At 60.8% G+C, this 57,671-nt stretch carries 48 protein-coding genes (1 of these 48 running past the window's edge); 29 read left to right on the forward strand and 19 right to left on the reverse strand.

Annotation, left to right across the window (positions count from 1 at the left end; translation table 11 throughout):
• The coding region (locus tag HF257_RS26165) for a ribonucleotide-diphosphate reductase subunit beta (RefSeq protein WP_185707844.1) at positions 1 to 277 on the forward strand (277 nt) is incomplete at its 5' end.
• Between the two features lie 149 nt (positions 278 to 426).
• Positions 427 to 915 (forward strand): DUF1289 domain-containing protein, encoded by a 489-nt coding sequence (locus tag HF257_RS26170; protein ID WP_185709118.1) that lies wholly within the window; start codon positions 427 to 429, stop codon positions 913 to 915.
• 60 nt (positions 916 to 975) lie between these two features.
• Here the strand turns inward: HF257_RS26170 and mdeB are convergent, their stop codons facing one another.
• Entirely contained in the window at positions 976 to 3,654 is a 2,679-nt protein-coding gene (gene mdeB / locus HF257_RS26175) for an alpha-ketoglutarate dehydrogenase (RefSeq protein ID WP_185709117.1), read from the reverse strand.
• Positions 3,655 to 3,845: 191 nt separating this feature from the next.
• On the opposite strand from mdeB, the gene HF257_RS26180 reads away from it, so the two are divergent.
• From HF257_RS26180 to HF257_RS26190, 3 genes are all read left to right on the forward strand, one after another.
• A complete protein-coding gene (locus HF257_RS26180; protein WP_185709116.1) occupies positions 3,846 to 4,760 on the forward strand; it encodes a class I SAM-dependent methyltransferase in 915 nt (304 codons plus the stop codon).
• A 149-nt stretch (positions 4,761 to 4,909) separates the two neighbouring features.
• Positions 4,910 to 5,629: a phosphatidylcholine synthase gene (gene pcsA / locus HF257_RS26185; RefSeq protein ID WP_185709115.1), complete on the forward strand. Its 720-nt coding sequence runs from the start codon at positions 4,910 to 4,912 to the stop codon at positions 5,627 to 5,629.
• 175 nt (positions 5,630 to 5,804) lie between these two features.
• Positions 5,805 to 6,584: a TSUP family transporter gene (locus HF257_RS26190; protein WP_185709114.1), complete on the forward strand. Its 780-nt coding sequence runs from the start codon at positions 5,805 to 5,807 to the stop codon at positions 6,582 to 6,584.
• Here the strand turns inward: HF257_RS26190 and nudC are convergent.
• Complete coding sequence (gene nudC / locus HF257_RS26195) at positions 6,552 to 7,385, reverse strand: NAD(+) diphosphatase (RefSeq protein ID WP_185709113.1); 834 nt, start codon at positions 7,383 to 7,385, stop codon at positions 6,552 to 6,554. The genes HF257_RS26190 and nudC overlap by 33 nt on opposite strands.
• A 5-nt stretch (positions 7,386 to 7,390) precedes the next feature.
• Positions 7,391 to 8,203 (reverse strand): crotonase/enoyl-CoA hydratase family protein, encoded by an 813-nt coding sequence (locus HF257_RS26200; protein ID WP_185709112.1) that lies wholly within the window; start codon positions 8,201 to 8,203, stop codon positions 7,391 to 7,393.
• A gap of 192 nt (positions 8,204 to 8,395) precedes the next feature.
• On the opposite strand from HF257_RS26200, the gene HF257_RS26205 reads away from it, so the two are divergent.
• The 4 genes from HF257_RS26205 to HF257_RS26220 all read left to right on the forward strand — a co-directional run bounded on the left by HF257_RS26205 (position 8,396) and on the right by HF257_RS26220 (position 12,051).
• Positions 8,396 to 9,652 (forward strand): chloride channel protein, encoded by a 1,257-nt coding sequence (locus tag HF257_RS26205; RefSeq protein ID WP_185709111.1) that lies wholly within the window; start codon positions 8,396 to 8,398, stop codon positions 9,650 to 9,652.
• Positions 9,653 to 9,726: 74 nt separating this feature from the next.
• Positions 9,727 to 10,281, forward strand: coding sequence for a UPF0149 family protein (locus HF257_RS26210; protein WP_185709110.1), 555 nt, complete (start codon positions 9,727 to 9,729; stop codon positions 10,279 to 10,281).
• A 91-nt stretch (positions 10,282 to 10,372) separates the two neighbouring features.
• Positions 10,373 to 11,629 (forward strand): 3-phosphoshikimate 1-carboxyvinyltransferase, encoded by a 1,257-nt coding sequence (locus HF257_RS26215; RefSeq protein WP_185709109.1) that lies wholly within the window; start codon positions 10,373 to 10,375, stop codon positions 11,627 to 11,629.
• A 32-nt stretch (positions 11,630 to 11,661) separates the two neighbouring features.
• Positions 11,662 to 12,051 carry a hypothetical protein gene (locus tag HF257_RS26220; RefSeq protein WP_185709108.1) on the forward strand — a complete coding sequence of 130 codons (390 nt, stop codon included), beginning with the start codon at positions 11,662 to 11,664 and terminating at the stop codon, positions 12,049 to 12,051.
• A 6-nt stretch (positions 12,052 to 12,057) separates the two neighbouring features.
• Here the strand turns inward: HF257_RS26220 and HF257_RS26225 are convergent, their stop codons facing one another.
• Positions 12,058 to 12,435, reverse strand: coding sequence for a tautomerase family protein (locus HF257_RS26225; RefSeq protein WP_185709107.1), 378 nt, complete (start codon positions 12,433 to 12,435; stop codon positions 12,058 to 12,060).
• Positions 12,436 to 12,541: 106 nt separating this feature from the next.
• Here HF257_RS26225 and HF257_RS26230 point away from each other — a divergent pair, with 106 nt between their 5' ends.
• The gene (locus tag HF257_RS26230) at positions 12,542 to 13,339 is read left to right on the forward strand and encodes a LysR substrate-binding domain-containing protein (RefSeq protein WP_185712124.1); all 798 of its coding nucleotides are present in this window, start codon (positions 12,542 to 12,544) and stop codon (positions 13,337 to 13,339) included.
• 62 nt (positions 13,340 to 13,401) lie between these two features.
• Here the strand turns inward: HF257_RS26230 and HF257_RS26235 are convergent, their stop codons facing one another.
• A complete protein-coding gene (locus HF257_RS26235) occupies positions 13,402 to 14,007 on the reverse strand; it encodes an NAD(P)H-dependent oxidoreductase (RefSeq protein ID WP_185709105.1) in 606 nt (201 codons plus the stop codon).
• A 69-nt stretch (positions 14,008 to 14,076) separates the two neighbouring features.
• Between HF257_RS26235 and HF257_RS26240 the strand changes: the two genes are divergently transcribed.
• Positions 14,077 to 14,676 carry a TetR/AcrR family transcriptional regulator gene (locus tag HF257_RS26240; RefSeq protein ID WP_185709104.1) on the forward strand — a complete coding sequence of 200 codons (600 nt, stop codon included), beginning with the start codon at positions 14,077 to 14,079 and terminating at the stop codon, positions 14,674 to 14,676.
• Here the strand turns inward: HF257_RS26240 and HF257_RS26245 are convergent.
• Both HF257_RS26245 and HF257_RS26250 read right to left on the reverse strand, forming a co-directional pair.
• Positions 14,651 to 15,334 (reverse strand): GNAT family N-acetyltransferase, encoded by a 684-nt coding sequence (locus HF257_RS26245; RefSeq protein ID WP_185709103.1) that lies wholly within the window; start codon positions 15,332 to 15,334, stop codon positions 14,651 to 14,653. The two genes, HF257_RS26240 and HF257_RS26245, sit on opposite strands and share 26 nt — an antisense overlap.
• A 21-nt stretch (positions 15,335 to 15,355) precedes the next feature.
• A complete protein-coding gene (locus HF257_RS26250) occupies positions 15,356 to 16,264 on the reverse strand; it encodes a LysR family transcriptional regulator (RefSeq protein WP_185709102.1) in 909 nt (302 codons plus the stop codon).
• Positions 16,265 to 16,376: 112 nt separating this feature from the next.
• Between HF257_RS26250 and HF257_RS26255 the strand changes: the two genes are divergently transcribed.
• The 6 genes from HF257_RS26255 to HF257_RS26280 all read left to right on the forward strand — a co-directional run bounded on the left by HF257_RS26255 (position 16,377) and on the right by HF257_RS26280 (position 24,279).
• Positions 16,377 to 17,558 carry an MFS transporter gene (locus tag HF257_RS26255; protein ID WP_185709101.1) on the forward strand — a complete coding sequence of 394 codons (1,182 nt, stop codon included), beginning with the start codon at positions 16,377 to 16,379 and terminating at the stop codon, positions 17,556 to 17,558.
• 54 nt (positions 17,559 to 17,612) lie between these two features.
• Positions 17,613 to 18,323: a FadR/GntR family transcriptional regulator gene (locus HF257_RS26260; protein WP_185709100.1), complete on the forward strand. Its 711-nt coding sequence runs from the start codon at positions 17,613 to 17,615 to the stop codon at positions 18,321 to 18,323.
• Positions 18,324 to 18,426: 103 nt separating this feature from the next.
• Complete coding sequence (gene lhgO / locus HF257_RS26265) at positions 18,427 to 19,620, forward strand: L-2-hydroxyglutarate oxidase (protein WP_185709099.1); 1,194 nt, start codon at positions 18,427 to 18,429, stop codon at positions 19,618 to 19,620.
• Between the two features lie 58 nt (positions 19,621 to 19,678).
• Positions 19,679 to 21,004 carry an MFS transporter gene (locus tag HF257_RS26270; RefSeq protein ID WP_185709098.1) on the forward strand — a complete coding sequence of 442 codons (1,326 nt, stop codon included), beginning with the start codon at positions 19,679 to 19,681 and terminating at the stop codon, positions 21,002 to 21,004.
• An 81-nt stretch (positions 21,005 to 21,085) separates the two neighbouring features.
• Positions 21,086 to 21,937 carry a CAP domain-containing protein gene (locus HF257_RS26275; protein ID WP_185709097.1) on the forward strand — a complete coding sequence of 284 codons (852 nt, stop codon included), beginning with the start codon at positions 21,086 to 21,088 and terminating at the stop codon, positions 21,935 to 21,937.
• A 152-nt stretch (positions 21,938 to 22,089) separates the two neighbouring features.
• Positions 22,090 to 24,279, forward strand: a complete 2,190-nt coding sequence (locus HF257_RS26280; RefSeq protein ID WP_185709096.1) for a GAF domain-containing hybrid sensor histidine kinase/response regulator — start codon at positions 22,090 to 22,092, stop codon at positions 24,277 to 24,279.
• A gap of 3 nt (positions 24,280 to 24,282) precedes the next feature.
• On the opposite strand, the gene HF257_RS26285 is transcribed toward HF257_RS26280, so the two are convergent.
• From HF257_RS26285 to HF257_RS26300, 4 genes are all read right to left on the reverse strand, one after another.
• Positions 24,283 to 25,449, reverse strand: a complete 1,167-nt coding sequence (locus HF257_RS26285; protein ID WP_185709095.1) for a GGDEF domain-containing protein — start codon at positions 25,447 to 25,449, stop codon at positions 24,283 to 24,285.
• A 51-nt stretch (positions 25,450 to 25,500) separates the two neighbouring features.
• Positions 25,501 to 27,738: a 1,4-alpha-glucan branching protein GlgB gene (gene glgB, locus HF257_RS26290; RefSeq protein ID WP_185709094.1), complete on the reverse strand. Its 2,238-nt coding sequence runs from the start codon at positions 27,736 to 27,738 to the stop codon at positions 25,501 to 25,503.
• Complete coding sequence (gene treS, locus HF257_RS26295; protein WP_185709093.1) at positions 27,735 to 31,082, reverse strand: maltose alpha-D-glucosyltransferase; 3,348 nt, start codon at positions 31,080 to 31,082, stop codon at positions 27,735 to 27,737. The genes glgB and treS overlap by 4 nt, the downstream gene beginning before the upstream one ends.
• Before the next feature lie 156 nt (positions 31,083 to 31,238).
• Positions 31,239 to 33,227 carry an alpha-1,4-glucan--maltose-1-phosphate maltosyltransferase gene (locus HF257_RS26300; RefSeq protein WP_185709092.1) on the reverse strand — a complete coding sequence of 663 codons (1,989 nt, stop codon included), beginning with the start codon at positions 33,225 to 33,227 and terminating at the stop codon, positions 31,239 to 31,241.
• A 204-nt stretch (positions 33,228 to 33,431) separates the two neighbouring features.
• On the opposite strand from HF257_RS26300, the gene HF257_RS26305 reads away from it, so the two are divergent.
• Complete coding sequence (locus HF257_RS26305; protein ID WP_185709091.1) at positions 33,432 to 33,608, forward strand: hypothetical protein; 177 nt, start codon at positions 33,432 to 33,434, stop codon at positions 33,606 to 33,608.
• Here the strand turns inward: HF257_RS26305 and HF257_RS26310 are convergent.
• Positions 33,586 to 34,077 (reverse strand): MgtC/SapB family protein, encoded by a 492-nt coding sequence (locus HF257_RS26310; protein WP_185709090.1) that lies wholly within the window; start codon positions 34,075 to 34,077, stop codon positions 33,586 to 33,588. The genes HF257_RS26305 and HF257_RS26310 overlap by 23 nt on opposite strands.
• 121 nt (positions 34,078 to 34,198) lie before the next feature.
• Between HF257_RS26310 and HF257_RS26315 the strand changes: the two genes are divergently transcribed.
• The 4 genes from HF257_RS26315 (at position 34,199) to HF257_RS26330 (ending at position 38,126) form a co-directional block, all read left to right on the forward strand.
• Entirely contained in the window at positions 34,199 to 34,438 is a 240-nt protein-coding gene (locus HF257_RS26315) for a DUF3203 family protein (protein WP_185709089.1), read from the forward strand.
• 184 nt (positions 34,439 to 34,622) lie between these two features.
• Positions 34,623 to 36,032 carry a cytochrome c oxidase accessory protein CcoG gene (ccoG, locus tag HF257_RS26320; RefSeq protein ID WP_185709088.1) on the forward strand — a complete coding sequence of 470 codons (1,410 nt, stop codon included), beginning with the start codon at positions 34,623 to 34,625 and terminating at the stop codon, positions 36,030 to 36,032.
• Positions 36,033 to 36,189: 157 nt separating this feature from the next.
• A complete protein-coding gene (mapR, locus tag HF257_RS26325) occupies positions 36,190 to 37,599 on the forward strand; it encodes a GntR family transcriptional regulator MpaR (RefSeq protein ID WP_185709087.1) in 1,410 nt (469 codons plus the stop codon).
• A 62-nt stretch (positions 37,600 to 37,661) separates the two neighbouring features.
• The gene (locus HF257_RS26330) at positions 37,662 to 38,126 is read left to right on the forward strand and encodes a hypothetical protein (protein WP_233081507.1); all 465 of its coding nucleotides are present in this window, start codon (positions 37,662 to 37,664) and stop codon (positions 38,124 to 38,126) included.
• Between the two features lie 12 nt (positions 38,127 to 38,138).
• Here HF257_RS26330 and HF257_RS26335 read toward each other — a convergent pair whose 3' ends face one another.
• The 7 genes from HF257_RS26335 to tpx form a co-directional block, all read right to left on the reverse strand.
• Positions 38,139 to 38,885: an SDR family oxidoreductase gene (locus tag HF257_RS26335; protein WP_185709086.1), complete on the reverse strand. Its 747-nt coding sequence runs from the start codon at positions 38,883 to 38,885 to the stop codon at positions 38,139 to 38,141.
• 54 nt (positions 38,886 to 38,939) lie between these two features.
• Positions 38,940 to 41,036, reverse strand: coding sequence for a putative bifunctional diguanylate cyclase/phosphodiesterase (locus HF257_RS26340; protein ID WP_185709085.1), 2,097 nt, complete (start codon positions 41,034 to 41,036; stop codon positions 38,940 to 38,942).
• A gap of 264 nt (positions 41,037 to 41,300) precedes the next feature.
• A complete protein-coding gene (locus HF257_RS26345) occupies positions 41,301 to 42,749 on the reverse strand; it encodes an efflux transporter outer membrane subunit (RefSeq protein WP_185709084.1) in 1,449 nt (482 codons plus the stop codon).
• Positions 42,746 to 45,853 (reverse strand): efflux RND transporter permease subunit, encoded by a 3,108-nt coding sequence (locus HF257_RS26350; protein WP_185709083.1) that lies wholly within the window; start codon positions 45,851 to 45,853, stop codon positions 42,746 to 42,748. The genes HF257_RS26345 and HF257_RS26350 overlap by 4 nt, the downstream gene beginning before the upstream one ends.
• Entirely contained in the window at positions 45,850 to 48,951 is a 3,102-nt protein-coding gene (locus tag HF257_RS26355; RefSeq protein ID WP_185709082.1) for an MdtB/MuxB family multidrug efflux RND transporter permease subunit, read from the reverse strand. Before HF257_RS26355 ends, HF257_RS26350 begins: the two co-directional genes overlap by 4 nt.
• Positions 48,948 to 50,252 carry an MdtA/MuxA family multidrug efflux RND transporter periplasmic adaptor subunit gene (locus tag HF257_RS26360; RefSeq protein ID WP_185709081.1) on the reverse strand — a complete coding sequence of 435 codons (1,305 nt, stop codon included), beginning with the start codon at positions 50,250 to 50,252 and terminating at the stop codon, positions 48,948 to 48,950. Before HF257_RS26360 ends, HF257_RS26355 begins: the two co-directional genes overlap by 4 nt.
• Positions 50,253 to 50,483: 231 nt before the next feature.
• Positions 50,484 to 50,984 (reverse strand): thiol peroxidase, encoded by a 501-nt coding sequence (tpx, locus tag HF257_RS26365; protein ID WP_185709080.1) that lies wholly within the window; start codon positions 50,982 to 50,984, stop codon positions 50,484 to 50,486.
• Between the two features lie 158 nt (positions 50,985 to 51,142).
• On the opposite strand from tpx, the gene HF257_RS26370 reads away from it, so the two are divergent.
• The 7 genes from HF257_RS26370 to HF257_RS26400 all read left to right on the forward strand — a co-directional run.
• The gene (locus HF257_RS26370) at positions 51,143 to 52,432 is read left to right on the forward strand and encodes a glycosyltransferase (protein ID WP_185709079.1); all 1,290 of its coding nucleotides are present in this window, start codon (positions 51,143 to 51,145) and stop codon (positions 52,430 to 52,432) included.
• Positions 52,433 to 52,504: 72 nt separating this feature from the next.
• Positions 52,505 to 53,410 carry a helix-turn-helix domain-containing protein gene (locus HF257_RS26375; RefSeq protein WP_185709078.1) on the forward strand — a complete coding sequence of 302 codons (906 nt, stop codon included), beginning with the start codon at positions 52,505 to 52,507 and terminating at the stop codon, positions 53,408 to 53,410.
• A gap of 100 nt (positions 53,411 to 53,510) precedes the next feature.
• Positions 53,511 to 53,930 (forward strand): hypothetical protein, encoded by a 420-nt coding sequence (locus HF257_RS26380; protein ID WP_185709077.1) that lies wholly within the window; start codon positions 53,511 to 53,513, stop codon positions 53,928 to 53,930.
• 194 nt (positions 53,931 to 54,124) lie between these two features.
• Positions 54,125 to 55,435 (forward strand): ABC transporter substrate-binding protein, encoded by a 1,311-nt coding sequence (locus HF257_RS26385; protein ID WP_185709076.1) that lies wholly within the window; start codon positions 54,125 to 54,127, stop codon positions 55,433 to 55,435.
• Positions 55,436 to 55,595: 160 nt separating this feature from the next.
• Positions 55,596 to 56,522 (forward strand): carbohydrate ABC transporter permease, encoded by a 927-nt coding sequence (locus tag HF257_RS26390; RefSeq protein ID WP_185709075.1) that lies wholly within the window; start codon positions 55,596 to 55,598, stop codon positions 56,520 to 56,522.
• Positions 56,523 to 56,532: 10 nt separating this feature from the next.
• Entirely contained in the window at positions 56,533 to 57,363 is an 831-nt protein-coding gene (locus HF257_RS26395) for a carbohydrate ABC transporter permease (RefSeq protein ID WP_016968929.1), read from the forward strand.
• Positions 57,364 to 57,385: 22 nt separating this feature from the next.
• A protein-coding gene (locus HF257_RS26400; protein WP_185709074.1) for an ABC transporter ATP-binding protein crosses the window boundary here: on the forward strand, positions 57,386 to 57,671 show its beginning. 818 nt of this gene lie beyond the right edge of the window; the window shows 286 of its 1,104 coding nt (coding positions 1–286); its start codon is at positions 57,386 to 57,388; its stop codon lies off the right edge, out of view.

Consider the following 57,671-nt stretch of genomic DNA (forward strand, 5'->3'; position numbering starts at 1 on the left):
GACCCAGATGATCCTGCAAGGGACCCAGCTGGAGATCGAATACGCTCGCGACACCATGCCGCGTGGGGTGTTGGGCATGAACGCGGCGATGATGGAGGACTACCTCAAGTTCATCGCTAACCGTCGTCTGTCGCAGATTGGTTTGAAGGAAGAGTATCCAGGGACGACGAATCCGTTCCCGTGGATGAGCGAGATCATGGACTTGAAGAAAGAGAAGAATTTCTTTGAGACGCGAGTGATTGAGTACCAGACCGGCGGCGCGCTGAGCTGGGACTAATCAACAACACAGATCCAATGTGGGAGCGGGCTTGCTCGCGAATGCGGTGATTCAGTCACCGGATGCATCGACTGATACACCGCATTCGCGAGCAAGCCCGCTCCCACATGGGTTTGCGGTGCTTTCCGGATTTTGTAATCAAGCCTCTTATGCCCAACCAAACCATCAAAACCCCCTGCGTCGGCCTGTGCTCCACCGTCTATGGCGACCTGGTCTGCCGGGGCTGCAAGCGTTATCACCACGAAGTGATCCAATGGAACGGCTACAACGCTGAGGAAAAACAGGCGGTGTGGCTGCGTCTGGAGCAATTGCTGGTGCAAGTGATGGCCAGCAAGCTGGAAGTGTTTGATCCGCCCCTGCTGCGCCAGCAACTTGAAACGCGCAAGATCCGCTTTGTGCCGCAGCAATCGCCGTATTGCTGGGCGTACCAGTTGATTGCGCGAGGCGCACGGGTGATTTCCAAGTTGGACGCCTATGGCCTTGCGTTGTTGCCGGAGTTTCGCGAGCGGCACCTGGCGGACTTGCGGGATGCGATTGACCGGGAGTTTTTCCTGTTGTCGGAGGCGCATTACGAGCGCTATATCGCGCCGGGGTTTCTAAAGGAGACCTTTGGGCCAGCCCTGATCGCCACTTTATAACCAACACCTCTTGATAGTGTGGGAGCTGGCTTGCCAGCTCCCACCGTTGAGCCCTGATGTTCAACAGACCCAGGGCATATCGCGCTCTGCCTGCAAGCCGTACTTCTCAATCGCCGCTTGGCAAACCTGCCTCTCCAATCCCCCCTGCTCCACCAACGCCGTCAGCGCTGCCAATACGATGTGGTAACGATCCACCTCAAAGAAATCACGCAACGCCACCCGCGTATCACTGCGTCCAAAACCGTCGGTACCCAGTACGGTGTAGCTGGAGCTGACGTACGAGCCGATCATCTGCGGCACCGCCCGCACATAGTCGGACACCGCCACCACCGGCGCACCGTTGGGCAAACAGTCAGCCAAATGGCTGGTGCGGGCGGTGCCTTGTGGGTGCAGACGGTTCCAGCGTTCCACCTCTCGCGCATCCCGCGCCAATTCGCTGAAGCTGGTCACGCTGAACACCTCGCTCGCCACTTGCCAATCCTCTGCCAGCAACTGCGCGGCTGCCTGCGCCTCACGCAGCAAGGTGCCGGACGCTATCAGGCGCACCTTGGCATTCGCCGCGCCTTCAAGGCGATACATGCCCTTGATAATCGCTGCCTCCACACCGTGCGGCAGGCTCGGCTGCGGGTAGTTTTCGTTCATCAGGGTCACGTAGTAGAACTCGTCCACATCGTGCTCGAGCATCTGGCGCATGCCATGGTCGAGGATCACCGCAAACTCCCCGGCAAACGCGGGATCGTAGGCGCGGCAGTTGGGGACCGTGGCCGCAGTGAGATGGCTGCTGCCGTCCTGGTGCTGCAAGCCTTCGCCGCCCAAGGTGGTGCGCCCGGCGGTGGCGCCGAGCAGGAAGCCACGGGCGCGCTGGTCGGCGGCGGCCCAGATCAGGTCGCCGACGCGCTGGAAACCGAACATCGAGTAGTAGATATAGAACGGCAGCATGCGCAGGCCGTGTACCGAGTAGCTGGTGGCCGCCGCGACCCAGGAGCTGATGGCGCTGGCTTCGCTGATGCCCTCTTCGAGGATCTGGCCGTCGGTGGCTTCGCGGTAGCTGAGGATCGAACCGATGTCTTCCGGCTCGTAGCGCTGGCCAACGCTGGAGTAGATGCCAATTTGCTTGAACAGGTTGGCCATGCCGAAGGTGCGCGCCTCGTCGGCGACGATGGGCACGATGCGCGGCCCCAGGGCCTTGTCCTTGAGCAGGTTGGTGAGCATGCGCACAAAGGCCATGGTGGTGGACATTTCCTTGCCCTCAGCGGCCGTCGCAAAACCGGCATAGCCCTCTACTGCAGGTACGTTGACCGGCGCGGCGGCCTGGCTGCGGCTGGGTACATAACCGCCGAGGTCTTTGCGCCGCTGGTGCAGGTAGCGCAGCTCAAGGCTGTCGTCGGAAGGCTTGAAGAAGCTCAGGGATTCGGTCTGCTCGTCCGTCAGCGGCAACTGGAAGCGATTGCGAAAGGCGATCAGCGCGTCACGGTCGAGTTTTTTCTGCTGGTGGGTGGTCATCTTGCCCTGCCCGGCTTCGCCCATGCCGAAGCCCTTTTTGGTCTGGGCCAGGATCACGGTGGGTTTGCCTTTGGCCCGACGTGCCGCGTGGTAGGCCGCGTGGATTTTGACCATGTCGTGGCCACCACGCTTGAGGCGGTCGATCTGCTCATCGCTCATGTTCTCGACCAGCTTGGCCAGGGCTTCGCTTTGGCCGAAGAAGTGTTCGCGGTTGTAGGCACCGTCCTTGGCGGCAAAGGTCTGGAACTGCCCGTCGACGGTGTTGGACAGGGTCTCGACCAGCGCGCCATCCGTATCCTTGGCCAGCAAGGCGTCCCAGTCCGAGCCCCAGACGAGCTTGATCACGTTCCAGCCGGCACCGGCGAACAACGCTTCCAGTTCGTCGATGATGCGCCCATTGCCACGTACCGGACCGTCGAGGCGTTGCAGGTTGCAGTTGACCACCCAGGTCAGGTTGTCGAGGCCTTCGCGGGCGGCCAGGGTCAGGGCCGACATGCTTTCCGGTTCATCCATCTCGCCGTCACCGAACACGCCCCACACGTGGCGATCGGTGGTGTCCAGCAGGGTGCGGTGCTGCAAATAACGCATGAAACGCGCCTGAAAAATCGAGCTGATGGGGCCGATGCCCATGGAGCCGGTGGGAAACTGCCAGAAGTCCGGCATCAACCATGGGTGCGGGTAGCTGGACAGCCCGCGTGCGCCCGTCTTGGGCCCACCGAGTTCCTGGCGATAGTGGGCCAGGTCCTGCTTGCTGAGGCGCCCTTCAAGGAAGGCACGCGCATAAATGCCTGGAGCGGAATGCGGTTGATAGAACACCAGGTCTCCACCAAAACCGTCGTTACGCGCACGGAAAAAGTGGTTGAAACCCACTTCAAATAAATCCGCTGCACTGGCATAGCTGGCGATATGCCCGCCGAGTTCGCCATAGGCCTGGTTGGCCCGCACCACCATGGCCAGGGCGTTCCAGCGTACCAGCGAGGCCAGGCGCTCTTCGGTGGCCAGGTCGCCAGGGAACGCCGGTTGCTGCTCGACGCTGATGCTATTGATGTAGGGCGTGCCGTGGCGCGGTTTCCAGTCGATGTGCGGGGCACTGCCTTCGCGGGCCAGCAGGTCGAGGATCTGCCGCGCCCGCGCCGGACCGGCATTTGCGACCAGTGACGCAAGGGCATCGCGCCACTCGTCCAACTCTGCCTGATCCAAGGCTGTGTGATTCACTGCACTCGCGAAACCGTTCATGGGCACCTCCGGGCTTTTTTTCCAGTTTATGTCGGGGCCTGAGGATTTTTTGCCTGTTATCAGGCGGGAAAATTCGTTTTTTGAGCATGATTAACTGCCATTCAGACGTTTCTCAGCACGTTGTGCTCATGTACCCCGAAACCCTGCAACTGTGTTTAAAATGCCGCCCGCTCAACGACCGACGCTAAACGATGAACCCAGACGCACTCGCCACCCTGCACGCTCACCTGCTCACCGCCCTGGAGAACCCGCCCAGCGAAACTCGACGCCTGTTCCACGGCCGTGGCCGCTGCTGGCCAGGCCTGGAGCAACTGACGGTGGACTGGTTGCAAGGTGTGTTGCTGGTGTCGCTGTTCAAGGAGCCCGAGACGGCGCAGCTGGAAGCCCTGAAACAGCTGCTGCACACCCAGTTCAGCGCCTACACCGTTGCCCTGCAACACCGTTACCTGCCGCAAAGCACCACCGAATGGCTGGTGGGCAACCCCATCGACGAACTGACCATCACCGAAGGCGGCCTGCGTTACCTGATCGACCTGGGTAAAAAACAGAACAGCGGGCTGTTCCTCGACATGCGCTACGGCCGCAACTGGGTACGTGAACAGGCCGAAGGCCAGCGCGTGCTCAATCTGTTTGCCTACACCTGTGGGTTCTCCGTAGCAGCCATCGAAGGCGGTGCCGACCATGTGGTGAACCTCGACATGGCGCGTGGTGCACTGAGCCGGGGCCGCGACAACCATCGCCTGAATGGCCATGACCTGAGCAAGGTCAGCTTTCTTGGCCATGACCTGTTCAAGTCCTGGGCCAAGGTCACTAACAGCGGCCCCTATGACCTGGTGATCATCGACCCGCCGTCATTCCAGAAAGGCAGCTTCCTGCTGACCAAGGACTACCAGCGCGTTCTGCGACGCCTGCCGGATTTGCTCACCCCACAGGGCACGGTGCTGGCGTGCATGAACGACCCAGCCTTCGGCGAAGACTTCCTGATCGACGGCGTAACCCGCGAAGCGCCGGGACTGCGCTTTGTCGAGCGCTTGGCAAACCCGCCGGAATTTCCTGATATTGACGCGCAAAGTGGCTTGAAGGCGCTGGTGTTCCGCCAGGGCTGATGCCGAAACGCCCCACGCTTGCTACGCTAAGTGATACACCGGGGTGGTGAACCTTCTTGCCCCCTTCCCGGTCGATACCTGCATTCCCCGGCCAGACCCGACGGCGTTACGTTGTCGGCTGCCCCGTTTCACCTTTTGGAGAACCGCCCGTGATATCGACCCTGCATGTAGCCAGACTCAAAGCCTGGGGCGCCCACGGCTTTACCGCTACCGGTGTGGTGCTGGCCTTTTTGGCCACGCTGGCACTGCTGGAAAACTCACCCAAGGCCTGCCTGCTGTGGCTGGGGCTGGCGCTGGTGGTCGATGGCGTCGACGGCTCGCTCGCGCGACGGGTCAATGTGAGCACGGTACTGCCCAGCTTTGACGGCTCGGTGCTGGACCTGGTGATCGATTACCTCACCTATGTGTTTATCCCCGCGCTGTTTATCTACCGTTATATCGACCTGCCGGACTTCACCCACCTGTTCACGGTGTCGGTGATCCTGGTGTCGTCGCTGTTCTGCTTCTGCAACGTGAACATGAAGAGCAAGGACAACTATTTTGTCGGCTTTCCTGCCGCGTGGAACGTAGTCGCGCTGTGCGTATACATCATCCAGCCCGAGGCCTGGGTCACGCTGTTGACGGTGATCGGCTTGGCGCTGCTGACCGTGACACCGATGAAGTTCCTGCACCCGTTCCGGGTGAAGCGGTTTATGCCGATCAATATCGCGGTGACCACCATCTGGCTGCTGTGCAGTTTCTTGATGGTGGTGGATTACCCGAACACCAACCCGTGGACGTTTGGGTTGTGGTCGCTGATGTCGGCATATTTCCTGGGGATTTGCATCTGGCGTACGGCGCTGGAGTGGCTGGACAAGCGTCACGGCTGATCGCAGTCGAACAGGTGGGAGCGGGCTTGCTCGCGAAAGCGGTGGATCAGTTACAGATGTTGTGACTGACACACCGCTTTCGCGAGCAAGCCCGCTCCCACATTTGGTTCTCCATACATCTCGCAGTAAGATGGCGGCCTTTCGCACAGCGCCCTGCCAACCATAAGCCCTGCCCATGCCCTTCGAACTCAGCGTTGACCTCACCACCCTCGCCATCCTGGCGTTTGTCGCCTTTATCGCCGGTTTCATCGACGCCATCGCCGGCGGCGGCGGTCTGCTCACCACGCCTGCCCTGCTTACCGCCGGCATGCCGCCGCACTTGGTACTGGGCACCAACAAGCTCAGTTCCACCTTCGGCTCCGCCACCGCCAGCTTTACCTTCTATCGCCGCAAGCTGTTTCACCCGCGCCAGTGGGTGCATGCCATCGTCGGTACGTTTATCGGTGCGCTGACCGGCGCCGTAGTGGCTCACTACCTGCCCGCCGAGACCCTGAACAAAATGCTCCCGGTGATTGTGTTTGGTTGCGGCTTATACCTGTTGTTCGGCGGCACGCCCAAGGCGCCGCTGGACGCCGACGCGCCGATCAAGAAGAAATGGCAGTCCACCCAAGGTTTTGGCCTGGGCTTCTACGATGGTGTAGCCGGCCCAGGTACCGGTGCATTCTGGACCGTCAGCACGATGTTGATGTACCCCGTGGACCTGGTGAAAGCCAGCGGCGTGGCGCGCAGCATGAACTTCGTCAGCAACGCGGCGGCGCTGTCGGTATTTATTTTCAACGGGACGGTGGACTGGATCGTCGGCCTGACCATGGGCATTTGCGTGATGTTCGGCGCGTTCTTTGGCGCACGCAGCGCAATCAGCGGCGGCGCCAAATTCATTCGCCCGGTGTTTATCACCGTGGTGCTGGGCCTGACCGTGCGCCTAGCCTGGCAGCACTGGTTCAGCGTGGCCTAAACGCCGCGCCAGGTAGAGGTCGATCAGGTAACGCGCAATCGAACGTGACGCCGGCAACGGCGGCAGGTTGTGCACATTGAACCACTGCGCGTCTTCGATCTCGTCGGCCTGGGGCACGATGTCGCCACCGGCGTACTCGGCATGGAAGCCCAGCATCATCGAATGGGGAAACGGCCAGCACTGGCTGCCCATGTACTGGATGTTCTTCACCTCGACCTGCACTTCCTCGTGCACTTCGCGGATCAAACAATCCTCAGCCGACTCACCCGGCTCGGCGAACCCCGCCAGGGTGCTGTAGACCCCCGTGACAAAACGCGGCGAACGCGCCAGCAGGATCTCGTCGCCACGGGTCACCAGCACGATCATGCTCGGCGAAATCCGTGGGTAGCTGCGCAGGTCGCAGGCCTGGCAATACATTGCCCGCTCCCGTGGCACCTGGACCATGGCCTGGCCGCAACTGCCGCAAAACCGGTGCTCGCGCGCCCAGGTGCCGATCTGCGCGGCGTAACCCAGCACTTTGTACAGGGTGTGATCGCCTTGCAGCATGAAGGCCCGCAGGCCCTGCCAGCTGCAACCCGGCACTTCGGCCGGCGCGTTCAGTTCCAACAGGTACACCGGCTCACCGTCGAGGTGGCCGATGCCGTGCTCGGCGAACACCGACAGGTCCTGGCGCTTGAGCCATTCGCGGGGAAACAGCGGGCCATTGGTGTCATGTAAAAAACCATCGCGGCTGCGGGCGACAGCCCAGCCGCCAGGGGTGTCGTTGTCCAAAAGCGTTGTGGTAATCCAGCCTGGGGTCATGTCAGTCAATCCACGAATTCGGGTTTCTGCTTACTCATATGGGCCGCGATGGCCACGCGCAGGTCGTTGGATTGCAACATAGCCGAGTTCCAGGTGGCAACGTATTCCAGACCGTCATTGACCGTATGGTCACGCATATAGCTGATCATGGCTTTAGTGCCGGTGACGGCAATCGGCGATTTGGCGGCGATTTCATGGGCAATCTCCAGCACGCCGGCCAACAGGCTTTCTTGATCGGGGTAGACACGATTGACCAGGCCGATGCTGCGCGCTTCCTCGGCGCCGAATTGACGACCGGTGTAGGCCAACTCACGCAGCATGCCGTCGCCGATGATGCGCGGCAGGCGCTGCAGGGTGCCAACGTCGGCGGCCATGCCGATGTCGATTTCCTTGATCGAGAACTGCGCACCTTCGGCGGCGTAGCGCATGTCGCAGGCGCTGATCAGGTCGATGGCGCCGCCGATGCAGTAACCCTGGATCGCCGCCAATACCGGCTTGCGGCAATTGTCGACCGCGTTGAACGAGGCTTGCAGTTCAAGGATCTTGCGGCGCAGCAAGCGCGCGTTGCGCCCTACGTCCTTGCCGAAGTCGTTGGCCACCGAGGCCAGCATCATCAAGTCGATACCCGAGGAGAAATGTTTGCCGGCGCCGCTGAGCACCACGGCGCGCACGGTGTCGGTGTCTTCGACCCATTGGAAGATGTCGATGATCTCGGTCCAGAACGCGGCGTTCATCGCGTTGATCTTTTCCGGGCGGTTGATCTGCACATGGGCAACATTACCGGTGAGTTCGACGACGAAAGCTTGGTATTCGGACATGGCAGTGATCCCTGACTGGCGAGTGATAAGGCCCGAACTATAACAAGGGTGCACAACGGCGCATCGGCCAAAAACGGGACTGACAAAGGTAATGGAATGTTGTGACTGCACGGTTCATGCAGCGCCATTACATTTCACGCGGGGGGCACGGTTTTTCGGCTATACAATCAGGGCCATTGCCTGGAGCCGCCTATGCCGACCACGTTTCGTTCATCCTTGATCCTGGCCCTGGTGGTCGTGCTGACCGGTATCGGCGCTGGCCTGGGCGGGATGTTGCTGGCGTTGCTGTTGCACGGCATCCAGCACCTGGCTTACGGCTACAGCCTCGACAGCCTGGTCAGCCATGAAACCTTCCTGCTAGGCGTTACGGCCGCGTCGCCCGAGCGGCGCTTGCTGGTGCTGGTGGTCTGCGGCCTGGTCGCAGGATTGGGCTGGTGGACGATTTATCGCTATGGCCGCCCGTTGGTCAGCATCAAGCAAGCGGTATCGGACAAGATGCCGATCATGCCGCCCAAGACCACCCTCGCCCACGCCTTGCTGCAAATCGTCACCGTGGCCCTGGGCTCGCCGCTGGGCCGTGAAGTGGCGCCACGGGAAGTTGGGGCGCTGGCCGCCAGCTGGTTGTCGCAACGTGCGCGACTCGAACCCCAGATGCATCGCCTGATCGTGGCCTGTGGCGCGGGCGCCGGGCTGGCGGCGGTGTACAACGTGCCGCTGGGGGGTGCGGTGTTTGTCTTGGAAGTGCTGGTGGGTGCATTCAGCTGGCCGGCAGCGGTGATTGCATTGGCGACCTCGGCGATAGGTGCATCGGTGGCGTGGGTCGGGCTGGGGGCAGAGTCGCAATACGTGGTGCCGCAATTTGTGCTGAGCCCGGTGCTGATCGCCTGGGCCGTGGTGTGCGGGCCAGTATTCGGGTTGGCGGCGTACGCTTTCACCCGCATCACCGGCAAGGCGCGGGCGAACGCTGCGAGGGGTTGGCGGCTGCCGGTGCTGTCGCTGATCAACTTCACGATCATCGGTGGGCTGGCGATGTTGCTGCCGCAAATACTGGGCAACGGTAAAGGCCCCGCGCAACTGGGTTTCGACAATCAACTGACCATCGGCCTGGCCGCGCTGCTGCTGGTGGTCAAGGTGCTGATCACCACCAGCAGCCTGCGCGCCGGCGCCGAAGGTGGGCTGTTGACGCCAGGCCTGGCCAATGGCGCGCTGCTGGCGATCATCCTTGGCGGCGCCTGGAGCCTGCTGTGGCCGGGCGTGCCGTTGGGCGCGTTTGCGATCATCGGCGCGGCGGCTTTTCTGGCGGCCAGCATGAGCATGCCGCTGACGGCGATTGTGCTGGTGGCGGAATTTACCCGAATCGAGCATGACTTCCTGGTGCCGATCATCCTCGCGGTGGTGGGCTCGATGTGCGTGAGCAAGCTGTGCAAACGCGGGGAAAATGCTGGATAAAACCCGGCACACCCGCCATCCTTCGCGCTTTAAGCCGCCCCACCTGCGGCGCTCGACGTTTAAAGGATATGCCCATGCACGCCCAACCCCTCTCCCCGACCGAATTCGAATTTATCCAAGACACCCTGCAAAAGTACGGCGACGACCATTCGGTGCTGAACCTGGCCGAACTCGACGGTTATTTCACCGCGCTGGTGTCCAGCCCGGTGCAAGTGGATGTGGCCGAGTGGTTCCCGGCGATCTGGGGCGGGCAGAACCCGGAATGGGACAACATGGATGAAGCGCAGCGTTTCCTGGAACTGTGTGTGCGCCACATCAATACCCTGGCCGAGCAACTGGCCACCGACGCTGAGCGCTTCAAGGCACGCTTCGACGAAACCGAACATCAGGGCCAAAACGTGACCCTCGCCGAAGAATGGTGCTTCGGCTATATCCGTGGCGCGGCCATCGGCAATTGGCCCGAACTGCCGGCGGCGCAGGCAAGCGAGTTGGAAAAAATCTCCTGGTGCGCCGAACAGGACAACTTCGAACTGCCCGCCGACCTGGATGTAGCGGCGCATCAACAGCGCGTCAGCCAGATCGAACCGGCGGCGCGGGCGTTGCATGATTACTGGTTGAGCCAGCGCTAAGCCTCGACAAGCACCGCTGCTTTGGCCGATTATTCGGGTCCGCCCGTCGGCCACTCCGTGCCACCTTGCCTTGAATCAGGAGCCTTGTACCTTGAGTTCGCAGAAAACCGTGACCGTTACACCGCCCAATATCCCCCTCAATGGCAAGGTCGCGCCCCCCGGCTCCAAATCCATTACCAACCGCGCCCTGCTGCTGGCGGCCCTGGCCAAGGGCACCAGCCGCCTGAGCGGTGCGCTCAAGAGCGATGACACCCGCCACATGTCGGTGGCCCTGCGCCAGATGGGCGTGACCATCGACGAGCCGGACGACACTACGTTTGTCGTCACCGGGCATGGCAAGCTGCAATTACCTGCGCAGCCGCTGTTCCTCGGCAATGCCGGCACGGCGATGCGCTTTCTTACTGCAGCGGTCGCGACCGTTGAAGGCACCGTGGTGCTGGACGGCGACGAGTACATGCAGAAACGTCCGATTGGCCCGCTGCTGGCCACCCTCGGCCAGAACGGTATCCACGTCGACAGCCCCACCGGTTGCCCGCCAGTCACCGTGCACGGCGTAGGCAAAGTGCAGGCCAAGCGTTTTGAGATTGATGGCGGCTTGTCCAGCCAATACGTATCCGCCCTGCTGATGCTCGCCGCCTGCGGCGAAGCACCGATTGAAGTGGCGCTGACCGGCAAGGACATCGGCGCGCGTGGCTATGTGGACCTGACCCTGGACTGCATGCGTGCATTCGGTGCCCAAGTGGAAGAAGTCAACGACACCACTTGGCGCGTAGCCCCAACCGGCTACACCGCCCATGACTACCTGATCGAACCCGACGCGTCCGCCGCCACCTATCTGTGGGCTGCCGAAGTATTGACCGGTGGCCGCATCGACATCGGTGTCGCCGCGCAAGACTTCACCCAGCCGGACGCCAAGGCCCAGGCCGTAATCGCGCAATTCCCGAACATGCAAGCCACGGTCGTTGGCTCGCAGATGCAGGACGCGATTCCGACGCTGGCGGTACTCGCAGCCTTCAACAACACCCCGGTACGCTTCACCGAACTGGCCAACCTGCGGGTAAAAGAGTGTGATCGCGTGCAGGCGCTGCACGACGGCCTGAACGAGATTCGCCCAGGCTTGGCCACCATCGAAGGCGACGACCTGCTCGTGGCCAGCGACCCTGCCCTGGCTGGCACCTCGTGCAATGCATTGATCGACACCCACGCCGACCACCGCATCGCCATGTGCTTTGCCCTGGCCGGCTTGAAAGTGTCGGGCATCCGCATTCAGGACCCGGACTGCGTGGCCAAGACCTATCCTGAGTATTGGAATGCCCTGGGCAGTCTTGGGGTTCAACTGAGCTACTGAGGACACAGCGCCGGAATGGGGAGGCAATGCACATGACAATTCGCCAACCCTGCCCACCCGGCGCCTGCGTCTGTGATCGCGAGCAACTGCTGGAAACCCCAGGCGCCGACCAGCGCATCCTGCAGCTCACGCGCCAGGAAGAAAAAAAGCTGCTCGAGCGCCTTGAAGACCTCAAGAGCCTGCAAGACCTGGAGCGCATGCAACAGCTGATGTACCAGCAATTGGGCATCCGCGTGCATGTCGCGCCGGGGCACACCGAGGTCAAAAGCATGCGCGGGATTCAAATCTTGATCGATGACCTGCCGGGCATGTGTCGCAAGACTCGCCAGTCAATCCCGGCCGCGATTCGCCGGGGCTTGGAGAAACGCCCGGAAATTGCCTACCGCCTGCTGGACGCCCACGACCTGTTTCGCGAAGGCTGACACCTGCTACGCATTGCCCCGGCCTCCGCCAAATGACCAATCCTCAGCCGCTGTGGTGCTGATCACGATCATTACATCCTCAGGATCCAGCCCGATGCTGGCGCTCAGGCGCTGGGTCACCGCCTGATAAAACCGTCGCTTGGTTGCCGTGTCTCGCGGCTTGCCTCCCGTGATTGCAATCAACACGAAGTCCGCGCTGCGCGGGCCGCCCAGATAGTCAGCATCCACAATCAGCTCCCCCACGTCATGCTGGTGGATGACGTGGAATCGATCACCTACGGGAATTGCAAAGGCCTCCACGAGTGCGTCATGCACGCCGTGGGACAGGGCCTGTAAGTACTCGGCGGATTTCCCGCGATGCAGTGAGATACGCGCGTATGGCATGTGCAGTGCTCCGACAATTGAGTTGACGGGCAAAAACTAGCAAGCCAGGATCATTCCGAATATCAGATTAAACAATACCCACCATCCTGTTTATGTGGACCATTCAATGCGCCTGCCCACCTTCGACCTCGATGTACTGCGCACCTTTGTCCTGGGGATAGACTTGCGCAGTTTTGCCAAAGCTGCGGACCGTCTGGGGCGCTCCACCTCAGCCATCAGCGCACACTTGAAAAAACTCGAAGAGCAAGTAGGCACACCGGTGCTGAACAAGTCTGGCCGTGGACTGGCATTGACGCCTGTGGGCGAAGCATTGCTGGGCCATGCCCGACGCTTGCTGGAACTCAATGACAGCATTTTCGACGCATTGAACCAGACCCGCACCGAAGGAACGCTACGCCTGGGCGTGCAGGAAGATTTCGGTGAATGGGTGCTCAGCGATGTGCTGCGACGCTTCGCCCTGCTGTACCCGATGATCAGCTTGGAAGTGCGGATTGCCCGCAATGCCGAACTGCTGACCTTGGTTGACAGTGGCAACCTCGACTTGGCGCTCACCTGGGCCACCGGGCACGCCTCGCCCTACGTCACGCCTCTGGGGCAAACCCCCATGCATTGGATTGGCCCCCACGACCAACCGATACCCTCGCGCAAGGTGCCGCTGCCTCTGGTGATGTTCGACGCGCCTTGTGTGCTGCGCAGCGCCGCCACCGAAGCATTGGACCGCGCTGGCATTGCCTGGCGCGTTGCGCTCACCAGCCCCAGCGTCGGCGGCATCTGGGCCGCCGTGGATGCCGGGCTGGGGGTGACATTGCGCACGTCGATGGGTTTGCCGGGCCACTTACGCGTGTTGGAGGAACTGCCATCGGTGCCTTCATTGGCGTATGAACTGCACCGCAACCGCCAATAGCCCACCGAACCAGTGGCGCAGTTGGCGACGCTGATTCGTGAATCCCTGGAGCGGCATCTGCTTTAGGCTTCCTGGCGGGCCTCGGCTTGGGTAAACAACTGCTGCCCCAGTTTCAGGACGGTTTTCAAATGCTCCTGCGCCGTCCCGGACTCGGAGTCCAGCAACAGCTCGGATGTCACCACCTGCGCGCCGCAGTAATCAAAGATCCCGTAATCGATTTGCGTGCGCATGGCCTTGGCGTAACCGTGGCGGTCAAATGCGCCGTCATCGGCCGCACCCAATGCCAATAGATGCACCTGCAAGTGCCGCAGTTTTTTCACCACGGGCATGTCCGGGCCGTAATCGATTGCCCAGCCGTTGACGAACACGCGGTCAACCCAGCCCTTGAGCAGGCCCGGCATCGACCACCAGTAGATAGGGAATGCCAACACCAAGGCGTCTGCCCGGTCGATACGCGCTTGCTCGGCCAGCACATCGGCGGGCGGCTGGGCGCGGGTGCGATGCACTAAGTGATCGGCAGCGGTGTAGCGCGGGTCGAAGCCTTCGGCGGCGAGGTCGGCGATTTCGTAGGTGTGGCCGGCAGCAGTCAGGCCAGCGGCGGCTTGCAAAGCAATGTTGTGGGTGAGGGATTGCGGGTCGTGATGTGCAACAACGATCAAGGCATGCATGACATTGACTCCATTTCGGTTTAGGCTGGGCTTAAGTTACCTTTGGTAAGTTACTTTTGGTATATAAGCATGTCAAGCAGTGAATCCCCCGCCCCACGTCGTCGCCTATCGCGTGAAGACCGTCTTCGACAATTGTTGGATGTGGCCTGGCAAATGGTACGCGATGAAGGCACCGAGGCCCTGACGCTGGGTCGCCTGGCAGAGCTGGCGGGCGTTACCAAGCCAGTGGTCTATGACCACTTCGTCACCCGCGCCGGGTTGTTGGCCGCGTTGTATGAAGATTTTGACGGGCGCCAAAACCAGGTGTTTGCCGATGCCATCGAAGCCAGCAACGCCACGCTGGAAGATCGCGCCTGGGTGATTGCCTCGTCTTATGTCGATTGCGTGTTGCTGCAAGGGCGGGAGATACCAGGGGTGATCGCCGCGCTGAGCAGTTCACCGGAACTGGAAACCCTGAAGCGACAGTACGAGGCGATCTTCCTGGATAAGTGCCGTGATGTGCTGTCGCCGTTCGGTCGAATATCCCAGGCGGGATTAAGGGCGATGCTGGGCGCTGCGGAAGCCCTGTCCCACGCGGCTGCCAGCGGCGAAATCAGTCGCGAGGAAGCGCAGCAGGAGTTGTTGGCGACGATCCTGGCGATGGTCAGCCGCGGGCGCGGTCCTGGATAAACATCTGCACCTTGCGGGTCAGTTGATCAAGATGGCGGTCGCGCTGCTTTTCCGCGTCCACCATCGCGCGCTTGCCGTGTTTTTGCAGCAGGTAGGTGTGAATCTGCCGCACTTCCAGCGAGCTGTAGATCGACGCCACATCCAACACGCCCATCAGCCCGTCGGTGCCGTAGTCGCGGGTATTCATAAGCACCTGGGTGCCCCGCGCTGCGCGCACTTGAAAGCCCATCGCTTCAAAGGCCGCCACCTTCTCCACCGCACACGCCAATTCCGCGTGGGGATAGCGAGCGAGCACATCCTGCATCATGCCCCGCGCCACACCCTGGCGCCGATGGCCAGCCTGCACCGCCATAAACGCAATACCACACGCCTCAGGATCATCCTTTACCGGCAGGCACAGCACAAAACCGATGACCTTCTCGGGGTCTTGTGCATCGGTCGCCACGATCAACTCGACGGCAATGCCTTTTGTACCGTTCAAGGCTTCGAGGTACAGGTGTACCTCAAACCCGACGGCGTATTGGTAGATGTTGTACAGCAGGTTGCTAGGCGGCAGCGCGACGCTGCTGATGTCGGTGAGGTTATCCACCACCATCTGCAGGACCTGCGCATTGATGGGCTCGGGGCACGGCGTGGTGTAGCGGGTAAGGCTGAACATGCAAATTCCTGGAGTTTCGCGTCAAGGCAGCGGCGATTGTACCTGTTGCGGCCCGCAGACCTCACGCAAACATCCGCGTAGCCAACGATGGGCCAGGTCGGCGTCGAGCCGAGGGTGCCAGAGCATCGCCACGGTAAACGCGGGTAAGGTCAGCGGCAATGCGAAACTGTGCAGGCCTTCGCGTTGGTGGGCGGTGTAGCGTTCGGGCACGCTGGCAATCAGGTCTGTGTCACGGGCCAACGCGATGGCGGTGGAGAAACCGGCGACGATGGTGCTGATCTGCCGCGTGAGGCCTTGGGCTTCAAGGGCATCGTCGATCTGGCCCCGATCCTGGCCACGTCGGGATACGTACACGTGCTGGCCTTGCGCATACCGCTCGGCGCTGACTTCGCCTCGGCTGAGAGAATGGCCGGCGCGCACCACGCCAATCAAGCGGTCACGGAACAGAGCCTGGGTCAGTAGCTCGGGGCTGGCGTCGGCATCGACAACGCCGGTGTCCAGGTCGACGCTGCCTTCGCGCAGCGGAGCGCTGTCCTTATCGGTTTTATTGACGAAACGCAGGCGCACACCGGGCGCATCCCGGGCAATTCGCGCGAGCAGCGCCGGGCCGAAGTTTTCGACGAATTCTTCGCTGGCGCGCAGGGTGAAGGTGCGTACGACCTGTGCCATATCCACGGTTTGGGTGGGCCTCAACACCGCGTGAGCCTCTTGCACCAAACGGCTGACCTGTTCACGCAGTTCCATCGCCCGTGGCGTCGGCACCAGGCCACGGCCAGCGCGCACCAGCAGCGGGTCGCCGGTGGTCTCGCGCAAGCGTGCCAGCGCCCGGCTCATGGCGGAAGGGCTCAGGCGCAGGCGCTGCGCCGCACGGGCGACGCTGCCTTCGGTGAGCAATACATCCAGGGTAATCAGCAAATTGAGATCGGGCATCGGCACTCCATAGCTGGCGTTTTACGCAGGTATTAACTGCAACTCATGCGTCTTCCGCCATGTTAGGCGACCCCGTAGATTTGTGACAGTTGCCTTCATCCAAGGAAATCCCATGCCCTCCTCTTCACGTGGCGCACTTGCAAGCCTGTCCCTGTCCATGTCTCTCGCGTCCCTCGGTACCAGCATCGCCAACGTTGGCCTGCCCAGCCTGGCGCAGGCGTTTGAGGTGTCGTTCCATGCGGTGCAGTGGGTGGTGTTGGCGTATCTGCTGGCGATCACCGCGGTGATTGTGAGTGCCGGCCGTTTGGGCGACCGGCTGGGGCGGCGTCGCCTGTTGCTCGCCGGGTTGCTGCTATTCGCGTTGGCGTGTGGGTTATGCGGCGTCGCCCCCACGCTTGAATGGCTGGTGGGCGCACGCGTCCTGCAGGGTTTGGGGGCAGCCGTCATGATGTCCATGGCATTGGCGATGGTCGGCGACACAGTGAACAAGGCGCACACGGGCCGGGTGATGGGCTTGCTGGGTACGATGTCGGCCGTGGGCACCGCCATGGGCCCGAGTGTGGGCGGGGTGTTGCTGGAACTGTGGGGCTGGCGTGCGGTGTTTCTGGTGGGGGTGCCGCTGGGGTTGCTCGCCGCCGCCCTCGCCTATCGATATTTGCCAACGGACCAGGCGCGTACGTCAATCTCCGGTGGCCTTGGTTTGCGCATGGCCTTGCAAGATGCGCCCCTGCGCGCAGGCCTGGCGATGAGCGCCCTGATTGCCGCCGTGATCATGGCTACCTTTGTGGTCGGGCCGTTTTACCTGTCCCGGGGCCTGGGCCTGGATACGGCATGGATGGGCCTGGCCATGGCCGTCGGGCCTTGCGTTGCGGCCGTCAGCGGCATACCGGCGGGCCGTCTCACCGACCGCTACGGCAGCCAACGCATGACCTTCGCCGGGCTGGCCCTGCTGGCCTGCGGCGCACTGGCGCTGTCATTCGCCTCGGGGCTGTTCGCCTATCTGGGCGCGCTGGTGATTTTGACCTGCGGGTACAGCCTGTTCCAGGCAGCGAACAACACCGCTGTGATGAGTGATGTCGACGCTTCACGCCGCGGCACTGTCTCGGGCCTGCTGAACCTGTCGCGAAACCTTGGCCTGATTATCGGCGCTTCGGCCCTCGGCGCGGTATTTGCCTGGGCCACGCCGGACGTGATCCACGCCAGCCCGCAATCAGTGGCCAACGGCCTGCACACGACCTTCGCGGTCGCCCTCGGATTGATCCTGCTGGCGAGCGTGATGCGACACAAAATTTGACAAGTCAAAATCGTAACGACTATTGTCTGACAACCTGATCACCAAGGCTGTCCCATGCTTGAGCTTCAACGCCCTGATTCGCTCGTCGTACGGGTTGTCAGTGCCCTCCGTGCAGAAATCGACTCCGGCCAATTGCCGCCGGAATCGCGCATGCCCACCGAACAGCAACTGGCCGAACAACTCAACGTCAGCCGCTCCGTGGTGCGTGAGGCAATTGCCCAGCTCAAGGCTGATGGCGTAATCACTGCGCGTCGGGGCTTGGGCTCGTTCATTTCGCAGACGCCTGCGGGCACTGTGTTCCGTTTTCCGCAAGCTGACGGGCGCAGCCCAAACCTGGCGCAGATGTTTGAAGTGCGCCTGTGGATTGAAACCCAAGCCGCCTCGATTGCCGCCCAGCGCCGTGATGAGGCTGACCTGCAACGCATGAAAAGCGCCCTGCAGGCCATGCACGATAACCGCGACAACTTCGAAGCCGCCGCCATCGCCGACGTGGAATTCCACCGCGCCATCGCCGACGCCAGCAAGAATGACTACTTCGTGGCGTTCCATGACTTTCTGCGCAGCCAACTGGCCAGCGCCCGCAAGACGGCCTGGGAAAACTCGGCGTCGCGTTTTGCCACTGGCTCTGCCGACGCTACCCAGGAACACCAGTTGCTCTACCAGGCGATTGCCGACGGCGACGCTCAACGCGCCGCTGCCAGCGCCGAAGCGCACTTGCGCGCGGCGGCACGACGCTTAAGCCTGGAGCTGCCCGCCACCCGTTGACCCTTTAAGTAGCGTGTCCTGGACACGCCATTTTTTTAACAAAAACATTAGTCTGACAACCTGATAAGCAGACCGAAATGTGCAATTTGAGGCACCCCACGCAATGATTCACGATTTTTGCATTATCGGCGGCGGCATCGTCGGCTTGGCCACCGCGATGGAACTGCTCAAGCGCCAGCCCGGCGCGTCCCTGGTGATCCTGGAAAAAGAATCGGTGCTGGCCAAGCACCAGACCGGCCACAACAGCGGCGTGATCCACGCCGGCATCTACTACGCACCGGGCAGCCTCAAGGCCGACCTGTGCAAGCGTGGCGCCGAGCAAACCAAGCAGTTCTGCACCGAACACGGGATCAAGTTCGAGGTATGCGGCAAGCTGTTGGTGGCCTCCAGCCCGCTGGAAATGCAACGGATGGAAGCGCTGTACGCACGCTCCCAACTCAATGGCATGAAGGTCGAGCGCCTGGATGCCGACCAGTTGCGCCAGCGCGAACCGAATATTGTCGGCCTGGGCGGGCTGTTTCTCGACGCCACCGGCATCGTCGACTACCGCCAGGTGTGCGAAACCATGGCGCAGGTGATCCGCCGCAGTGGTGGGCAGATCTGCCTGGAACGCACGGTCACCGCGATCCACGAAGACACCGACAAAGTCACCGTCAGCACCCATGGTGAAACCTGGCAAGCGCGGCACCTGGTGGTCTGCGCGGGCTTGCAGTCGGATCGGCTGGCAACGTTGGCCGGGATAAACATCGATCACCAGATCATCCCGTTCCGTGGCGAGTATTTCCGTCTGCCGGCGTCGAAAAACAACATCGTCAACCACCTGATCTACCCGATTCCCGACCCGGAGCTGCCGTTTCTTGGCGTGCACCTCACCCGCATGATCGACGGCAGCGTCACCGTCGGCCCGAACGCCGTGCTGGGCCTTGGCCGCGAGAACTACCGCAAGTTCTCGGTGAATTGGCGCGACGTCGCGCAATACGCCAGCTTCCCCGGTTTCTGGAAAACCATCTGGCAAAACCTGGGCTCAGGCACCACCGAGATGAAGAACTCGCTGTTCAAGTCCGGCTACCTGGAGCAGTGCCGCAAGTACTGCCCATCGCTGACCCTCGACGACTTGCTGCCCTATGAAGCGGGCATCCGTGCCCAGGCAGTGATGCGCGACGGCAGCCTGGTGCACGACTTCCTGTTCGCCCAGACCTCGCGAATGCTCCACGTCTGCAACGCGCCCTCGCCGGCCGCCACTTCAGCCATGCCCATCGGCGCGATGATCGCCGACCGCCTGTTCCAGCCCGAGTAACACCCCGAAACACGCGTCCATTTGACAATAACTATAAAGACCCAGAAGGAAGTCCAGCATGTCGGCACCTGCCTCCATCCCGACCACCGAAACACCCGAACAATCCCGCAAGCGCCTGCGCAAGGTGGCCGCCGCCACCATTTTTGGCTCGATGCTGGAGTGGTACGACTTTTACCTGTACGCCACCATGGCAGCCATTGTGTTTTCGAAGATCTTCTTTGATAACAGCGACCCCAAGACCGCCACATTGATGGCCTTCTCTACCTTTGCCATCGGTTTCATCGCCCGTCCGTTCGGCGGCATCCTGTTTGGCTACCTGGGCGACAAGTTCGGCCGTAAACAAGTACTGGTGCTGACTTTCTGCCTGATGGGCGTGTGCACCACGCTGATCGGCCTGATCCCGAGCTACGCCTCCATCGGCATCTGGGCGCCGATCGTGCTGGTGTTTATCCGCATCATCCAGGGCCTGGGCGCGGGCGCCGAGTTGTCCGGTGCGGCGGTGACCTCATATGAACACGCCTCCCAGGGCAAGCGCGGCAGCCAGGGCGCCTGGCCGGCATTGGGCCTGAACCTGGGCCTGCTGCTGTCGTCGCTCACCGTGTACTTGCTGACCATTAACGGTAACGAGTTCCTGCTGGCCGGCGGCTGGCGTATCCCGTTCATCTGCAGCATCGTGCTGGTGGGCGTGGGGCTGTGGGTGCGCAACAGCATCCCGGAAACGCCGCAGTTCAACGAGCTGAGCAAGGAAGCGGCAAAAGCCAAGGCTTCGCCACTCAAAGCGCTGTTCAAGAACGACCTGAAAGGCCTGGCCGTGGTGTTCTTCGTGGCCATTGGCTACAACGCCTTGAGCTACATCTTCAAGACCTTCTCCCTCGCCTACCTGACCCAGTTCAAAGGCGTGGACGTACACGTCACCTCGCTGTCGGTAACCATCGCCAGCCTGATTGCCATCGTCGCCGTGCCGTGCTTTGGCTGGCTGTGCGACAAGTGGAGCAGCAAGACCGTGCTGATGCTCGGCGGCGTGTGTTCGCTGCTGTTCGCCTACCCGTTCCTGGCCCTGCTGAATACGGGTGAAAGCCTGATGATCTACATCGCCATCGGCGTGGGCACCGGCATCCTCGCACCGATGATGTTCGCACCGCAGGGCTCGTTCCTCAGCCGTCAGTTCCCCACCCAAACCCGCTCTTCGGGCTTCGGCACCGGGCGTGAAATCGGCACCGCCATCGCCGGTGGCCTGGCACCACTGGGTGCACTGTCGATGGTGGCGGCGTCGGCCACTCACTCCACCGATGGTGTGGTGATCATCCTCGGCATTTCGGCACTGTTGGTGGTGGTGTTCGCCTTGTGCGACCAGGGCCGTAAACACTCGACCTTCAAGAACTGAGCAAAAAAGTTCGGACCAACGGGTGCATGGACGCACCTACATCGCGCATCATGGGCACTTTCAAGCTCAAGGGTAACGTCCATGCGCGTGCTGTCATTGATGATGAGCCTGACGACGCTGGCCGCCACTACGGTGTTCTGCGCCAGCGCGATGGCGAATGAAGAAAGTCAGTTGGTACAACAGATCAACGAATACCGCAGCCAGGTGCAACGCTGCGGTAACCAGGGCTCCCAGGAGCTGCCACCGCTGGCCAGCGATACACGCCTGGTGCTGCCGGCCAATAATGTCGGCGACCTGCAGCAGGCACTGGCCCGTGCCGCATACCCTATGGTCAACGTGCAGGCCATCAGCCTGTCGGGGCCCAAGGATGCGCAAGCGGCCATGAAGGCCGTGCGCGAGAGTTTCTGCCGCGTGGTGCTGGACCCGCAGTTTGTCGATATCGGGGTGAGCAACAGCGGCCAGGACTGGCGCATCGTGCTCGCCCGCCCTCTGCTCACCAGCGGCTTGGGTGACTGGCAGACCGAAGGTAAACAACTGCTCAGCCTGATCAACGCTGCCCGTGAACAGCCGCGTCAGTGTGGTACGCAGGCGTTTACCGCCACCACCCCATTGTCGTGGAACGAAGATCTCGCGGGCGCCGCCAACAGCCACACGCGCAACATGGCCAATGGCAACTTCTTCGACCACCTCGACCACGACGGCCGCACCCCCGGTGACCGCGCCGAACTGGCCGGTTATATCGCGAAGAACATCGGCGAAAACATCGCTGCCGGCCTGGACACCCCACGCAAGGTCGTCGACGGTTGGCTCGCCAGCCCCGGCCACTGCGCCAACCTCATGAACCCGCAATTTCGTGAGCTGGGCGCGGCGTATGCCATGGACCCGAAAAGCGATGCGGGGATTTATTGGACAGGGGTTTTCGGCGCGCAATAGCCAGTGGCTGAATCGCCTCATCGAAGGAGGAGCATCAAAGTGCCATCTCATGGATAATTGCGCTGAACTGGCAGCGGCCACACGGGTCTGTAGCTTGATAGCCTGATCTTTCAGGCAGCTTAAAAGATGGCGGCAAACAAGGTGTTCTCCCAATGATGAATTGGCTGCAAAGCAGCAGCGACATGGCTGAGCGTGTTCGTCAGCATGATTGGGCCAGCACGCCCCTGGGGCCGCTGGAACAATGGCCGGACGTACTCAAGACCACCGTGGCGCTGTGCTTTGCCTCAAGCTTTCCCCAATCCATCGTTTGGGGGCCGCAATTGACCATGCTCTACAACGACGCGTTCATTCCGATCCTGGGGGATAAACCCTATGCATTGGGGCGCCCGTTCAGCGAGGTATGGCATGAAGTCTGGGATAAGGTCAGCCCGATCGCCAAGGCCGCATTCGAAGGGCATGCCACCTATATAGAGAACTTCCCGCTGGTGATCGAGCGCGGCGCCGGCCCCGAGCAAGCGTATTTCACCTTTTGCTACAGCCCGATCCGCGACCCCCTGGGCAAGGTCGTGGGCATGCTGGATACCGTCACCGAAACCACCGCCACCGTGTTCCTCGCCCGCCGCCTGGCGGTGCTCGACGCTGTCGGCAGCGCCGTGGCCAATGCCGCCGACGCCGAAGCCATCATGACCACCACCACCCGCCTGCTGGCCGAGCACCTGCAAGTGTCGAACTGCGCCTACGCCGACATGGACGCCGATGAAGACGGCTTTACCATTCGCGGCAACTGGGCTGCGCCAGGTTCGCCGAGCATTGTCGGGCACTACAGCCTTGCGTCATTCGGAACGCTGGCGGTACAGCGCCTGAATGCCGGGGAACCCGTGGTGGTGCAGGACAACCGCATTGAGTTCACCCCCGAGATTGCTGCCAGTTACCAGGCGTTGGGGGCCCTGGCCACCGTGTGCTTCCCGCTGATCAAGGACGGCCGCCTCACCGCGCTGATGGCCGTGCATCACAAGACTGCGCGGGTCTGGTCGCCCTACGACCTGGCGTTGGTCAAAGAGGTCACCGAGCGTTCCTGGGCGCATATCGAGCGCGTGCGCGCCGACGCCGCCGTACGCGAAGGCCTGACAGCGTTTACCGAGCTCAACGCAACCCTGGAACAACGGGTGGAAGAACGCACCGCCGCCCTCACCCAGGCCGAAGCGGCATTGCGCCAGTCGCAAAAGCTGGAAGCCATCGGCCAGTTGACCGGTGGAGTGGCCCACGACTTCAACAACCTGCTGACCATCATCCGCTCATCCGTAGACTTCCTGCGCCAACCGGGGCTGTCCGAAGAACGCCGCCAACGCTACATGGGCGCGGTCTCCGACACTGTCGAACGCGCCAGCAAGCTCACCAGCCAATTGCTTGCATTCGCCCGTCGCCAACCGCTCAACCCGCAAGTCTTCGACGTGGGCGTGCGCGTGCGCAACATCGGCGAGATGCTCGAGAGCCTGACCGGCGCACGTATCCACGTGCAGGTGCAGTTGCCTGAACACCCGAGCCATGTGTGCGTCGACTCAAGCCAGTTCGAAACCGCGCTGATCAATATCGCCCTGAATGCACGTGACGCGATGGAAGGCCAAGGCACCTTGACCTTGCGCGTGGCTAACGTCGACAGCGTGCCGCGCATCCGTGGCGATGCCGAGATCCGTCAGCCGTTTGTGGCCATTTCCCTGACTGATACCGGTGGGGGAATTCCCGGCAACGCTTTCGAGCGTATTTTCGAACCTTTCTTCACCACCAAGGCTGTCGGCAAAGGCACCGGGCTGGGGCTGTCCCAGGTGTTCGGGTTTGCCAAGCAGTCCGGCGGCAACGTCGATGTGGCCAGCACCGTGGGCCAAGGGACAGTGTTTACCCTGTACCTGCCGCAAGTGGCGCCGGAGGCTGCGCAGCAGCAGCAGTTACCGCAGGAGGATCACGCCGCGCTTCGGGATACGGCGCTGCGCCATATCCTCATCGTGGAAGACAACCTGGAAGTGGGCCGCTTTGCCAACCAGATCCTGCAGGACCTGGGCTACCAGACGACCTGGGCGACCGATGCCGAACAGGCACTGGCGCTGGCTGGCCCTGAGGCACAAGCCTTCGATGGGATTTTTTCGGATGTGGTAATGCCGGGGATCACCGGCGTGGCCATGGCCAAGCTGTTGCGCGAGCGGCGTCCGGACCTGCCGGTGGTGCTGACCTCCGGCTACAGCGAAGAGTTGGCCGACAGCGGCTATGAAGGGTTTGAATTCCTCGCCAAGCCCTACTCCGCCGACCAGGTCGCGCGGGCGCTGGCCAAGGCCATGCTGAGGAACTGAAACCTACTCCGCCACCGCGACCTGGTTGCGCCCTAGCGCTTTGGCGCGGTACAGCGCCTTGTCGGCGGTGTTCATCAGGCCGTGCAGGTCTTGCTCCCATGCACACGTGGACGCCACGCCAAGGCTGGCAGTCAGGCCTTGCACCGGCTCGGAGGACAGGCCGGAAATCGCCTTGACCAGTTGCTCGGCGATATCCCGCGCGGTTTCCAGCGAAGTGTTAGGCAGTAATACCGCAAATTCCTCGCCACCCAGGCGCCCATATACGTCAGCCTGACGGAACGACGCACTGATCACCCCGCCGATCTGACGCAGTACCTGGTCGCCGGCCTGGTGGCCGTAGGTGTCGTTGATTTCCTTGAAGTGGTCCATGTCCATCATCAGCGCACACAGCGGCTGCTGGTTATGGCGGCACTGGGCGTACAACACCTGGGCATGTTCGAAAAACGCGCGGCGGTTCATCAGGCCGGTGAGTTCATCGGTCTGTGCAGCGCGGGTAGAAATAGTGTGGGCACGTTCCATTTGCCGGGTCAGGCGAAACGCTTTTTCCAGGGCATCGGACAGTTTGCGCGTGGCGCTGACCACGAACGTGGAAAACACCAGTACGGCGATGGCCACTCCCACTTGCATCGACGACGGCTGGAACAGCAGCCACAGCGTGCACGGCAGCAACACCAGGCCCATGGACCCCAGCGTCAGGTAGCGGTATGCCGAATAACAGGACACCGCACTCACTGACATGCCCACGGTAAACAGCATGACCAGCGCCTGGGACAACCGATCGTCGGTGGGCATCACCGCCAAGGCGCCGACCCCCCAGATTCCCGCCGACAGCATCAACGTCACCGCATAGCGGCGCTCCCAGCGGTCGGGCGTGCGCTCGCTGGGCGGGCAACGGAACCACTCCATGAACATCTTCAGCCGCAACAGCGAAGAGACCGCCAGCAACGCCAACCACACCAGGATGACCTGATGGTCAAAGCGATCCCAGCACAGCCAGCACAGCATGACGGCGCCTAGGTAGCTGCCGAAGATCGCGGCAAATGACTGTCGAAATAACTGGTGCAACCGGTCGGTTCGCACCTGCTCCTCAATAACGCAATCCTGGTCCTGCTCACGCCCAAGGCCATTCATGAAAACCGCCTGATTCGACTGCCACGACAAAGGTGCCATTGTGGCACCCTGCCAGTAGCGCGGACAACAGAATCCAGCACGGTAGAGCCCTTAAAGCGCTTCCGGCCGCAGAATCAATACGCCAAGCGGCGGGAGATTCAACGACAGCGACACCGGTTGCCCATGGCGCGGCTCATCTTGGGTGAACACTTCCCCCCCATTTCCGTAGTTGGAGCCAGCATATGTGTCGGCATCGCTGTTGATGACCTCGTTCCAGCGGCCTGCAAAGGGTACGCCCACCGAATAGGCCGCACGCGGGACCGGTGTGAAGTTGGCCACCACCAGCACCGGCTTGCCGTCCTTGCTCCAGCGCAGCCAGGCGTAGACGCTGTTGATCGCATCGTCGCCGATCAACCATTGAAAACCCTGTGGCGCGTCGTCCTGCTCGTGCAGGGCAGGTTCCTCGCGGTACAGGCGGTTCAAGTCGCCGACCAACTTCTGCACGCCTTTGTGTTCGGCGTATTGCAGCAGGTACCAGTCCAGTTGCTGGTCGTGGTTCCACTCGCGCCATTGGCCGAATTCGCAGCCCATGAACAGCAGTTTCTTACCGGGATGCATCCACATGAACGCCAGGTAGGCCCGCAGGTTGGCAAACTTCTGCCAGCGGTCGCCGGGCATCTTGTCGATCAGCGAGTGCTTGCCGTGCACCACTTCATCGTGGGAGATCGGCAGGATAAAGCGCTCGGACCACGCATACACCAGGCCGAAACTCAGCTCGTTATGGTGATGAGCGCGGTACACCGGGTCTTGCTGGATGTAATGCAGCGAATCGTGCATCCAGCCCATGTTCCATTTGTAGTTGAAGCCCAGGCCACCCTGCTGGGTCGGCTGGCTCACGCCAGGCCAGGCGGTGGATTCCTCGGCGATCACCAGGGCGCCTGGCGCCTCCTGGGCGACCACATCGTTCAAATGGCGCAAAAAGTCGATGGCTTCCAGGTTCTCACGGCCGCCATGGCGGTTGGGTACCCATTCCCCTGCCTTGCGCGAATAGTCGCGGTAGAGCATCGACGCCACGGCATCCACCCGCAGGCCGTCGACATGGAAGTGTTTCAGCCAGTGCAGTGCCGAAGCCAGCATAAAACCATGCACTTCGGTGCGGCCCAGGTTGTAGATCAGCGTGTCCCAGTCCTGGTGGAAGCCTTCCAGCGGGTTGGCGTATTCGTACAACGCCGTGCCATCAAACTGTGCCAGGCCGTGGGTATCGGTAGGAAAATGCGCCGGCACCCAGTCAAGGATCACGCCGATATCGGCCTGGTGCAGGGCGTTAATGAAGTAGGCGAAATCTTCCGGCGAGCCAAACCGCGCGGTAGGGGCGAACTGTGACAGCGCCTGGTAGCCCCAGGAGCCGCCGAACGGGTGTTCCATGATCGGCATCAGCTCGATGTGGGTAAAGCCCAATTGCTGCACGTAGGGAATCAAACGCTCGGCCAACTCCCGCCAGTTGTACTGGCGGGCCACCTCACCCGCCTCGTCCAACTCGGCCTGCCAGGAACCTACGTGCAGTTCATAGATGGACAGCGGCGCTGAAGTTTTTTGCTTCTCGGCGCGCGACTGCATCCATTCGTGGTCCTGCCAGTCCACCTGCAACGGCTCTGCGACTTTGGACGCTGTGTCGGGTGGCAGTTGAGTGGCCAGCGCCACGGGGTCGGCCTTGAGCGGCAGAATGCCGTTGGCACCGAGAATCTCGTACTTGTAGGCCGCGCCCGGTTGCAGGCGCGGGATAAAGATCTCCCATACGCCAGACGGATGTCGCAGGCGCATGGGATGACGACGACCGTCCCAAATATTGAAGTCACCGACCACCGACACTCGTCGCGCATTCGGCGCCCACACGGCAAAGCGTACGCCTTGCACACCGTCGACGCTGGTCACCTGAGCGCCCAGGCAACTGCTGAGGTCACGGTGATTGCCTTCGGCAAACAGGTACAGGTCCATTTCACCCAGCAATAACTGGCTAAAACTGTAGGGGTCTTCAGTAACCTGCTCACCACCGGCCCACTGAATCTTGAGCAAGTACGGCTGGCGATGGTTGAAGTGCCCCACAAACAAACCCGGCACCTGGGTCGCATCCAGGCTGCCGATCTGTTCTCCGTTATCGCGCGCCAACACCTGGACGCTCAAGGCCTCAGGCAAAAACGCGCGAATAAACTGGCCGCCGTGCTCATCCTCATGCGGCCCCAGGATCGAGAATGGGTCTTGGTGTTCGGCGCGTACCAGCGCCTCGACGTCCTTGGACGCCGGCAATGCAGTCAACTTCGGTTGCAGCGGTTCTTTATGTGTAAAGCTCATGACGTCTCCCCACCGCGTGCAGTTTTCGATATAGGTGCAATCCCGCTGAGCAACCCGTGCAACCCTTTCAGGGGCACCGGCAGCCACGTCGGGCGGTTTTCCGCTTCGTAAGCCACTTCATACGCGGCCTTTTCCAGGCTGAACAACGTCAGCGCTGCGTCCTGGCCGCGGGCTTCCTGCCAGTCATGCGCCAGTGTAGACGTAGCTGCCTGATAAGCCTGGATAAATGCCTGGCGTGCTTCTTTCAAATAACGATCGGTCACGCGTTTACGCGCCAAGTCCGCTTCGGGCGAGTGGTCCACTCCCTGCCCATTCAGCGCCATGGCTGCCGCGTAATCAAAGGAGCGCAGCACGCCGCTCACATCTTTATACGGGCTGTGCTTGCCGCGCCGTTCATGCAGCGGACGGGCCGGCTCGCCTTCAAAGTCGATCAGGTAGGCATCACCCTTCACCACCAGCACCTGGCCCAGGTGCAAATCCCCATGCACCCGAATACGCAGCCCGCCCGCCGTGGCTTTCGCCAGGGCCTGGACGTGACTGGCGATGGCTTTTTTCTGTGCCAGCAAATCACTGACCAGCGCCTGATCGGCAGGGTTCAACTGATGTTGATGAAGTTTGAGCAATTGCAGGGCGCGGTCGATCTGTGCGCCCACGTCCTTGGCCCAGGTTTGCGTGTCCTTGACGCTGGTGACTTCGGGCTTGAAGTCCTTATCGGTGGTTTTCGCGCCCAGTACCCCATGCATTTCGCCCAACCGCTGACCCAACAGGCCGGCGAAGTCTTTCAACTCGCCCAGGGCGTTGTAGTGCTGCTCTTGCTCAGACATGGCCCCGGCCAACTCATCACGAATCGCCCGTTCCAGGCTGTTTTGCGTCCAGGCCCAGGCATCGCCCTGATTGCTGAGGTAACCCTGGGCAATCATCAGCAGGTTGTCTTGCCCTGCCCCATCGCGGCGAATCACCGAACCCAGCAGCGGCGAGATATTGGGGTAGCCAGCAGCGGTCAGGTAGGCACTCATTTCCAGTTCCGGGTGTACGCCGGACGCGACTTTGCGGATCAGCTTGAGCACCAGGCTTTCCCCCACCACCACGGAGCTGTTGGACTGCTCTGCCGACAGGTAACGCACTTCGGACTCTCGGGTCAGCTGCAGTTTGGCCAAGTGCGGCGTGGCCTCAAAACGCAGGTCGCCCTCACTGGCGTTCAACACCGTGCCAGCCTGCAAGCCGTGGATCACCGCCCGAATAAAGTGTTCAAGGCTGAATGCGTCGGTGACCAAACCCACCTGGCGCGCGCGGCGCACCCGGGCCAGCGCCAACTGCTGAGGCAAGGCGCTGGTGAATTGGTCTTCGCCAAGGAAACCGAACGGCAACTGGTACCGGCTGACCTGGCCGCCGCTGGTCACGTCGATCTCACTGAGCAATACCGGGTGCTGCGGGTCGCCAAAACGCACACCGTAGGCGATATGCACGCTGTCGATGGCCGTGTCCTTACCCGCGAACCAACGTCGTTTTGGCAGCCAGGCCGGCAGTGAAGTCTGTTCTAGCGTGGCGCGGCACAGCGGCTCCAGCAGCTCTTCCATGCGCTGTTTCAACACCAGGGTGGTGAAGTCCGGCATGCTCTGCGCAGGCTCCACATGCCAACTGGGCATCTGGTTTTCCGCCGCCAACACGAACCAATAAAAGCCGTAGGGCGCGAGGGTCAGCAGGAAATTCAGTTGGCCGATCGGCGGGAATGCATTACCGCCGAGCATCTCCACCGGAACCATGCCGGCAAATGCCGAAAGGTCCAGCTCGGCGGCCTGGGCGCTGCGAGAGACATTGGCCACGCACAAGATGATTTCCGTACGCCCATCCTCACCGGTGAACTCCCGGGTATACGCGAGGATGCGGCGGTTGCTGGGCGAGAGCATCTTCAAGCTGCCCCGGCCAAACGCCTTCGACTGCTTGCGCACGGCCAACATGCGCCGGGTCCAGTTCAGCAGCGAATGCGGGTCCTGGGTCTGGGTCTCGACATTGACCGACTGGTAGCCATATTGCGGGTCCATGATCGGCGGCAGCACCAGGCTGGCTGGGTCGGCGCGGGAGAAACCGCCGTTACGGTCGATGGACCACTGCATCGGCGTGCGCACGCCGTCGCGGTCGCCAAGGTAGATGTTGTCGCCCATGCCGATTTCATCGCCGTAATACAGGGTCGGCGTGCCGGGCATCGACAGCAGCAGGCTGTTGAGCAATTCCACCCGCCGGCGATCGCGTTCCATCAGGGGTGCGAGACGGCGGCGAATCCCCAGGTTGATCCGCGCACGGCGGTCGGCGGCGTAGTAATTCCACAGGTAGTCGCGCTCTTTGTCGGTGACCATCTCCAACGTCAGTTCATCGTGATTGCGCAGGAAGATCGCCCATTGGCAATTGGCGGGAATCTCCGGGGTCTGTCGCAGAATGTCGGTGATGGGGAAGCGATCTTCCTGGGCCAGCGCCATGTACATGCGCGGCATCAGCGGAAAATGGAAGGCCATATGGCACTCGTCGCCGTCATCGCCTTTTTTGTCGCCGAAGTACAACTGAGTGTCCTCTGGCCATTGGTTGGCTTCGGCCAGCAGCATGCGGTCAGGATAATGCGCGTCGATCTCGGCGCGGATCTGCTTCAACACCTCGTGGGTTTCAGGCAGGTTTTCATTGTTGGTGCCATCGCGCTCGATCAAGTAAGGAATGGCATCCAGGCGCAGCCCGTCAATGCCCATGTCCAGCCAATAGCGCATCACCGACAGCACGGCTTTCATCACTTGCGGGTTGTCGAAATTCAGGTCCGGCTGGTGGGAATAGAAACGGTGCCAAAAGTACTGGCCGGCGACGGGGTCCCAGGTCCAGTTGGACTTCTCGGTGTCGAGAAAGATGATGCGGGTGCCGTCGTACTTTTGATCGTCATCGGACCACACGTAAAAGTCCCGCGCTGCCGAACCAGGCTTGGCCTTGCGCGCCCGCTGGAACCAAGGGTGCTGGTCGGAGGTGTGGTTGATCACCAGCTCCGTAATCACCCGCAACCCGCGTTTGTGAGCCTCGGCGATAAAGCGCTTGGCATCGGCCATCGTGCCGTAGTCGCTGTGCACGCCGCGGTATTCAGCGATGTCATAGCCGTCGTCGCGGCGTGGCGAGGGATAGAACGGCAGCAACCAGATGGTGTTCACACCTAAGTCAGCGATGTAATCAAGCTTGGCGATCAGGCCGGGAAAGTCGCCGATACCGTCGTTGTTGGAGTCGAAATAGGATTTGACGTGAACCTGGTAGATCACCGCGTCCTTGTACCAGAGCGGGTCTTTGATGAAGGTGGCTCGGGTGGGTTTCTTCGCCATTGGAAACTCCTGATAACACTAAAATACTGCAGGCAAAATGCGGTCAATTGTGGGAGCGGGCTTGCTCGCGAATGCGGTCTTCCAGTTGATCCACCTATGACTGATGCACCGCATTCGCGAGCAAGCCCGCTCCCACACTGTTGATCTCCATTGGGCTTAAGAAGTGGTAATGCGCCAAATACCAAACGGCGTATGTGGCTCCAGCCGCATCCACTGGGTCTTGCCATACCAGGTCCAGCGATGGCCATTCATCAGGTCTTCACCCTGGGTCTGGGCATCGTCCGGCAGGCCCAATTCCCACAATGGCAACTCAAAATTCGCTTCCTGAGCGTTGTAGGGGTCGAGGTTCACTGCAACAAGGATGAAGTTGCCGCCATCGTCACTGCGCTTGCCGAAGTACAGGATGTTGTCGTTCCAGGCGTTGTAGAGCTTCAAGCCCAGATGCGTCTGCAATGCCGGGTTTTGCCGGCGGATGCGGTTGAGCTGGGCGATTTCGGCAATGATGTTGCCCGGCGCAGTAAAGTCGCGAACGCGGATCTGGTACTTCTCCGAATCCAGGTATTCCTCTTTGCCGGGCACGGGCGCGGCTTCGCACAGCTCATAGCCTGAATACATGCCCCACAGCCCCGAGCCCATGGTGGCCAGCGCCGCGCGAATCAAGAAGCCCGGGCGTCCTGACTCGTGCAGGAAGCCTGGGTTGATATCTGGCGTATTAACGAAGAAGTTCGGGCGGAAGCACTCGCGCAACGGCGATTCATTCAGCTGGGTGAAATACTCACTCAGTTCGGCCTTGGTGTTGCGCCAAGTGAAATAGGTGTAGCTCTGGGAATAACCGACCTTGCCCAGCCGCGCCATCATGGCCGGGGTGGTAAAGGCTTCGGCGAGGAAGATCACTTCCGGGTGCTTGGCGCGCACATCACTGATCAGCCATTGCCAGAACGGCAGCGGCTTGGTGTGGGGATTGTCGACACGAAAAGTCTTCACGCCCTCTTCCACCCAACCGACCACAATGTCGCGCAACTCGGTCCACAGGCTAGGAATCGCGTCGGCCGCGTAGAAGTCGACGTTGACGATGTCCTGATACTTTTTCGGCGGGTTTTCCGCGTATTTGATCGTGCCGTCTGGGCGCCAGTTGAACCAACCGGGGTGTTGCTTGAGCCACGGGTGGTCCTGGGAGCATTGGATGGCGAAGTCGAGGGCGATCTCCAAGCCATGATCGGCGGCGGCCTTTACCAACCGGCGGAAATCATCGCGGCTGCCCAGTTGTGGGTGAATCGCTTCATGGCCGCCCTCCTCGCTGCCAATGGCATAGGGGCTGCCCGGATCATCCGGACCAGCAGTGAGGGAGTTATTCGGGCCTTTGCGGTGACTGCGACCGATTGGATGGATTGGCGGGAAGTACAGTACGTCGAAGCCCATGTCATGGATCATCGACAGGCGCGAGTGCACGTCATTAAATGTGCCGTGGCGTGCCGGATCGTCGGTGATCGAGCGCGGAAACAGCTCATACCAACTGGCAAACAGCGCTGCATTACGCTCCACATCAATCGGGTACACGGTACTGATGCTCAAGTAGGCGCGGTGATCGGCCTGGGTCATCAGGTGTGCACTGTGTTCGTGCAGGAACAACGCTACTTGCTCGGTTTCCAGCAGGCCGGAGAGTTCGTGGTGCAACAGCATCAGGCGGTCGCGCAGTTCATTGTCACTGCGCTCGGCGGCCTGTAGCACCAGGCTGCGGCCTTCCTGCAATTCGAGGCTCACCGGCACGCCGGCTTCGTGTTTCTTGCGCAGTTCGTAGCAGAAACTGGCGAACGTATCGATCCAGGCTTCTATGCAATATTCATGAGGGCCAATGGCCTCCACGGTAAACGCACCCTCCCAGCCGTTGTTGCCCACATCGCTCATTACCACGCTGTGCCAGCTTTCGTCGGCCAACGGACGCCAGCGGATCAGCACGGCGAGCTTATCGTGACCGTCGGCGAACACTTTGCTGGTAACAGAAATACGCTGGCCAACCACGGCCTTTACGGCGAATTCACCGCCGTCGATCACAGGCGTGGTGCTTTCGATGGCGATCCTGGGCAGCAACAACGCCTGGGACAGCGGTAACAAGGATTGATCTGGAGTCAGTGTTTCAGCAGTCATCGAGCATCTTCCCCTTACGCCCTGTGGACGCTCTTTGCTTGATCCGAATTCTGATACGGCGGCGCTCTCCCTGAGCAGGGCCGTAATAGGTCCGAGCCCAGGCCTCGGTTAAAAGTTCAGGTGGATGTGCCGCCATTGAGCGGGGAATCAATTCGCGCCGGCGGCTGTCCACCGATAGAGCAAAGCACAAAGGAGGCCACACCGATGAATATCCCGATCCCGGCTGAAACCCCGGACCCAAATATCGACAATCCGACGTTGCCGCCCAGCGAACCGGAGCCGATTCCAGAGAAAGAACCACCGGAAAACCTGCCGCCACCGGTTGAGGAACCACCGACGACCATGCCTCCGGTGATCGTCAGTCCTTCTCAAAACGCCTGACGATTTTCGGCATGACACTGAACACCGCCAACGCCAGCAAGGTACTCAGCACCGCTGTCGATTCCCGGCCCAACCCGGCCGACACCCCAATCGCAGCGGTCATCCAAAGCCCGGCGGCGGTGGTCAGGCCTTTGACATGACCTTCCTCATCATCCTTGCCCTTGATGATGGTGCCGGCCCCCAGAAAGCCGATCCCGGCGATCACCCCTTGCACTACCCGACTCATGGCATCAGCCTGGTTGCCGGACATCTGCGGCACCATCACGAACAACGCAGCACCCAGCGCCACCAGCATATGGGTGCGCACACCTGCCGCCTTGCCCTTGCTCTCGCGCTCAAAGCCCAGAATGCCGCCCAGCACGGCGGCGATCAGCAAGCGCACGGTGATCTGCGTCAGTTGCTTCGCGTCACCGATATCGGCGAATTCAGCCTGCAGGGTTTGCCACACTTCATGCCACCAAGCGTCCATGGGAGCCGTCCTTTGTCATTGTTGGTAAACGATGGACAGCGCCGACCGTCAGTCAGTTGCCTGGAACACTTGATGCGCAAGGTGAACCTAACCTTTACCAGCCCATAAAAAGGAGAGCGTCATGCCGGTACGCATTGAAAATCAGACCTGCTACTTCAAGGTCAACGAAGACGGCCAGGAACACAGCCTGCAGGCGGCCGACGTCACCGTCAGCACCGACATTCCCAAGGCCATGTCCTATGTGCAACTGGACGCAGATCGGGTCTACATCACTGAACAGGAAGCCGATGCCTTGACCGTGGCCGGCGCCATCGATGGACGTCAGCACAAGAAGGTCACCGAGCCTGGTTCGGCGATTTGATTGATCTGTATCAGCACTGCAAAAATCTAGCTGCATCCCTTTCAAAACGGGGTGCAGCACATTGTCGCAGTGGTGAGCGCACGCCCCATCTGATCCGCTTTTTATCGCCATAGCTGAGTCTGTTATGCAAACAGAGCCACGCGCATAGTTCATCGGCCTGATGGAGGCTGATGAGCGAACGACCATGAGCGAACGAATCCCAACCGTGGAAACCTTTGTGCCCATTCACCCAAAGAAGGTGAAGGCCAAATCCAGCGACAACTTGATCCATACCCGCAGCTTCACCGGCCTGTTCCGCACCTTGCGCGTAGCAGGGGCTGGTTTTCTGTTCTTGGCTTTTTTCGGCACCGTGTGGCTGAACTGGGGAGGACGCCAAGCCGTGCTGTGGGACCTGGCTGAAAGCAAATTCCATATTTTTGGCGCAACCTTCTGGCCTCAGGACTTCATCCTGTTGTCGGCGTTGCTGATCATCTGCGCCTTCGGGCTGTTCGCGATCACCGTATTCGCCGGCCGCGTGTGGTGCGGCTACACCTGCCCGCAAAGCTCGTTTACCTGGCTGTTCATGTGGTGCGAGAAGGTCACCGAGGGCGAGCGCAACCAGCGCATCAAACTGCATAACGCACCATGGAGCCTGAACAAACTGGCGCGGCGTTCGGCCAAGCACACCTTGTGGCTGGGCATCAGCGTGCTGACCGGGTTGACCTTTGTCGGCTACTTCACGCCCATCCGCCCGCTAGTCGCTGAACTGCTGACCTGGCAAATAGGCGGCGTCAGCCTGTTCTGGGTGCTGTTTTTCACCGCCGCCACCTACATCAACGCTGGCTGGCTGCGCGAGGCAGTGTGCATGCACATGTGCCCGTACGCGCGCTTCCAAAGCGTGATGTTCGACAAGGACACCCTGACTATTTCCTACGATGCAGCTCGCGGCGAAAACCGTGGCCCGCGCAAACGTGAGGTCAAACCCGCCGCCGTCGGCCTGGGTGATTGCATCGATTGTCAGCTGTGCGTGCAGGTGTGCCCCACCGGCATCGACATCCGCGACGGCCTGCAAATGGAATGCATCGGCTGTGCGGCGTGCATCGACGCCTGTGATTCGATCATGGACAAGATGGGGTATGCCCGTGGGCTGGTGAGCTATACCAGCGAGCATCAACTGCAAGGTGGTAAAACCAACCTGCTACGGCCACGCCTGATCGGCTACAGTGCCGTGCTGCTGGTGATGATTGCCGCCTTGGTAGTGGCGCTGGTGGAACGGCCGATGGTGTCGCTGGACGTGACCAAGGACCGGGGCATGTTCCGCGAGAATGCCCAAGGGCAGATCGAGAACATCTACAGCCTCAAGGTGATCAACAAGACCCAGCAGCGCCAGGATTACCGCCTGGAACTGGTGGATGCGGATGACTTCCAGCTGCACGGCAAGACCGAGATCAGCCTGGCGCCGGGAGAAATCAGCGATGTGCCGGTGTCGGTGGCGTTGCTGGCGGATAAGCCGGCGAGCAGTTCGCAGACCTTGCGCTTCAAGGTAACGGACGTGGATGAACCGTGGGTCTATAGCGCGGCCGATAGCCGCTTCGTCGCCCCGTTGAACCGCTGAAACCAGTGTGAATAGATGAAGATCCAAATGTGTGTGGGCTTGCTCGCGAAGGCGGTGTATCAGTCACTTGATTGATTAACTGAAGCACCGCATTCGCGAGCAAGCCCGCTCCCACAATTGGCTCCGTGCACATTCTAAAAATTTGTTTAAGGCTGCCATGAAACGCTACGAAAAATTCGCCGACGACATTGCAGAATTGATCCGCTCCGGCGTACTCGGCCCCGGCCAGCGCGTGCCGTCGGTCCGATACGCCAGCCAGACCTACGGCGTCAGCCCGTCCACCGTGTTCCAAGCCTATTACCTGCTGGAGCGCCGCGGCCTGATCCGTGCGCGGCCCCGCTCTGGCTACTTCGTCAATACCCACGCACCCAGTCCGTTTTCCGAGCCGGTGGTCAGCGAACAGGTGCATGAATCCACCGAAGTCGATGTGAGCGAGTTGGTGTTTTCGGTACTCGACTCGATCAAGGACCCGAACACCGTACCGTTTGGCTCGGCATTCCCAAGCCCCATGCTGTTCCCGTTGCCGCGCCTGGCCCGCTCCTTGGCCAGCGCCGGCCGTGAAATGGACCCGCGCATGGTGGTCACCGACATGTCACCGGGCAACCCGCAACTGCGCCGCCAGATTGCGCTGCGCTACATGGTCGGCGGTCTGATGCTGCCTATGGAAGAGCTGCTGATCACCAACGGCGCCCTCGAAGCCCTGAACCTGTGCCTGCAAGCCGTCACTGAACCGGGCGATCTGGTGGCCATCGAAGCGCCGGCGTTTTACGCCTGCCTGCAAGTGCTGGAACGCCTGAAACTCAAGGCCGTGGAAATTCCCGTGCACCCGCGCGATGGCATCGACTTGGGCGCCTTGGCGCAAACCTTGGAGCGCTACCCGATCAAGGCCTGTTGGACCATGACCAGCTTCCAGAACCCCATGGGCGCTACCCTGCCGGAAGCCAAGAAACAAGCGTTGGTGGAACTGCTGCGCAGCCACCAAGTGCCCTTGATCGAAGACGATGTATACGCCGAGCTATATTACGGTCAACAAGCGCCCAAACCCGCCAAGGCGTTCGACACCGAAGGGTTAGTGATGCATTGCGGCTCGTTTGCCAAGAGCCTGGCGCCGGGTTACCGCGTCGGTTGGGTGGCCGCTGGGCGTTTTGCGCAGAAAGTCGAGCGCTTGAAGCTGATGACCTCACTGTGCCCGTCGATGCCGGCCCAGGCGGCGATTGCCGACTACTTGCAACACGGCGGTTATGACCGACACCTGCGTAAATTGCGCTATGCCCTGGAAGAACAGCAAAGCGCGATGCTGGCGGCAATTGCCCGTTACTTCCCGGCACAGACCCGGGTCAGCCAGCCGGCAGGCGGGTATTTCCTGTGGCTGGAACTGCCGGAGCAGACCGACTCGTTGAAGTTGTTCCAGATGGCGCTGGCCCAAGGCATCAGCATTGCGCCGGGGCCGATCTTCTCGGCGACCCAACGGTTCAGGAACTGTATTCGCCTGAACTACGGCAGCCCGTGGACTGAAGCGTCAGAGAAAGCGATGGAGACGTTGGGGCGGATTGTGCGGTCGTTTTAAATCGGAACCACAGCGAAGCTCAAACCACACAGACAAGCACACCCTTGACCTCCAGGTAACCCATGACCTTGCTCAGCTCGATTGGCCTTAAAAAACTGCCCATGCCCCCCAACTACATGCAGGCATCGGAACAGAATCAAGTACGACAGATGACAGGGCCTGTAGGCCGGCCGGCCGGTGACCATCGCTCAGCAGATCGAATCTTCGAACAAAGCCCTGTACTCAAACAGTTCCTGGACAGCCGCGATCATTACGACGTTGGAGACGAGCTCAAGATGCAGGTCGGAGACTGGAGCACGGCAAACGCTGACCCGGACGCCAGGGCCAATGCAGCCTACGACCTGGACAAGGTGCTACGGTTTATCGACAACCTCGACGACCGCCCCTTGAACGGCAGCCATAGCCGCAACGGCAAAATCGACGGTTTCTTCAACGACGGCTACAACATCCTCACCCACTCGGAAGCCAGCGTACTCAAGGCGTTTTCCCAAAAGGGTTATGAGGTGCTGCGCCATCTGCCGACCTGATGGCGAGTAGCTTCAGCGACCGCCACCCAAGTCCAAAAATGTTCCCGTGGCATACGACGCCTTATCCGATAACAACCAGATAATCGCTTCCGCCACCTCATCCGGGCGCCCGCCCCGTGCCATGGGGATACCTGATTCAAGCTTGCTGACCCGATCCGGGTCGCCGCTCAGTGCATGGAAATCGGTAAAGATGTAGCCAGGGCGTACCGCATTGACCCGAATACCTTCGCCCGCGACTTCTTTGGAGAGGCCCAGGGTGAAAGTATCAAGCGCACCTTTGGACGCGGCATAGTCGACGTACTCACCTGGAGAGCCAAGGCGCGCCGCCACCGAGGAGACGTTGACGATGCTGCCGCCCTGCCCGCCATGCTTGGGCGACATGCGCAACACCGCATGCTTGGCGCACAGGATCGGGCCCAGCACGTTGGTCTTCATGATTTTCAGGATGCGGAACTCGGACATCTCGTCCACTCGCGACTTGTGCCCCACGGTACCGGCATTGTTGACCAGCGCCGTGACGCGGCCCAACTCGGCATCGACGCGGCTGAACAGCGCGATCACCTCATCTTCGATACTCACGTCCGCACGCACGGCAATGGCCTGGGCACCCAACGCGCGAACCTGTTCAAGTACGCGGTGGGCAGCCTCCTCGTCAGACTGGTAATTGATGCAGATGCGATAGCCTTGGCGGGCGGCCAGCAATGCCGTCTCGGCGCCAATCCCACGACTGCCACCGGTGATGATGACGACTTTGTCCATGCGTGCGGTCTCCTGGTTCAACCTGATGTTTATGGCTGGATCCAAGAATACCCGTCACGCACGGCTTTTGTCAGGCGCGACTGCATCTTCGGCGCGCTGGATATCCGCCATGAAGCCATCGGCCGGCAGCGGATGGCCCAGCAAATAACCTTGTAGGGAATTACAGCCCAGGCGCGTGAGGAAATTTTGCTGCACGTCGGTTTCTACGCCTTCGGCGACAATGCGCAGACCCAGGGCCTGGCCGAGTGCGACGATGGCCGAGACAATCGCGGCATCATCGCTGTCGTGCTCCAGGTCGCGCACGAAACCACGGTCGATCTTCAACTCGTTGGCGGGCAGGCGCTTGAGGTACATCAGGCTGGAATAACCCGTACCGAAGTCATCGATGGACAGGTCAACGCCCATGTCCGAAAGCTGTTGCAACACCGTCATGCTGGCGTCGGCATCTCTCATGGCGGTGGTTTCGGTGATTTCCAGGGTAAGGTTATTGGCTGGCAACTGGTGGCGTTCCAGTGCCGTGGCCACGCTCTTGACCAATCCGGCATGGCAGAACTGCAACGCCGAAAGGTTCACGGCAATACGCCAATCCTCATAGCCCTGCGCATACCAGAGCGCCATCTGCCGACAGGCTTCATCGAGCACCCACTCGCCGATAGGGATGATCAGGCCGGTCTTTTCCGCCAACTCAATAAACGTGGCCGGCAGCAACAGGCCCTGCTGCGGATGCTCCCAGCGCAACAACGCCTCGGCCCCTACCGGAATGCCACTGACGGCGTCGAACTTGGGCTGGTAGTACAGGCGAAATTGTTGGTGCTCGACGGCGTTGCGCAGGTCTTGCAACAACTGCAGTTGTTTTCGCGCATTGGTGTTCATTGACACATCAAAGAAGCTGTAGCCGTTCTTGCCCATGCCCTTGGCGTGGTACATCGCGGCGTCGGCGTTCATCAGCAGTTCCTGCGGGTTGCCGCCGTTACCCGGGAACATTGCGATACCGACGCTGGCGGAGATTTTCAGCTCATGCTCGGCAACCTTGAACGCCCGGTTGATCAGCCCCACCTGCCGCTCGGCCAGGCGCAGGGCATCGTCGGGTTGGCTCAATTGCACCAGCAACACAAACTCATCGCCGCCGATACGCGCCAGCGTATCCTGGCTACGCAAGTCTTCACGCAGGCGCAGCCCCACTTCGCGCAACAGTTGGTCACCCATGTGATGGCCAAACGCATCGTTGACCGGCTTGAAGCCGTCCAGGTCGATAAACATCAGCGCGAAACAACCGCCCTGCTCTTTGACGGCCTGCATGGATTGCTGAATGCGGTCGGCGAGCAACGTGCGATTGGGCAGGCCGGTGAGCGTGTCATGCAGGGCCAAGTGGGTCAGTTCCTGGTTGGCCAGGCTCAGCGAATCGGCGAGCACGGCGGTGCGGGCTTCCAGGCGTGCGTCGAGCAGCGAAGTCAACAACGCGATTGCGAGCACGGCCAGGGTGGTGACCAATACCAGATTGTCCAAGCCCTTGCCGCTCAACCCGGTGAGTGCCGCGCCGCAGAAACTTTCATCGGCAAACTGTGCGGCTGCCATGCCGGTGTAGTGCATGCCGACAATGGCAAAGCCCATCACCACCGCGGCTCCGCCACGCGCCAGACGCACGTAGGGCGTGTTGCGCCGCAGGTTGTACGCGATCCATAACGCGGCGCCAGAAGCCCCGACGGCGATCAACAACGAGGCGCCAAACAGCGTGGGGTCGTAGTCGATACCCGGCGTCATGCGCATGGCCGCCATGCCGGTGTAATGCATGCTGCTGATGCCCGCGCCCATGATCAGCGCGCCAAACGCCAGTTGCCAGGCAGGCAAACGGGGCTGGCTGACGAGCCATAACGCAAAGCCGCAGGACAACACTGCGATCAACAACGACAGTGCGGTGATACCGAAGTCAAAACCCAGGGCAAAGGGCAGGCGCAACGCCAACATGCCGATGAAATGCATCGACCAGACGCCAATGCCCATCGCGATGGCCCCACCGGCAATCCACAAATACACAGCGCGACCCTTGGCGGTTGCAATGCGCCCGGAGAGGTCCAGCGCCGTATAGGAAGCAAGGATCGCGACAAACAGGGAGATCACGACCAAGGAGGGAGAATAGCTACCGATGAGCATGGGACTTCTCGAGACTGACGGGCCTGAAAAGCCCGTGCCAGGTGGCAAAGCGAGCGATTGTAGCGAGAATAATTCTTGTACAGTTGAATTATTAGCGTATAGCCATCATTGGCTTTTTGACGTCAACGTAATGGCTTGAAAACACGCTGACCCGCCGTCGGGCGCAGTTCAAAATGTGGGAGCGGGCTTGCTCGCGAATGTGGTGTATCCATTACAAATTCAGTGACTGACACTCCGCATTCGCGAGCAAGCCCGCTCCCACATTTAGTCCGCGCTCACCTTTGTTTGGCCATCCCACCCGCCACCCAACGCTGCGATCAGTTGCACACTCGCCACCAACCGCGTCTGCAACAACGTCAACACCGTGCGTTCATTGCTCAACGCAGTGGCTTGCACCGTCACCACATCCAGATAGGCAATCAAGCCGGCCTTGTACTGGTTCTCTGTCAGGCGCAGGGATTCACGTGCAGCGTCCAGCGCTTCGTTGCTGACCACGGCTTCATCTTCCAGCACCTTCAACTGCACCATGTAGTTTTCTACTTCACGGAAGCCATCCAGTACGGTCTGGCGGTACTTGGCCACGGTCTCGTCATAACTGGCAATGCTACGGTCGACTTCTGCCGAACGTTGGCCGCCGTCGAACAGGGTCATGGCGACTTTCGGTCCCACCGACCAGAAGCGGTTTGGCAGGCTGATCCAATCGGCGTAGGTGCTACTGGAATAACCACCGGCCAGGCTCAGGCTCAAGTCTGGGTAATACGCCGCCTTGGCCACGCCGATGTTGGCGTTGGCGGCGATCACCGAGCGCTCAGCCGAGGCGATGTCGGGGCGGCGTTCCAGCAATTGCGACGGCACACTCACAGGAATCTGTGGCAGCGCCGGAATGCTCTTGCTCACGGCCAGGTTGAAGTTGGCAGGCGCCTCACCGATAAGCACGGCAATGGCGTTTTCCAGCTGCGCACGCTGCCAGATCAGGTCGATCAAGCTGGCCTGGGTGGTCTTGAACTGGGTTTGCGCCTGGGCGATGGCGTCCTTGCCGGAGACACCGGCGCGGTATTGGTTTTCGGTCATTTTCAACGAGCGCTGGTAGGCGTCGAGGGTGGCTTGCAGCAGACGCGTCTGCTCGTCCATGACCCGCAGTTGCAGGTAGTCTTGCACCAGTTCCGATTGCTGGCTCAGGCGCATTGCCGCCAAGTCCGCTGAACTGGCCTCAGCCGTGGCTTCGTTGGCTTCCAGGCCACGGCGCAACTTGCCCCAGACATCCGCCTCCCAGCTCACGCCCAGTTGCGCGTTGAGGGTGTCGCGTATGCCGCTGCTGGAGCTGCTGAGGCTGGCGTTGCTGCTGCCGGTGCCCTGGCTGGCGCGGGTCTTGCCGGCGCTCAGGTCAACGGTGGGGAAGAACGCACCCCGTGCGCTGCGTACCTGGGCCTGGGCCTGGCGAAAGCGCGCTTCAGCCTGGGCCACGGTCTGGTTGGCGTTGTTCAGGCGCACCACCAGGTCATTGAGCTGGCGGTCTCCGTACAGCTCCCACCAGGCGCCACGGGCCAAGGAGTCGCTTGGAGTGGCTTGGCGCCAGCCCTGGGCTTCCTTGAATTGCACCGGCTCGGTGACTTCGGGGCGCTTGTAGTCGGGGCCGATAGCGCAGGCGCTGAGTAGCGCACCACACATCATCAGCACCAGCAGCTTCACACCCGTGTTGGTTGAATCGGTCATAGCGCAGTGTCCAAGGCAGCATCGGTCCGCACGCCGCGCCAGGCATTGAAGCGATGGCGCGCGCGGTCGAGATAGAGGTAAACCACCGGGGTGGTGTAAAGGGTCAGGATCTGGCTGAACACCAGGCCGCCAATGATGGTAAGGCCCAGCGGCTGACGCATTTCTGCGCCTTCCGCGGTGCCGAGCAATAGGGGCAAGGCGCCGAGGATCGCGGCCAGCGTGGTCATCAGGATCGGGCGCAAGCGCAGCAGGCAGGCGCTACGGATCGATTCCAACGGGCTCATGCCGTCGTGGCGCTCCAACTGCAGCGCCAGGTCGATCATCAGGATCGCGTTTTTCTTCACCACCCCGATCAGCAAGAACAGGCCCAGCAACGAGATCAGGCTGAACTCACCGCCCAGCAGATAGATCGACAGCAACGCGCCCACACCCGCCGATGGCAAGGTAGACAGGATGGTCAGCGGGTGGATATAGCTTTCATACAGAATGCCCAACACCAGGTACACCGCCACCAACGCGCCAAGGATCATGAACGGCTGGCCCTTTTGAGTCGCCGCAAATGCATCCGCCGTACCGGCCATCTTGGCGATCACGTCTTCCGGCAAACCCACCTTGGCAATCGCCCGTTCGATAGCCGCTGTGCCCTGCTCCACCGTCACGCCGGGTGACATGTCGAAGGCAATGTTTTCCGAGGCGAACTGGCCTTCATGGCTGACACGGTCATCCGCCAGGCTGTTCTCGTAATGGGCGATGGTCGACAAGGGCACCCGCGCACCGGTCGACGTGATCACCTGCATCTGGTTGAGGGTGATCGGGTCCTGGGCGTATTTGGGGTTGACCTCCATCACCACCTGGTACTGGTTGAGGCTGTCGTAGATGGTGGAAATCTGCCGTTGGCTGTAGGCGTTGTTCAGCACCGCCGTGACCATGTTCATGTCGATGCCCAGGCGTTTGGCCTGATCGCGGTCGACCACCAGCGTGACCTGCGCCGCACCGCGACCTTCGCGGGCGTCGATGGCGGTGAGTTCCGGCAGTTCGCGCAAGGCAGCGACCACTTTCGGGTACCACAGGCGCAATGCGGCCAAGTCGCCACTTTGCAGGATGTAGGAGTACTGCGCGCTGGTCTGGTCGCGGCTGCCGCCAAATTGCAGGTCCTGGTCAGCCATCAGGAACAGGCGCCCGCCCGGCACCAGCGGCACCTCTTTACGCAAGCGCTCGATCACCGCCTGGGCGGAAATCTTGCGCTCGCTGATCGGCTTGAGGCGCACCAGCATCACCGCGTTGTTGGTACCGTTGTTGCCGCCAATAAAGCCGGCCACGCTAAGCACCGCCGGGTCCTTGAGCACGGCTTTGCGGAAGGTTTCCATCTTCGGCTGCATCACATTGAACGACAGCCCGTCATCGCCCCGCACAAAGCCGATCAATTGCCCGGTGTCCTGTTGCGGCATGAAGGTTTTCGGCACTACCACGTACAGCGCAATATTCACGCCCACGGTGATCAACAGGCTGAGCAAGGTCAGTCGGCGGTGACGCAGCACCCAGTCGAGGCTGGTGGCGTAGCCGGCAACCATGCGGTCGTTGACCTTCTGGCTCCAGCGCTGCAAACCGGTCATCTGCCCTTTGACATGGGGCTTGAGCCAACGCGCGCAGAGCATTGGGGTCAAGGTCAGCGACACGACCAGCGAGACGATGATCGCGGCCGACAAGGTGATGGAAAACTCGCGGAACAGGTTGGTGACGATCCCGCCCATAAACAGAATGGACAGGAACACCGCCACCAACGACACGTTCATCGACAGCAAGGTAAAGCCGACTTCCTTGGCCCCCAGGTACGCCGCCTTCATCGGCGGCACGCCCTCGTCGATGTGCCGGGAAATGTTCTCCAGCACCACGATGGCGTCATCGACTACCAGGCCGGTGGCCAGGATCAGCGCCATCAGCGAGAAGTTGTTCAGCGAGAAGCCAAACAGGTACATCACCGCAAAGGTACCCACCAGCGACACCGGCACTGCCAGCGTTGGAATCAACGACGCACGGAAGTTACCGAGGAACAGGTACACCACCAGGATCACCAGGGCCACGGCAATCAGCAAGGTCATCTCGGCTTCATGCAGCGTAGCGGTAATCACCGGCGAGCGGTCCATGGCCAGGTTGAGCTTGACGCTGGACGGCAACACCGCCTGCAACGCCGGCAACTGCGCCTTGATCTGCTTGACGGTCTCGATGATGTTGGCGCCGGACTGGCGGTTGATCACCAGCAGCACCGCCGAGTCATTGTTGAAAAAGCCGCTGTTGTAGCGGTCTTCCACGCCGTCGCTGATCTTCGCCACATCGCCCAGGCGCAGCGCCGCGCCGTTCTGGTAGCGAATCAGCAGCGGCTCGTAGTCCTTGGCCTTTTCCAACTGGTCGTTGGCCTGGATCTGCCAATTGCGCTCGCTGTCTTCCAGCGACCCCTTGGGGCGACGCTGGTTGGCGTTGGCGATGGTGTTACGCACATCGTCCAGGGCCACGCCGTACTGGTCGAGAGCCTTGGGCTCCAGCTCGATGCGCACCGCCGGCAGGGAGCTGCCGCCGATCTGCACTTCGCCTACACCCGGTACTTGCGACAGGCTTTGGGACAGGATGGTGGACGCCAGGTCGTACAACTCGCCTTTCTGAAGCACATCCGACGTCAGCGACAGCACCATGATCGGTGCCTGGGACGGGTTGATCTTCTTGTAGGTCGGCATGCTGCGCATACCGCTGGGCAACAAGTTGCGCGACGCGTTGATTGCCGCCTGCACTTCTCGCGCGGCGCCGTTGATATCACGGCCAGAGTCGAACGCCAGGATCACCCGGGTAGAGCCCTGGCTCGACGAGCTGCTCATGGTCGTGATGCCGGCAATCGCGCCGAACGAGCGCTCCAGCGGCGTGGCCACTGTAGACGCCATCACCTCGGGACTGGCACCGGGTAGGCTGGCCGATACCACGATCACCGGAAAGTCAATCTGTGGCAGCGGCGATACCGGCAGCAGGTTGAAGCTCACGCCGCCCAGCAACATGATCGCCAGGCTCAGCAGCATGGTGGCTACCGGCCGGCGAATGAAAGGTCCGGACAGGTTCATGACTCAACCGGCTCCAGGCTTTGCGGCTCTTTGCGCCAGCGACGGCCAAGACGGTCGAAGTACAGGTAGATCACCGGCGTAGTGAACAGGGTCAACACCTGGCTTACCAACAAGCCGCCGACCATCACCAGGCCCAGGGGTTGACGCAACTCGGCGCCAGAGCCGGTAGCCAGCATCAACGGCACCGCGCCGAACAGTGCAGCCAAGGTGGTCATCAGGATCGGCCGGAAGCGCAACAGTGCCGCCTGGTAGATCGCGGTCTGCGGGTCAAGGCCCTGGTTGCGTTCGGCGTCGAGGGCGAAGTCGATCATCATGATCGCGTTCTTTTTCACGATACCGATCAGCAAGATGATGCCGATGATCGCGATCATGCCCAGGTCATTGCCACTGAGCAGCAAGGCCAGCAAGGCCCCCACGGCAGCGGATGGCAAGGTGGACAGGATGGTGATCGGGTGTATATAGCTCTCGTAGAGCACGCCCAGCACGATGTACATGGTGACCACCGCCGCCAGGATCAGCAGCAAGGTGCTCGACAGCGACGCCTCGAATGCCTGTGCTGCGCCCTGGAACTGGGTCTGCACACCTACCGGCATACCGATGTCTTTCTGGGTCTGGTTGATCAGCTCCACACCTTTGCCCAGCGCAACGCCGGGAGCCAGGTTGAACGACATCATCACTGCCGGGAACTGGCCGATATGCGCAATCGCCAGCTGCGCCTGGCGCTGTTCCACACGGGCCAGGCTCGACAAGCGCACCTGGCCGCCGTCGGTGGTTTTCACGTGGATCTGATTCAGCGCCGCCGGGCCAAGGGTTTCGCCCGATTGGGCCTGCAAGACCACACGGTACTGGCTGGCCTGGGTGTAGATCGTGGAAATCTGCCGTTGGCCGAACGCGTCGTACAGCGCGTCGGTGATGGTCGAGACACTGACTCCCAGGCGCGAAGCAGCGTCACGGTCGATCACCAGGAACACTTGCAGGCCTTTGTCCTGCAGGTCGCTGGCGACGTCGGTAAGTTCCGGCAATTGGCTCAAGGCGTGTACCAGCTTGTCGCTCCACAGCGCCAACAGATCGGCGTCCGGCGAGGACATGCTGAATTGGTACTGGGTACGGCTGACGCGATCCTCGATGGTCAGGTCCTGCACCGGCTGCATGAACAGGCGAATGCCTACCAGTTTGTCGATTTCCGGTTGCAGCCGCGTGATCACCTGGGCCGCGCTCAAGTCGCGCTGACCGTGGGGCTTGAGGTTGATCAGCAAGCGCCCGCTGTTGAGCGTGGCGTTATCGCCATCCACACCGATATAGGAAGACAGGCTTTGCACGGCCGGGTCGGCCAGGATGATCTTGGCCAACTCCTGCTGACGCTGGCTCATCGCAGCGAAGGAGATCGACTGCGGCGCCTCGGAAATGCCCTGGATCACACCAGTGTCCTGCACCGGGAAAAAGCCCTTGGGCACCACCAGGTACAGGAACACGGTCAAACCCAGGGTCGCGACAGCCACCAGCAGCGTCAGCGGCTGGTGCTTGAGCACCCACTGCAATTTGCGCCCGTAGGCTTCGATCAACCAATCGATCCAGGCACCGCTGGCCTTGTAAAAACGGCCCTGCTCTTCCTCTTTGGGCTCGCGCTTGAGCAAGCGCGCACACATCATCGGCGTGAGCGTCAGGGATACCACCAGGGAAATCAGGATCGCCACGGCCAGGGTGATGGCAAACTCGCGGAACAGGCGCCCTACTACGTCGGCCATGAACAGCAGCGGGATCAGTACCGCAATCAGCGACAGGGTCAGGGAAACCAGGGTAAACCCGATCTGCTTGGCACCCTTGAGCGCTGCCGCCATCGGCGTCTCGCCTTCCTCGATATAACGGGAAATGTTCTCCAGCATGACGATGGCATCGTCCACCACAAAGCCGGTGGCGATGGTCAACGCCATCAGCGTCAGGTTGTTGATGGAAAAACCGGCCAGGTACATCACGCCAAAGGTGCCCACCAGCGACAGCGGTACGGCGATGGACGGGATGATGGTCGCGCTGAAACGGCGCAGGAACAGGAACGTCACCATGACCACCAGGGCAATGGCGATCAGCAATTCATGTTGTACGTCGGTGACCGACGCGCGGATGGTCTGGGTCCGGTCGGTGAGTACCGTCACGTCGAGGCCTGCCGGCAGGTTGTCGGTGATGCTCGGCAGCAGCGCCTTGATACGGTCCACCACCTCGATCACGTTGGCGCCTGGCTGGCGCTGGATATTCAGCAGGACAGCCTGGTTTTCGTTGGCCCAGGCGGCGAGGCGTTCGTTTTCAGCGCCATCGACGATCTGCGCCACGTCTTTCAGGCGCAGCGGTGCGCCGTTGTTGTACGCCAGGATCAGCTCGGCGTATTGCTGGGGCGAGACCAACTGGTCGTTGGCGTCGAGCATCGATACACGCGTGGGGCCGTCGAAGTTGCCCTTGGGCTGGTTGACGTTGGAAGCTGCGATCAGGGTGCGCACGTCCGACAGGTTCAAGCCGTTGGCCGCCAAGGCTTCGGGGTTGACCTTGATACGCACGGCCTGACGCTGGCCACCGGCGATGCTGACCATGCCGACGCCGCTGATTTGCGCAATTTTTTGCGCCATGCGCGTGTCGACCAGGTCATTGAGCTTGGGCAGCAACATGGTCTTGGAGGTGATGGCCAAGGTCAGCACCGGGGTATCCGCCGGGTTGACCTTGTTGTACACCGGCGGTGCCGGCAAATCCTTGGGCAACAGGTTGGTGGCGGCGTTGATCGCGGCTTGCACCTGTTGCTCGGCGACATCCATATTGATGTCGAGGTTAAAACGCAGGGTCAACACCGAGGCGCCGCCGGAGCTGGTGGACGCCATCTGGGTAAGGCCGGGCATTTGCCCGAACTGGCGCTCCAGCGGCGCGGTGACCGCACTGGTCATCACATCCGGGCTGGCGCCTGGGTACAGGGTCATCACGCGGATGGTCGGGTAGTCCACCTGCGGCAAGGCCGACACCGGCAGTAAGCGGTAGGAGATGATGCCGGCCAAAACAATGGCCAGCATGCTCAGCGTGGTAGCAACCGGGCGAAGGATGAACAGCCGCGACAGGTTCATGAACCGACCTTTTGCGCCTTGCCGGCGTTGGCGCCGGTCTCCCCTTTCGCGGCGGGCTTGCCTTGCAGGTGTTCGGTCGGGGTGGTCGGTACTTCGCTGCTGTCATTGACCACTTCGATCTCGCTGTCGTCCTTCAGGCGGTCGGTGCCTTCCAGTACCACGCGGTCACCGGCGACCAGGCCTTGCTTGATCACGGTGTTGTCGCCATCGGTGTCGCCGATCACCAGGGGCTGGACCTTGACCTTCTTGTCGCCATCTAGCTTGTAGACAAAGGTGCCGTTATTGCCGAACTGGATCGCGGCGGACGGAGCCAGCACCACGTTGTGCAGGGTGTCGGCAAGCAGGTGCACGTTGACGAACTGGTTGGGGAACAGCGCCTGGTCCTTGTTATCGAAGCGGCCCTTGAATTTCAGGGTGCCGGTGGTGACGTCGATCTGGTTATCGAGGCTTTGCAGCACGCCGACCGCCTGTTTTTTCACGTCGCCACGGTCCCAGGCTTCCACGGGCAGCTTGTTGCCGGCGTGGTAGCGAGTGAGGACGGTGTCCAGGGTGTTTTCCGGCAGGGTGAAGACCACGCTGATCGGCTGGGTCTGGGTGATCACGGCGAGGAAGGTGGTGTCGTTGGCGGCCACAAGGTTGCCCACGTCGACCTGACGCAAGCCCACGCGGCCGCTGATGGGTGCGCGGATCTTGGTGAATTCGAGGTTGAGCTTGGCGTCATCCACCGCGCCCTGGTTGGTCTTGACCGTGCCCTGGTATTGCAGGACCAGCGCTTCGGCGGTGTCCAGGGTTTGCTTGGCGATACTGTCCTGGGCATACAGGTCGCGATAACGCTGCACATCGACCTGGGCGTTTTTCAATTGGGCCTGGTTCTGCAACAAGGTGCCCTGGGCCTGGAGCAACGCGTTCTGGTAGCTGCGCGGATCGATCTCGGCCAACAGGTCACCGGCCTTGACCATCTGCCCTTCTTCAAAGGCGATCCTCACCAACTCCCCGCCAACCCGGCTGCGCACATTGATGGTGTTGAGCGCGGTCACCGTGCCCAAGGCCTTGTAGTACACCGGGAACTCCCCCAGCACCGCCGGTGCCACGCGCACGGGAATCGGGCCGGTGGAACCGCCGAAACCCGGGCGCATCATCCCCGACTTGCCGGCACGCCCCGCGGGCTTTTGCGCGGTAGCCTCCTTATGGCTGCCAGGCCAGAATTTCCAGCACAGGCCGGCAATAATCAGCAGCACAAGCAGGCCGAACAGCCAGCGGCGGGATTTACGAGGGGACGATTGCATGGATTGATCAACCATTGGGCGCGAGAGCTTCTACTTTGGGAGGCTGAAAGATAAGCACTGGGGCGCATTAAGAAAAGCGCCTTTACCGGCTATTTACCTTGGACTTACAACTTTTAACTTCTGACCTTAGTCCATTCGCTATTGGGCTAACCCTCTGAGCGACAAATAAAAACGGCCTGGACTAGGCCAGGCCGCAATCATGCATCAAGCGTGTTACTGCAAAACGACAGTAATGCGCAGAAACAGTTACTTCAAAACAGCCAGGGCTGCTTCGTAGTTCGGCTCTTGGCCGATTTCGCTGACCAGTTCGCTGTGCAGCACGTTGTCGTTTTCGTCCAGCACCACCACAGCACGGGCGGTCAGGCCTTTCAGCGGGCCTTCAGCGATTGCCACGCCGTAGTCGACGGCGAAAGCTGCGCTGCGGAAGTCCGACAGGTTCTTCACGTTTTCCAGGCCTTCGGCGCCGCAGAAACGGGCTTGGGCGAATGGCAGGTCGGTGGAGATGCACAACACAACGGCGTTGTTCAGTTCGTTGGCCTGGGCGTTGAACTTGCGTACCGAAGTGGCGCAGGTCGGGGTGTCGACGCTTGGGAAGATGTTCAGCACTTTGCGCTTGCCGGCGAAAGTGGCCAGGGTTGCGTCCGACAGGTCGCCGGCGGTCAGGGTGAACTCAGGTGCCTGGCTGCCGACTTGCGGCAATTCGCCTTCAACCTGGACAGGGTTACCACGGAGGGTGACTTGAGCCATGAACGGAATCCTTCTGCTGTATTGGGTTAAACGAATTCGAGAGGCGGAAGTTAACCACAAAGTACGGTGGCTACCTACCGCCAGACATAAATTGTCATGTCACCGGTTATGGTTTAATTGCGCGCCTTCCGCCCTGCCCTTCAAGGAACCTGTTGTTGATGAATCTGCCTGCCACCAAAGTCCTGGTCATTGGTTATGTCTGGCCGGAGCCCCGCTCCTCGGCTGCAGGCGGGCATATGATGCAAATACTCGAAACTTTTCTTACGCAAGGTTGGGACATTACCTTCAGCAGCCCGGCCGCACTTGGAGAGCACAAGGCGGACTTGCAGGTGCTGGGCATCAAAGAGTGCGCCATCGAGCTCAATAACAGCAGTTTCGATGATTTTGTGCGCGAACTGGCCCCGGACATCGTGCTGTTCGACCGTTTCATGATGGAAGAGCAATTTGGCTGGCGTGTCGAGAAATGCTGCCCCGACGCCCTGCGCGTACTGGAAACCTCCGACCTGCAAAGCCTCCGTGACGCCCGTCACCAGCGCCTCAAGGACCACCTCAAGGCTCACCCGGACAGTGACGACTTCAGCCCGCTCTTTGCCCCGGCACTCAAGCAAGAATTCCAGCTGATGGCCGACACCGACCTGGCCAAGCGCGAGATCGCCGCCATTTACCGCTGTGACATCAGCCTGATGATCTCCGACGTGGAAATCCACCTGCTCACCGAGCAATTCAAGGTACCGGCCGCCCTGCTGCATTGGTGCCCGCTGATGCTTGCACCGCCGACCGAAGCGTTCGCGCCGTTTGAAGACCGTGCGCACTTCCTCAGCATCGGCAATTTCCGCCACGCGCCCAACTGGGATACCGTGCTGTGGATGAAGAACAGCCTGTGGCCGCTGATCCGCCAGCAACTGCCGGGCGCGCAACTGCATATCTATGGCGCCTACACCCCGCCCAAGGCCACCGCCTTGCACAACCCTGCACAGGGTTTTCATGTGATGAACTGGGCCGAGGATGCGTTGCAGGTGATGAGCGCCGCACGCATCTGCCTGGCCCCGCTGCGCTTCGGCGCCGGTATCAAGGGCAAGCTGGCGGACGCGATGCTGTGTGGCACGCCGAATATCACCACCCCTATCGGCGCCGAAGCCATGGGTGATGATCAGCCATGGCCCGGCCTGATCGAACAGAGCGCCCCCGCGCTTGCCGCTGCCGCCGTAGCGCTGTATCAGGATCGCAACCGCTGGGTCCAGGCTCAGGAAGATGGCCGCCAACTGCTGGCCCATCGTTATGACCAGACGATCCACGGTCCAGCGCTTATTGAGTGCCTGGAACAATGCCGCCGCAACCTGACCAACCACCGCCGCGACAACTTCACTGGCAGTATGCTGCGCCACCACGCGCATAAAAGTACGCAGTACATGTCCCAATGGATCGAGGCGAAAAACCGCAGCCTCTAGACTCCGGCGCTGGCAGGGTCACGCACAAGGGGGCATTATTCGGTTTGCAACCAACAATAAAGCGACGCCAGCATGACCCGAGCAGCGCGAATCACAGATCCTTCCTACGAGCTGATGGATGATCACAACGGTCTGTCCATCATCTATCGCCAGCATGGCTTCCCCTGCCCGCTGGTGCGCTGGCATTTCCACAAGGAATACGAACTGCACTTGATCGTCGCCAGCTCCGGCAAGGTGTTTATCGGCGACTACATCGGCAACTTCTACCCCGAAAGCCTGTTCCTCACCGGCCCCAACCTGCCCCACAACTGGATCAGCCAGGTTGATGAAGACGAGGTGGTACCCAAGCGCGACATGCTGGTGAACTTCACTGATGAGCTGTTCGACAGCGGCAGCCAGATCTTCACCGAACTCAAGACCCTGTCACCGTTACTGGAACGCGCGCAATACGGCATCGAGTTTCGCTGCAAAAAAACCATCGCTCAGGCCATGACGCTGATGCAACGCATCGAGGACGCCCAGGGCATGGCGCGCCTGGGGCACTTTTTTATCCTGCTGGAAGTGTTGAGTGCCTGTGAGGACTACCAACTGCTCTCGGGCGTGACTACGCCGCAGTTGGCCGACGAGCACAGCATTGACCGCACCAACCGCGCAGTGGACTACATCTTTGCCCACTACGCGCGGGAATTGCCGCTGGAAGAGGTGGCGGAACACCTGGGCATGAAGCCGACGTATTTTTCGCGCGTCTTCAAACAGGCCACCGGGCGCACGTTTATCGAGTTCGTCAATCGGCTGCGTATCAGCAAGTCGTGCGAATTGCTGGCGGACGGTGATAAAGCGGTGACGGATGTGTGCTTTGAGTCGGGGTTCAACAATATCTCTAACTTCAACCGGCGCTTTCAGCAGCTCAAGGGTATGACCCCTTCCCACTATCGGCGTCTGGTGGTGCAACGCTTGACGGAGCAGAACCTGGCTTGAGCCACCACGTTACCGCTCATCCAAACTGTCATTTCCTACAGTGCCCTAACCGATCGGCAGCGAGCATGCTGAAACCTTCTACGTGATGGAGTGTTTCGCCATGAACAACGAGCCCGATCCAGGCACCCATGCCATTAACGAAATCGCCTACTTCGATACCCCTGGCGATACTCGCGGTTGGACCGGTGAAGGGGAAATACTGCCAGACGACCCTGACGGTAATGGCCCGGTAAATCGCTGGTTTTCGACAGGTCTCAAAAGGGACTATGGCAACCCCTTTTCACGGCAGACCACTGTCAGGGTGGTCATTCGCCTGCGCGGCCAATTGCCCCGCGAAACCCTACAAGGCAGCGGGCCTGACGGGATCATTCAGGAAATACACAATATAGAACCTGTAAAAACGGCACTCTATGAGTTTTTCCTGAGATCTACACCGGCAGGCGAATTCTCCGTGCAGTTCAACTTTGCGACCCGCCAGAAAATGGTTATCCAAACGATCCAGGTAAACGGCCCTGTGTAACCCTCCCCACATAAATCGTTTAAGCATTGCTGCCACGAGTGCAAAAAAGTATCAGTCCCAGTGCTCCCAAGGATTTGTCACAACCCCATTTCAAGGCTGTAATCAACCGCACACTCTTCCTGACTCGTTGTAGGAAGACACAACAACAATAACTGTCCTTCTGTAGCCCCCTGGGCGCGGAAATGGAGTGCGCGATGAAGTTCACAGCAAAAGCACTGCTTGCCTGTACCTGTATGACCCTCAGCGCCGTAAGCCTTGGCGCGCAAACCCTGACCATTGCCACCGTGAACAACAGCGACATGATCCGCATGCAAAAGCTCTCGAAAACCTTCGAGACCGAGCATCCGGAGATCAAGCTGAACTGGGTGGTGCTCGAAGAAAACGTGCTACGCCAACGCCTGACCACCGACATCGCCACCCAAGGCGGACAGTTCGACGTGTTGACCATCGGCATGTACGAAGCTGCACTGTGGGGCGCCAAGGGTTGGCTGGAGCCGATGAAGGACCTGCCGGCGTCCTACGACCTCGACGATGTATTCCCTTCGGTGCGTGACGGTTTGTCCGTCAAGGGCTCGTTGTACGCCCTGCCGTTCTACGCCGAAAGCTCGATCACCTATTACCGCACCGACCTGTTCAAGGACGCCGGGCTGACCATGCCTGAGCACCCGACCTGGACGCAGATCGGCGAATTCGCCAGCAAACTCACTGACAAGAGCAAAGAGCAATACGGCCTGTGCCTGCGTGGCAAAGCCGGTTGGGGCGAGAACATGGCGCTGATCACCACCTTGGCCAACGGCTACGGGGCGCGCTGGTTCGATGAGAAGTGGCAGCCTGAATTCAACGGTCCGGAATGGAAGGACGCGTTGAACTTCTACGTCGACAACATGAAGAAATCCGGCCCGCCGGGCGCGTCCAGCAACGGTTTCAACGAAAACCTGGCGCTTTTCAACAGCGGCAAGTGCGCGATCTGGGTCGATGCCAGCGTGGCCGGCTCGTTCGTCACTGACAAGACTCAGAGCAAGGTGGCTGACCACGTTGGCTTCACCTTTGCCCCCCACGAGAAGACCGATAAGGGCACCTCGTGGCTGTACTCCTGGAGCCTGGCGATCCCGACCAGTTCCAAGGCCAAGGACGCCGCCAAAGTGTTCACCAGTTGGGCAACCTCCAAGGAATACGGCGAGTTGGTAGCCAAGACCGACGGCGTTGCCAACGTACCGCCGGGTACCCGTAAGTCCACCTACAGCGATGAGTACATGAAGGCTGCGCCGTTTGCCAAGGTGACGCTGGAATCGCTGAAAGTCGCGGACCCGACCAAGCCGACGCTCAAGCCGGTGCCGTATATCGGTATCCAGTTGGTGACCATTCCTGAGTTCCAGGCGATTGGGACACAGGTGGGCAAGTTTTTCTCGGGGGCGTTGACCGGTCAGCAGACGGTGGATGCGGCGCTCACTGCCGCGCAGACCACCACCGAGCGGGAAATGAAACGGGCCGGTTACCCCAAGTAAAGTGGGTACACCGCTGTAAATGTGGGAGCGGGCTTGCTCGCGAATGCGGTCTTCCAGTGAATACTTCAGTGACTGACACTCCGTATTCGCGAGCAAGCCCGCTCCCACACTGACCGCGCTTCGATTCTAGTTCTGCATGTACCTGACTGGTTCTGATCCTATGAATACCAACACTGCCCAAGTGCAAACCGCCGTGCCGCACAAGCCGCGCAAAAACCGCCTGGCCAACCCCGGCTGGTTCCTTGTCAGCCCCTCGGTGGCCTTGCTGCTGCTGTGGATGATCGTGCCACTGGGCATGACGCTGTACTTCTCCTTGATCCGCTACAACCTGCTCTACCCTGGCGAAAACCAATTCGTGGGGCTGGAGAACTTCACCTACTTCATCACTGACTCGGGCTTCCTGCCGGGTGCCACCAACACCCTGTTGCTGGTGGGCAGCGTGTTGCTGATCAGCGTGGTGTTTGGCGTATTGATCAGCGCGCTGCTGGAGGCCAGTGAGTTCTTCGGTCGCGGCCTGGTGCGGGTGTTGTTGATTTCACCGTTTTTCATCATGCCCACCGTCGGTGCGCTGATCTGGAAAAACCTGATTTTCCACCCAGTGTCCGGGGTTCTCGCCGCCGTGTGGAAGCTGTTTGGCGCCGAGCCTGTGGACTGGCTGGCGCACTATCCACTGCTGTCGATCATCATCATTGTGTCGTGGCAATGGCTGCCCTTTGCCATCTTGCTGCTGATGACCGCCATGCAGTCCCTCGACCAGGAACAAAAGGAAGCCGCGCGCCTCGACGGTGCCGGCGCCATCGCGATCTTCTGGCACCTCACCCTGCCCCACCTGGCTCGCCCGATTGCCGTGGTGGTGATGATCGAAACGATCTTTCTGCTCTCGGTATTTGCCGAAATCTTTACCACCACCAACGGTGGCCCGGGCTACGCCTCAACCAACCTGGCGTACCTGATCTACAACCAGGCGCTGGTGCAGTTCGACGTGGGCATGGCCTCGGCCGGCGGCTTGATTGCCGTGGTCATCGCCAATATCGCGGCGATCATCCTGGTGCGGATGATCGGCAAAAACCTGACTGACAAGCCTTGAGGGCCGCGCCATGACGCTTCAACAATCTCGCCGCCTGCAAAGCCTGTTGCTCGGCACGTTGGCCTGGGCCATCGCGATCCTGATTTTCTTCCCGATCTTCTGGATGGTGCTGACCAGCTTCAAGACCGAAATCGATGCGTTCGCCACGCCGCCGCAGTTCATCTTCACGCCGACGCTGGAGAACTACCTGCATATCAACGAGCGCAGCAATTACTTTGCCTACGCCTGGAACTCGGTGGTGATTTCGTTCAGTGCAACGGCCCTGTGCCTGCTGATCTCGGTACCGGCCGCCTACTCCATGGCGTTCTACGAAACCCAACGTACTAAGGGCACGCTGCTGTGGATGCTGTCCACCAAGATGCTGCCGCCGGTGGGTGTACTGATGCCGATCTACCTGCTGGCCAAGAGCTTTGGCCTGCTCGATACGCGCATCGCGCTGATCATCATCTACACCCTGATCAACCTGCCGATCGTGGTGTGGATGGTTTACACCTACTTCAAGGACATCCCCAAGGACATCCTCGAAGCCGCCCGCCTGGATGGCGCCACGCTGTGGCAGGAGATGGTTCGCGTGCTGCTGCCAATTGCCAAGGGTGGCCTGGCGTCCACGGTGTTGCTGTCGCTGATCCTGTGCTGGAACGAGGCGTTCTGGTCGTTGAACCTGACCTCGTCCAACGCCGCGCCGCTGACCGCGCTGATCGCCTCCTACTCCAGCCCCGAAGGGTTGTTCTGGGCCAAATTGTCTGCCGTCTCGACCCTGGCCTGCGCGCCGATCCTGATCTTTGGCTGGATCAGCCAGAAACAGCTGGTACGCGGTTTGTCCTTCGGCGCCGTTAAATAATAATTCCAAGTGGAGGCCCATCATGGCCAACCTGAAAATCAAGAATCTGCAAAAAGGCTTCGAAGGCTTCTCGATCATCAAGGGCATCGACCTTGAGGTGAACGACAAGGAATTCGTGGTCTTTGTCGGCCCGTCGGGCTGCGGCAAGTCCACCCTGCTTCGCCTGATCGCCGGCCTGGAAGAAGTCAGCGAAGGCACCATCGAGCTCGATGGCCGCGACATCACCGAAGTGACCCCGGCCAAGCGCGACCTGGCGATGGTGTTCCAGACCTATGCGCTGTACCCGCACATGAGCGTACGCAAAAACA

This window comes from Pseudomonas cremoris (assembly GCF_014230465.1).

Excerpts from the sequence above, each read along its gene's own strand:
- HF257_RS26190 (WP_185709114.1), top strand. The coding sequence starts at position 5,805 with ATGCCCTTCGAACTCAGCGTTGACCTCACCACCCTCGCCATCCTGGCG.
- HF257_RS26250 (WP_185709102.1), bottom strand. The coding sequence starts at position 16,264 with ATGCCCGATCTCAATTTGCTGATTACCCTGGATGTATTGCTCACCGAA.
- HF257_RS26305 (WP_185709091.1), top strand. The coding sequence starts at position 33,432 with ATGAATATCCCGATCCCGGCTGAAACCCCGGACCCAAATATCGACAAT.
- HF257_RS26310 (WP_185709090.1), bottom strand. The coding sequence starts at position 34,077 with ATGGACGCTTGGTGGCATGAAGTGTGGCAAACCCTGCAGGCTGAATTC.
- HF257_RS26380 (WP_185709077.1), top strand. The coding sequence starts at position 53,511 with ATGAACAACGAGCCCGATCCAGGCACCCATGCCATTAACGAAATCGCC.
- HF257_RS26260 (WP_185709100.1), top strand. The coding sequence starts at position 17,613 with ATGCTTGAGCTTCAACGCCCTGATTCGCTCGTCGTACGGGTTGTCAGT.
- HF257_RS26200 (WP_185709112.1), bottom strand. The coding sequence starts at position 8,203 with ATGTCCGAATACCAAGCTTTCGTCGTCGAACTCACCGGTAATGTTGCC.
- HF257_RS26385 (WP_185709076.1), top strand. The coding sequence starts at position 54,125 with ATGAAGTTCACAGCAAAAGCACTGCTTGCCTGTACCTGTATGACCCTC.
- HF257_RS26335 (WP_185709086.1), bottom strand. The coding sequence starts at position 38,885 with ATGGACAAAGTCGTCATCATCACCGGTGGCAGTCGTGGGATTGGCGCC.
- HF257_RS26230 (WP_185712124.1), top strand. The coding sequence starts at position 12,542 with ATGCGCCTGCCCACCTTCGACCTCGATGTACTGCGCACCTTTGTCCTG.
- HF257_RS26345 (WP_185709084.1), bottom strand. The coding sequence starts at position 42,749 with ATGACCGATTCAACCAACACGGGTGTGAAGCTGCTGGTGCTGATGATG.
- HF257_RS26300 (WP_185709092.1), bottom strand. The coding sequence starts at position 33,227 with ATGACTGCTGAAACACTGACTCCAGATCAATCCTTGTTACCGCTGTCC.
- HF257_RS26395 (WP_016968929.1), top strand. The coding sequence starts at position 56,533 with ATGACGCTTCAACAATCTCGCCGCCTGCAAAGCCTGTTGCTCGGCACG.
- HF257_RS26330 (WP_233081507.1), top strand. The coding sequence starts at position 37,662 with ATGACCTTGCTCAGCTCGATTGGCCTTAAAAAACTGCCCATGCCCCCC.
- HF257_RS26280 (WP_185709096.1), top strand. The coding sequence starts at position 22,090 with ATGATGAATTGGCTGCAAAGCAGCAGCGACATGGCTGAGCGTGTTCGT.
- HF257_RS26355 (WP_185709082.1), bottom strand. The coding sequence starts at position 48,951 with ATGAACCTGTCGCGGCTGTTCATCCTTCGCCCGGTTGCTACCACGCTG.
- HF257_RS26180 (WP_185709116.1), top strand. The coding sequence starts at position 3,846 with ATGAACCCAGACGCACTCGCCACCCTGCACGCTCACCTGCTCACCGCC.
- mapR (WP_185709087.1), top strand. The coding sequence starts at position 36,190 with ATGAAACGCTACGAAAAATTCGCCGACGACATTGCAGAATTGATCCGC.
- HF257_RS26225 (WP_185709107.1), bottom strand. The coding sequence starts at position 12,435 with ATGCCATACGCGCGTATCTCACTGCATCGCGGGAAATCCGCCGAGTAC.
- HF257_RS26340 (WP_185709085.1), bottom strand. The coding sequence starts at position 41,036 with ATGCTCATCGGTAGCTATTCTCCCTCCTTGGTCGTGATCTCCCTGTTT.
- HF257_RS26370 (WP_185709079.1), top strand. The coding sequence starts at position 51,143 with ATGAATCTGCCTGCCACCAAAGTCCTGGTCATTGGTTATGTCTGGCCG.
- HF257_RS26350 (WP_185709083.1), bottom strand. The coding sequence starts at position 45,853 with ATGAACCTGTCCGGACCTTTCATTCGCCGGCCGGTAGCCACCATGCTG.
- HF257_RS26315 (WP_185709089.1), top strand. The coding sequence starts at position 34,199 with ATGCCGGTACGCATTGAAAATCAGACCTGCTACTTCAAGGTCAACGAA.
- HF257_RS26270 (WP_185709098.1), top strand. The coding sequence starts at position 19,679 with ATGTCGGCACCTGCCTCCATCCCGACCACCGAAACACCCGAACAATCC.
- HF257_RS26285 (WP_185709095.1), bottom strand. The coding sequence starts at position 25,449 with ATGGCACCTTTGTCGTGGCAGTCGAATCAGGCGGTTTTCATGAATGGC.
- HF257_RS26235 (WP_185709105.1), bottom strand. The coding sequence starts at position 14,007 with ATGCATGCCTTGATCGTTGTTGCACATCACGACCCGCAATCCCTCACC.
- HF257_RS26205 (WP_185709111.1), top strand. The coding sequence starts at position 8,396 with ATGCCGACCACGTTTCGTTCATCCTTGATCCTGGCCCTGGTGGTCGTG.
- HF257_RS26245 (WP_185709103.1), bottom strand. The coding sequence starts at position 15,334 with ATGTTCAGCCTTACCCGCTACACCACGCCGTGCCCCGAGCCCATCAAT.
- HF257_RS26170 (WP_185709118.1), top strand. The coding sequence starts at position 427 with ATGCCCAACCAAACCATCAAAACCCCCTGCGTCGGCCTGTGCTCCACC.
- lhgO (WP_185709099.1), top strand. The coding sequence starts at position 18,427 with ATGATTCACGATTTTTGCATTATCGGCGGCGGCATCGTCGGCTTGGCC.
- treS (WP_185709093.1), bottom strand. The coding sequence starts at position 31,082 with ATGGCGAAGAAACCCACCCGAGCCACCTTCATCAAAGACCCGCTCTGG.
- HF257_RS26360 (WP_185709081.1), bottom strand. The coding sequence starts at position 50,252 with ATGGTTGATCAATCCATGCAATCGTCCCCTCGTAAATCCCGCCGCTGG.
- HF257_RS26210 (WP_185709110.1), top strand. The coding sequence starts at position 9,727 with ATGCACGCCCAACCCCTCTCCCCGACCGAATTCGAATTTATCCAAGAC.
- HF257_RS26390 (WP_185709075.1), top strand. The coding sequence starts at position 55,596 with ATGAATACCAACACTGCCCAAGTGCAAACCGCCGTGCCGCACAAGCCG.
- HF257_RS26255 (WP_185709101.1), top strand. The coding sequence starts at position 16,377 with ATGCCCTCCTCTTCACGTGGCGCACTTGCAAGCCTGTCCCTGTCCATG.
- HF257_RS26375 (WP_185709078.1), top strand. The coding sequence starts at position 52,505 with ATGACCCGAGCAGCGCGAATCACAGATCCTTCCTACGAGCTGATGGAT.
- HF257_RS26275 (WP_185709097.1), top strand. The coding sequence starts at position 21,086 with ATGCGCGTGCTGTCATTGATGATGAGCCTGACGACGCTGGCCGCCACT.
- mdeB (WP_185709117.1), bottom strand. The coding sequence starts at position 3,654 with ATGAACGGTTTCGCGAGTGCAGTGAATCACACAGCCTTGGATCAGGCA.
- ccoG (WP_185709088.1), top strand. The coding sequence starts at position 34,623 with ATGAGCGAACGAATCCCAACCGTGGAAACCTTTGTGCCCATTCACCCA.
- HF257_RS26240 (WP_185709104.1), top strand. The coding sequence starts at position 14,077 with ATGTCAAGCAGTGAATCCCCCGCCCCACGTCGTCGCCTATCGCGTGAA.
- HF257_RS26220 (WP_185709108.1), top strand. The coding sequence starts at position 11,662 with ATGACAATTCGCCAACCCTGCCCACCCGGCGCCTGCGTCTGTGATCGC.
- glgB (WP_185709094.1), bottom strand. The coding sequence starts at position 27,738 with ATGAGCTTTACACATAAAGAACCGCTGCAACCGAAGTTGACTGCATTG.
- tpx (WP_185709080.1), bottom strand. The coding sequence starts at position 50,984 with ATGGCTCAAGTCACCCTCCGTGGTAACCCTGTCCAGGTTGAAGGCGAA.
- nudC (WP_185709113.1), bottom strand. The coding sequence starts at position 7,385 with ATGACCCCAGGCTGGATTACCACAACGCTTTTGGACAACGACACCCCT.